We start from the raw sequence: 56,249 nt of genomic DNA, 5'->3' as shown, positions 1-56,249 counted from the left end.
CCCCTCGATCGTCAGCGTCGGGCCATTCACCGCATCAAGCGGCATGATCCCGGCCGATCGCCAGCGAAACCGCAGCACGGTATGCGCGTAATTGCGATCGGTGCGATAGGCCAGGAGCGGGTGGTCCAGCCCGTCCTCGCTCTGCCAGATCAGCCCGCCCAGGTCCGCTTCACGCAGGAAGCAGGCATCGATGCGCAAGGCATCGGGCGCGGTCGAGACCACGCTCGCCATCATCGGCCGGGGGAAGTTGACCGTCCAGAAACGCGGATCAAAGCGCTGGATCCAGACGCTCGCCTGTCCGTCACGCCTGTCGGCAAGCCAGAATGCCATGTGCCTCGCCCCTTATCCGCCAAACACCAGCGCACGGCGCACCGCGCTCGCCACCTGCCGCGATGATCGCTGCAGCGATTGCGGTACGCTCGCCCCGCGCTCGGCGTTGATCTGGATTGCCACCCGCACATCACGCCCGCGCCGCTCCGTCCCGCCGGGCTCGACCCGACCGGCCGATGTCGGCACGAACACTTCGGGTCCGCGCTCACCTACCACATAGGCCCGCCCCGGCGCGACATTGCCGCCCGTCGCCCGGCCCGGCAGACCCAGGAACGCGCCCAGCGCGGCACCGATGCCCGCACCCCCAGTCAGCCCTCCACCGCCAGCATCGCCGCCGCCAAGGTCGGGAATCAGCGCCCGCGCCGATTGCGTGGCGATCGCGTCCAGCGCAGCAAAGGCGACCCGCCGCAAATCCTCGAACCCCAGACTGCCGCGCCGGATCGCCTGCGTCAGTCCCCGCTCCAGCACGTCACCCGCCTTGGAGAACCCCGGCGTCAACCCGCCATCCACCGTCGCGCGCATCGCCGCGATATCCCGCGCAAAACCATCGGTGCTCGCCCGCACATCGATCAGCAGGCTGTCGATTTCGTCGCTCATGCTCGTTGCCCTGCCCAGTCATTGCCGAAAATCCGCGCCAACGCCGCGCGGTCGAATTGCGGCGGCGCGGCTTCGGCCCCGCCGTTCATACCCAGCGCCGCCGCCAGTTCCGCAGGCGTCGCGTTCCAGAATTCATCCGGCCGCCACAGCAGCACCCGCGCCGCCAGCCCGCACAGGGCCAACGCCTGATCGGCCAGAACCGTCACGTCGCGCCCTTCAGGATTTGCGAGAGCACCGCGCGCAGCGGCACCGCGCAAGCTGCCAGGCCCGCCGCCACGATCGCCTCGCCCACCGCCTCACGGCTCGGCGGTTCGTTCCGGTCCAGGCAATGCCAGAACAGGCTGGCGATCTCCGTCAGCCGCAGTTCGCCCGCCGCCGCTCGCTCGACCAGCGCGCACAGCGGCCCCAGCTCGCTCTCGGCCGCCACCAGCGCCGCGAATGTCGGGCGCAACACATGCGCCGTCCCGGCGATCATCAGGCTGGCCTCGCCGCGCAGCGGGTTGGCGATACGCTCGCTCACAGGCTCACCACCGCGCCGGAGCTTTCCAACTGCATGGTATAGTTGCGCTCGCCGTTGAAATCGCCGGCATAGTCCAGCCGCTGGACCAGGAACTGCCCGCGCAGCCGCGCACCGTCCTCGAAGCTCAGCTCGTAATCGTCGAGCGTTCCCGCCATCGCATTGGTGCGTACCTTGGTTTCGGCCGCGCTGCCCAGGAAGATGCCCGCCGCGCTGACCGAAACCGATCGCACCCCGGCTCCCGAAAGCAGCTCGCGCCAGCCGCCGCTGTCCTTGTGGGTGATGACCACGGCATCGCCGGTCACCGAAAGCTGCGTGGTGCGCAGGCCCGCCACCGTCTGGTACACGGCCGGGGTCGCACCGTCGGAAATCTTGAGCAGGAAAGCGCTGCCTTTCTGGGCGGTCATGGGCTCACTCCTTGAAACGGGTTCGGGAAAAGTCAGGCGGCCAGCAGCCGGAATGCGTATTCGATCAGGATCGCGCGCCGGCTCTCGCCGCGCTGTTCGGCACGGGCGCGCAGGAAGCGGGTGGACGTCACCGCAAGGCCCGCCTGCTCGCGCGGCAGACTGCCCACCCGCGCTTCGATCGCCGCGACCAGTTGCGCGGCGGCATCCGGGGCATCGCCCCGACACTGCAGCTCCAGCGCCACCCGCACCTCGCGGCCCGGCATGGTCTTGTTGCTCCAGTCGGTGCTGGCGCTGGCGACGATGGCGAGCCACGGCAGGCTCGCCCGCGACGGTGCCTCCTCGACGATGGCGTTGAGTTCCCCGGCCAGCGCCGGATCGCCCGCCAGCCAGTCGATCAGCGTGGCGCGCAAGGCTATTTCCATGGGTCTTGTCCTCCCCCAGTCGGCCACAGCAGCGCCGCACTGCGCCAGCGCCGCGCGTCACCGGTCGCCTGCAGGATGCGCGCAACCCGCCGGGCCCGCGCCACTGCGCCGACCTGCCGGACCAGCGCCTCCGCGATCCGCGTCAGCCCCGCGCCCGCCGCCGCCGTAATCAATGGCCCGCTCATGCGATCCGCAGCCTGCGCCAAGGCCGCCACAGCGCCGCCACCGAAGCCGGGGGGAGGATCGCACCGCCGCCGCTCTCGCGCTGGCGATGCTGGTGCGCGGCCAGCCGGATCAGGCCATGGCGCAGCGAATCCGGCAGGTCTTCCCATTCGGGCACGAGCCCGGCCGTGAACGACACTACCAGCCGCCCCGGCAGCGCCGGTTGCAGCAGCCGTACCCGGCCGGTGCCGTCAGGGCCAAGGTCGGTCTCGTAATCGCCGGTCGCCAGCGCGGTCAGGGTGCCATCGGCGGCGATCCGGCTCAGCCCGGCGATCGCCTGCACCGGCCGCGTCGCCAGCGCCTGCCAGCCGCCGCACGCCGGCAGCAGTTCCTCGCAACTCGCGGCCAGCGGCATCTGGCCGGTAAAACCCTCGCAGACGTCCAGGCTCGTCGCGATCAGCGCCGCCAGCGGCGCGTCGTCGTGCGCGGTGGTGATGCCGAGCCACTGCTTGAGCTCGGCCAGCGCCGAAGGCGGCAGCACCGGCGGGGTAAGGATGTGCCGGTTCATGGGCATCTCCGTTTCTGGCAAGGTCGGGAAACCGAAGGGCCCGCGCCGCCCGCAGGGGAGCCAGGCGGCGCGGGCGGGCGGCGCTGGGGCGGACCGGCGGGGAAGGCCGGTCGCCAGACTGCCGCCACGTCGGGCGTCAGGTCGAGATTTTGATCAGCTTGATCGCGTCGCTGTCCAGCACCTGCCCGCCGATCCGCTTCGTCGCGTAGAAGTTGACGAACGGCTTGTTGGTATAGGGATCGCGCAGGATCGTCGTGGTGCTGCGCTCGGCGATCAGATAGCCGGCGCGGAAATTGCCGAAGGCGATCGGATAGGCGTTGGCGCCGATATCGGGCATGTCCTCGGCCTCGATCACGGCATAGCCCAGCAGGCGGTTGGGCTGACCATCGACGATACCCGGCTGCCACAGGAACGATCCGTCCGCCGCCTTGAGCTTGCGGACGCTCGCCAGCGTCCGCGAATTCATCACCCAAGTTGCGCCCTGCCGGTGGCCGGACTTGAGCGACTGCACCAGATCGATCAGCTTGAGCTCAGGAGAGGCGTCGAAGCCGGTCGCGTTGCCCGATACGATGTGCTGCAACTGTCCGAAGGTGCGGGCACTGTCCGCCGCCGTACTGGTCGTCGCCCCCAGAAAGCCCTTGGGCTGGTTGGTACCGGTGCCGTTCACGAACGCCGCGCCTTCGGCCCGGGCGAACTCTCCGGCGATCTCGTTCGCCAGCCACGACTGGACGTCGAACTGGGCATCATCCAGCATCGCCTGGCTCGCCGCCGGATTGGCATACAGCTCGCCCGAAGGCGGAGCGATTTCCGCAAAGGTCGGCGTGGCGGTTTCCGGTCGCACCCCGGTCTCGCTCACCCAGCCCGAAGCGACGCCGCTGGTGGTGATCAGCTTGCGGTACCCGGCGGTGCCGGTACGCACCACTTGCGCGATCGACCGGATCGGGCTGATCGCCTTGAGCCTCGCCGCAATCAGGTCGTCGATCTCGCGCGGCACGGCATAGCCGCCCTCGCCCGCCACCGCGCCATTGAACGACTTGAGCTCGGTCTCACGCCCCCGGCGCAGATAGCCGTCGATGAAGCCCTTCACCTCCAGGCTCGGTGCCGCGCCTCCGCCGATCTGCGGACGGCCGGCAAAGCGGCCCACCCGCTCCAGCCGCGATTTCACTTCCTCGACATCGCCGCGCAGCGCGCCGATGGCTTCTTCCGCCGCGTCCTGGCGGGCAATCAGATCGAACGAGGCGTCCAGCGGTTCAACCGGGTCCGTGCACTCCATGGGCATTACCTTTCACGAAATGGCCACCATCGGCGGCGAAAAAGTTTGGCCGGGGGCGGAGTCTCCGGGCGTCAGAGCACCAGATGGACCCGCGCCCCGTCCTGCATCGGGTTGCTCACCAGGCTCACCTCAATCAGGTCGATCTCCAGCAGTTCGCGGCCCGCAGCCGTGCGCCGGCTGGCGCGCGTGCGATAACCGAACGACAGGCCGGTCACGGTCCCGCGCCGCAGCGCCAGCCCGGCCGCACCTTGCGGATTGTCGATGGTGCCGGTCACCCGCAGCCCGCGCGCATCCTCGGCAACGCTGTCGATCCAGCCGATCCGCGAGTCGGCGCGGTGCTGCCACAGCAGCGGCAGCGCCTGCCGGTTGGCCGCAAGCGTCCGGGCAAAGGCACCGGGGCGGATCACATCCCGCCCGGCATCACGCCGGTCGAACAGCGCGGCATAACCGGCGAAGCGCAGCGCCGCGTCCTCGTCCGGCTGCCGCAGAGCGGGGCCGCGCGCGCTCATCGCAGCAGCTCCGTCGCCCCCAGCCGCACCGCCAGACCCAGCAGCAACAGCGCCAGCCCGGCGCGCACGATCCAGCCGATCGCCGCCACCCGTGCGCTGGCCTTGGCATCGCGCCACGCCTGCAACAGCTCGCGCAGCTCCGAAACGTCGTGCGGCGCGGATTCGTCGTCGAGCCCGATCAGCGCCAGCATCCGCTTGGCCCCCATTTCGCTGGCTTCTTCGACCACCGCGCGCAGCGTCACCAGATCGCTGCCCTGCCCTTTCGCCTGGGCCAGTAGCCCGGCCAGCATGTCACCATTGTTCATGAAATGTTCTCCTGAACCTGTCGGCGCGAGCGAGCCTTGCGCTCGGGCAGCCCCAGCAGCGTGCGCTTTTCGGCGTCATCCAGAAAACCGGCCCCGCTCACTTGCGACCACAGCCTCTCGCGGTCTTCCGCCAGCGCCGGCACCCGGTCGAGATCGACGGCAAGCCGCGCATCGGGAAACCACGCCGCCAATCCCTCGCCGAGGCCGGCCAGGATCTTCGCCGATAGCGGCAGCAGCGTCAGCCGCCACAGCGCCCGGTTCGCCTCGCGGTAATTGGCGTAAGTCGCATCGCCCGGCAGCCCCAGCAGCATCGGCGGCACCCCGAAAGCCAGCGCGATGTCCCGCGCCGCCGCCGCCTTCAGCGCCGCGAAGTCCATGTCCGCCGGGCTCATCGCCATCGATTGCCATTTAAGGCCGCCCTCCAGCAGCATCGGCCGCCCGGCATTGCCCGACCCCGAAAACGCGCCCGCCAGTTCCGCCTTCAACCGGTCGAACTGATCGGCGCTCAGTGCATTGCCGTCGCCCGCGTCATAGACCAGCGCCCCCGAAGGCCGCGCCGCGTTTTCCAGCAACTGCCGGTTCCACTCGGCGGCGGCATTGTGCGTGGCCACTGCCTGCTCGGCGGCACACAGGCATCCGGCCCCGTAATGGTCGTCGGCCGGGTGAAAATAGCGGACATGGATGATCCCCGGCGCGGCATCCTCGTCCAGCAGCGGGATCACGATCTGCCGCCCCGCCACGGCATAGCCATATGCGCTCGGCCACCCATCCTCGCCCGCGATCACGCTTACCCGTTCCGGCCGCAGCGCGAACAGTTCGGTCGGCCGGCCGCGTCCGTCCCTGATGATCTGGACATAGGCATTGCCGTGCAGCAGCAGGTGCGATGCCAGCGTTTCCAGCAGCGGCTGCCCCGCGCTCGTCGCGCCGACCAGCGCGGCAATCTCGGGCTCGACAGGCAGCAGCGGCGCACCGCCGATCCCCTCGGCCACCAGCCGCACCGCCCGCTGCGCCACCGGGTTCTCCAGATAGGCGCGGCGCACCGCCACGCTATATTCGAACGGTGTCCGCGCCCCCGCAGCTTCAGCGAAGAACCAGGGCGAAGACATTCCGCGCGCCAGCGGCACGCGCGCATCACGCCCCTTGAAGGCAGCGACGAGCGTATCGAGGAAAGCCATGCGATTCCTTTCTCGCGGGTTGGACGGTGAACGTCCGGTTTTCGTATCGTCAGGTAGCCCGCACGCGCGGCCCCCTGCTGCGTCCCAGCATCAACTCGCTCAGCGCCCACACCAGCGCATCGGCGCGATCGGGGGAGCGGCCGGGGCCTTCATAGGCCCCGCCCGGCATCAGCCCGCACATCTCGTCCTCCAGCGCCGCGAACACCCCCGCGTGCCGCACCCGGCCCGCTTCGTAGAGCGCGGCGACAGGCTCGGCCCGCGCCACCTTGCCCCGGCTCGCGTGAACCAGCCGCAGCGGCAGCGCCAGTTCGGCTGCCCGCAGCACGCTCGCCACCATCTCGCCGCCCTGGTTGGCCTCGGCCACCACCCGGTCGGCGCGCCAGGCCGCTGCGGCCCCGGCCGCGGCCCGGGCCCAGCGCTCCGGGCTCGGCTTGGTGGCAGAGGCATCGGCCAGCACATGGGCGATGCCGCCCTGGTCGATGCCCACCACCACGATCCCGCAGGCATCGCCCGCAGCACTCGCCGGCGGGTCCACCCCCACCACGATCCGCGCCATCGCCGGAGCCGCCGCCTCGCGGCACCCCTCGATCAGCCCGCGCGTCCACAGCGCCCCTTCGCGGTCGGCGATCAGCTCGCCGTCCAGTTCCTGCCGCGCCAGCAGCGATCGCCCGAACGTGCGCCGGATATCGCGCAGATAGCGCGCCGGCAGGTTCGCCGCATTGTCCTCGGTCCGCCCTCTGGTGATGACCATTCCGCAAGCCCCGCCGCCGCCTTGCTCCCGCATCAGCCGCGCGATCAGCGGCACCGCGCGCGGTGTCGTCGTCGCCATCGCCCGCGGTCGTTCGCCCAGCCGCAGCCCGAATAGCAGGTTGTCCCACGCCGCCAGCGCCCGGCCCCCGGCGTGATCCCATTTCGCGATCTCGTCGCACCAGGCATGGCTGTGCTGCGGCCCGCGCAACGCCTCGGGCTCGCCGGCCGAATAGAGCAACGCCCGCGCCCCGTTCGCCCACACCAGCCGCCGCAGCGATGGTTCATAGTCCGGGCGGCGGCCGGGCGGGGACACCGCCAATATCCCGCTTTCCCCCTCCACCATCACCGCCCGCACCTCGGCCAGGCTCGCCCCGACCAGCGCGATACGCGCGTCGGGATCGGCTTCGGCCACCCCGCGCACCCATTCCGCACCCGCCCGCGTCTTGCCGAAGCCGCGCCCGGCCATCACCAGCCACACGCTCCAGTCGCCCTTCGGCGGCAGTTGCTCCGCCCGTGCCCACAACCGCCAGTGCGTCGCCAGTTCGTCCTGCTCCCCCGGGGTGAATGCGGCCAGCGCGGCCCTGCGTTCACCCGTGGGCATCTCCATCAGCCAGGCCAGCCTGGCGCTGCAGCTCATCCCTCGCGCCCGGCGTCGGCGCTCGCCCGCGCACTGCGCTCGCGCATCATGTCGATCTTGGCGTCGATCGCCGCCAGCACCGCTTCGGCGTTGCGGTTTTCGTGGATCGCCCGCTGCCGCGCCACCTGTTCGCGATGGACCGTCAGCAGCCGGAACGCGGTGGCATTGTCGAACGTGCGCACCGCCCGGCGCGCGCCGCTCACCGGCTTGATCTCGCCTTCGCGCAGCCGCTGCAGCAGGTGCATTTCCAGGTGATCGTATCCCTCGCACAGCGCCTCCTGCCAGCGGCGGTAGAATTCCGGATCGCTGCGCCGGGCATCGTAAGCCCGCGACGGATGAATCCCCGCCTCCCGCGCCGAAGCCGCGACATTGGACGTCGTGGCCAATTCCGCGAGAAAGCGCTTTCGCCACGCTGACGGGGCGGCCCCCTTGTTCGCCGCCACCTTGTTCGATGCGGCCTTGTTCGATGCGGCCTTGTTCGATGCGGCCTTGTTCGATGCGGCCTTGTTCGATGCGGCCTTGTTCGATGCGGCTGTGCCCGCCGTGGGCGCAGCCTCGCCCGGCGCAAGGCCCACAGGCTCCGCGCGCGAATTCGTGTTCGCCATGTTCCGTCCACTGCCAAGGGGGAAGGCGTCGCCCGCTCGGGGAATCGCCTCAACTCAATGTTCTTGATTTGTACCCTCTGGGCGCCGAAATGTCAAGCCAAATAACCAAATAGGTTATTTTTGGATTTTCGAACCGCCAAAACGGAAAAGGGCGGCCCTAAGGCCGCCCTTTCGTGTGTGGGTCGGTTCGCCCCCTCAGGCGAGGGTGAGAGCGAAACCCAGGGCGCTTACGCCCAAGGCCGCGGCGAGACCGATCGTCCGGTGAACGAGGGTCATCTGCTTTCTCCTGTTGCTGGGGGCGATCCCCCTTCGCACTTGCAACATAGGAGAGTTAGTAATTTTCACAATGTCAATTGCAGCACTTGAAGTTGCATTTCTTGCAACTATTCCACTCATTGCGGCATTACAACCGCTCAGCAGCCGCAGGAATCCGCCGCCGCATCTGGACACGCGCCGCCGCCGCTATTACGGCCCGGCCATGAGCACCCAGACATCTGACTCCATCCTGATCGTTGATTTCGGCAGCCAGGTCACCCAGTTGATCGCCCGCCGCGTGCGCGAAGCCGGGGTCTACTCGGAAATCGCCCCGTTCTCGACCGCCGAGGAAGCGTTTCACCGCATGCAGCCGGCCGGCATCATCCTGTCCGGCTCGCCCGCCTCGGTGCTGGACGCCGCCGGCCCCGCCGTTCCCGCCGCCATCCTCGATAGCGGCCTGCCGATGCTGGGCATCTGTTACGGCCAGCAGACGCTGATGCACCAGCTCGGCGGCGAGGTTCTGGCCGGCGATTCGGGTGAATTCGGCCGCGCCTTCATCGAGATCAACGCCGATTGCGCATTGTTTGACGGCCTGTGGCAGGTCGGCGAAAAGCACCAGGTCTGGATGAGCCATGGCGACAAGGTCACCAGCCTCGCCCCCGGCTTCCGCCCCGTCGCCGCCAGCGCCGGCGCGCCTTTCGCGGTCATCGCCAACGATGCCAAGCGCATCTACGCGATGCAGTTCCACCCCGAAGTCGTCCACACCCCCGATGGCGCGAAGCTGCTCAAGAACTTCGTGCGCCACGTCTGCGGCCTCGCCGGTGACTGGACGATGGCCGAATTCCGCAAGACCAAGATCGCCGAGATCCGCCAGCAGGTCGGCGATGCCCGCGTCATCTGCGGCCTGTCCGGCGGCGTCGACAGCGCCGTGGCTGCCGTCCTCATCCACGAGGCGATCGGCGATCAGCTCACCTGCGTGTTCGTCGATCACGGCCTCATGCGCATGGGCGAGGCCGAACAGGTCGTCAGCCTGTTCCGCGGCCATTACCATATCCCGCTGGTCCACGTGGACGCCTCCACCCTGTTCCTCAAGGGCCTCGAAGGCGTCACCGATCCCGAAGCCAAGCGTAAGTTCATCGGCAAGACCTTCATCGATGTGTTCGAGGATGAGGCGAAGAAGATCGGCGGTGCCGATTTCCTGGCCCAAGGCACGCTCTACCCCGATGTCATCGAAAGCGTCTCGTTCACCGGCGGCCCCTCGGTCACGATCAAGAGCCACCACAACGTCGGCGGCCTGCCCGACCGGATGAACATGAAGCTCGTCGAACCCTTGCGCGAACTGTTCAAGGACGAAGTCCGCGAACTGGGCCGCGAACTCGGCCTGCCCGATGTCTTCGTCGGCCGCCACCCCTTCCCCGGCCCCGGCCTCGCCATCCGCATCCCCGGCGAAGTAAACCGCGAACGCTGCGACATCCTGCGCAAGGCCGATGCCATCTACCTTGAGGAAATCCGCAACGCCGGGCTCTATGATGCGATCTGGCAGGCCTTCGCCGTCCTGCTCCCGGTCAAGACCGTCGGCGTGATGGGTGACGGCCGCACCTACGACAGCGTCTGCGCCCTGCGCGCGGTCACCAGCACCGACGGCATGACCGCCGACATCTACCCCTTCGACGCCACCTTCCTCAGCCGCACCGCCACCCGCATCATCAACGAGGTCAAGGGCATCAACCGCGTCGTCTACGACTACACCAGCAAGCCCCCCGGTACGATCGAGTGGGAGTGAGCTTGCCCGCCGGCCTGTGATGTCGGGCGGATCGACGCGCACTGCAATGTCGGGTCATGCCAGCAACTGCACCGGCACTCCGAGCGCAGGCCCGGCCGCGGCAAATCGCTGGTCCAGCGTGTAAACCGTAGCGCCGCTCGTCGAAGCCACGGCCAGGTGAAGCGCGTCCCCGGCACGAAGGCCAAGCTTATGCTGATCAGCGAACCGTGCGGCCTCCCCGAACTGCCGCCTGGTCAGGCCTTTTACGTTAAAGCTCTCGGCCACCAGCTTGTTGAACATGGCAAGCGCTGCCGCACGCTGCTCCAGCGTGATCTGCCCGTTACGCAGCTTGATCGCCATGGCGGACGACATTTCGGTGATTGTCCAGTCACTGATCAGGAGCTGCTCCGGATCCTGTCTTGCCAGCCAAGCTTGGACAACGGCCGTCATCGGCTCGTTGGATAGCGCAGCGACGATCAGCGAAGTGTCGAGGTACAGCATCAATACCGATCGCCATCCCGCATTGATCGGACCAGATCCGCCGCGCTTTCGGATTGCGGGGGCATGGCGGTCAGCGCCTGCAACGAAGCCACGTCGATGGAACGGCGCGGCCGCTCCACGCCCGTAAGCCGCGCAACGGGTTTCCCGCGCCGAGTGATATCGATCGAATCTCCCGCCTCAACCCGATCGACCAACTCGCTCAGGTGGGCTTTGGCATCAGCCAGATTGATCGTGTTCATATTGCCACTCGTGACCATCTAGATGGTCATATAGCATTGCAACCAACCAAAATCCAGTTCCTCGCCTATCCCGCATCGCGTTGCACATGCGAGGCAGTGCCGTATAGAGGCACGGTCCGCTCGCCCCGCTGCGCTGCCCCACGCACAGGAGATGCCCATGTTTTCCGGCCCCCAACCCGCCTATGCCGGGATCATGGCACTCACCGGCATCGGCATCCCGGTCATGGCCGCGCTGAACGCCGGGCTTGGCCAGCGGCTGGGCAATCCGGCGGCGGCGGCGAGCGTGCTATTTGCCGTCGCGTTTCTCGGGACGCTGACGGCTTTTGCGATCGGGCTCGGTTCCGGGGCCACGGTCGATGCGCGCGGCTGGGGTGGCGCGCCGGTCTGGAGCTACGGCGCGGGCCTGTTCGTCGCCTTCTACGTCCTGGCGATAACCGCCATCGGCCCACGGTTCGGCATCGGTAACGCCGTCTTTTTCGTGCTCGTCGGCCAGCTTGCCAGCGCTGCGGTGATCGATCACTTCGGCCTTTTCGGTGCGGCGCGGTCGGAAATCACGCTGCCCCGGCTCGCCGGGGTAATATTGATGGCTGCCGGTGTATTTCTTGCAAGAAAACAAGCCTGATCGGGCGACGAGTGGGAAAATATTAACGATGAAATGATTTCATCGTGCATATCACTCAACTCGTCGCCAGGGGTTAACCTTTCATTTAGGGATACCCCGTATTTTCATACATACCCGTTTAGCTGCCCGCCGTCAGAGCCCTTCGGTCGCGCGACCTATTGGGATGTAGCTGAATGCAAAACCTGGACCCCGTACCCGACACCGCCATACCGCAGGTGTCTTCGCCCGCAGACCAGCGCCTCAAGCCGCGCTTTGCCCTGCTGATGCGCAGTGCCAAGCTGGTGTCACCGGCGGGCGAGTATCTGTGCATCATCCGCGACATCTCCGAAACCGGCGTCAAGCTGCGGCTGTTCCACGAATTCCCGGCCGATCAGCCGCTCGCGCTGGAAAGCGGCGATGGCACCCGCATCGCCGCCGAATGCGTCTGGCAGCGCAATGGCGAGGCGGGTTTCCGCTTCATCGAACCGATCGACGTCATGCGCTTCATCGCCGAAGCCGGGCCCTACCCCAAGCGGCCGGTGCGGCTGCGTGTCTATCACGAGGCGATCGTCGTCAGTCAGGGCGTCGAAATCCCGGTGATCCTGCGCAACCTGTCGCGCGAAGGGGCCCGGATCGACACGGACCACCGTCTGGCGCTGAGCGAGAAACTGCGGCTCGTCAGCCCGGCGCTGCCGGAACTGAACGCCACCGTCTGCTGGCGTCGCCAGCCGGCCTATGGCGTGGTCTTCCGTCAGGTGATGACGATGGAGGAACTGTCGCTGCGCTCGCTGGCGATGCAGCCGCCCGAACCGGGCCAGGACCTGCCGCCGATGCGATCCTCGTTCAGCCAGGAATGAATTTCAGCGCTACGCCGTTCATGCAGTAGCGCTTTCCGGTGGGACGCGGGCCGTCGTCGAACACATGGCCCAGGTGCCCGCCGCAGCGGTTGCACAGCACCTCACTGCGCGCATAGCCCAGTTTCCAGTCGGTGGACGTTCCCACCGCCCCCGGCAACGGCTTCCAGAAGCTGGGCCAGCCGGTGCCGCTATCGAACTTGGTGCTCGATGCAAACAATGCCAGCCCGTCGGCCGCGCACACGAACGTGCCCTTGCGATGTTCGTTCAGCAATGGCGAGGTAAAGGCACGCTCGGTCCCCGCCTGCCGCAGCACCCGGTACTGGTCCGCCGTCAGCCGCTTGCGCCATTCGGCATCGCTGAACTGGACCGGATAGTCACGCGCCTCGGCAGGTGACGCGCCGCACCCTGCCAGCAACGGCAGCGCCGCGCCCGCGCCAAGCCAAGCGATGAAGGTGCGCCGTCCGATGTTGCGATGCGATGCCATGTCCGCGTCTCTACGCGATCTTCGCTGATCGCCGGCTGAACAGCCCGCGCCGCTTGCGCCCGCCCCCCGCCGGACCCGATTGCATGACCCGCCGCCGGAACAGCCGCGAACCGAACCTCACCAGCACCAGCACCACCAACGCCTGCCCGATGATCGCGACAACATGCGGCATTAGTGCACCATCCGTAGCCGCGCGGGCCAGCATGACAAACGGGGAACTAAACGGAAAGACGGCGGCCGCCAGTTCGAGCGTCGTTCCCGGCTGGGCCATCGCGTCGGTAGCGAAGAGAAACACCAGCAATTGCATCATCGTCGCCGGCATCGACAGCGTCTGCACATCGCGCACCGTCGGTGCCATTGAGCCGATTGTCAGGAATACTGATCCCAGCAGCAGGTAGGCCATCGAGAAGTATACCACGCTCAGCACCAGCATCATCGGCCAGCCCACTGCCGGGGCGGTCAACGCCGGCATTGTCGAGCCGGCACCCAGCGTCAGCAGCCCGCCCGCCGCCGCCCAGGTAGCGATCCCGACAAACGAAACCGCCAGCATTGCAAACAGCTTCCCCAGGAACACCGCGTCCATCGGAATGGCGGCGGCAAGAATCTCTATGATCTTGTTGGCCTTTTCCTCGACCAGGTTCGAAAGCACCATGCCCGCCAGCAACAACGTCAAAAAAAACAGCAGCGTCTGCGATGCCTGCGCGGTCAGCATCCGGCCCTGCCGCTCGCTGGCGGTGCTGGACGCGGCGGACACCAGCGATACCGGTGGCAGATCTTCCGGTGCGCCGGTCAGCGCTTTGCCGGCAACCAGCGAAAGCGGCCCCTGCCAGACCCTCGTCTGGTCAGGCAGGCCAGTCAGCGTCAGCGCCGCAGGGCGTCCGGACAGGATCGCGGCGACGTTGCCTTTGCGCTGCTCCAGCGCCTTGCGCGGATCGGGGCGCTCGCCCGGCTGCAGTTCATGCACGATGATGAATTCTGGCAAGGCTCCGCCGATGCTTGGTAGCATCGCTTCACGCGCCGCGCTCATCGCCTTGGCATCCTGTGCCGTCATCACCAGCCCAACTTGGGCGTGGTCAGCCGATTGCTGGACCCGCTGGCCGACATTCCCAGCAAGGCCGAATACCATACCCATGATTAGCGGCCCCAGCAGGAACATAACGAAGCTTCGCGAGAACAGGATCGCGCGAAAGTCGCGCCGGGCGATCACCCAGGCGGCGGAGAGGATCGACAGGCGGCCGGATTCGGACTGCGCGCTCATCGCCGCATCTCCTCAGGCTTTTCTTCATCGAGCGCACGCGCCGCGGCTTCCCCGGCGATGGCCACGAAAGCATCATGCAGTCCGGCCCGCTCGATCGATAGCGACAGCACGCCCGCCTCCCCCTCGATCAGCGCGCGCAGCAGCGGCTCCACCCCGGTCTCGGGCAGCGAAAAACGCCAGGTGGCCCCATCTCGCTCGGCGTCGGCCGGCAGCGCTGCACGCCACACGCCGTCAGCGGCGCGCGTCTCCAGCCGGACCTGCGCCGGAATCCGATCACGCGCGACATCTACCGGCCCGGCGAACGGCACTTTGCCGCCCGCGATGATCGCCACTTCGTCGCACAGCCGTTCGGCATGGGCGATGACATGGGTGGAGAAGATCACCGTCGTCCCGTCGGCGGCAAGCTGGCGCATCATCCGTTCCAGCCGCTGCTGGTTCAGCGCATCAAGGCCGGAAAACGGCTCGTCGAACACCACCAGCCGGGGCCGATGGACCAGCGTTCCCAGGATCTGCACCTGCTGCGCCATGCCCTTGGAAAGCTGGCGGATCTGTCGGTCGGCGGCATAGCCCAGCCCGTGCGCCTCCAGCATCTCGTGCGCGCGGCGGCGTCCTTCCTTCATCGGCAATCCGCGCAGCGCTCCAACGAAGGCGATCGCCTCGGTCGCCTTCATCGCCGGATAAAGCCCGCGCTCCTCGGGCAGGTAGCCGATGGCGTGCGCCACGTCGTGCGGCCGCTCGGCCCCCAGAATCCGGCGATAGCCAGAATCGGGATCGATGATCCCCAGCAGCATCCGCAAGGTCGTCGTCTTGCCCGCACCGTTGGGCCCGAGGATGCCGTAGACCGCCCCCTGCGGCACGGTCAGGTCCACCCCGTCCACCGCCGTGAAGCCGTCAAAGCGCTTGACCAGACCGCGCGCCTCGATCGCCAGATAATCATCCGCGATCGCGCTATCGGGCCCGATTGCATTGCTCGCCACGCGCCAATCTCCTAGTTCGTGCGCACTGCATAGAGCCCGCACGCCGTAAATGGGAGCATCCCCGGCTTTGGTTAAGACCGCGCTAAGAGCCTTCGTCGAGGCGCTGGAAATCGAGGCCCGCGCGCTGGGCTTCGTCGCGTTCGGCGTGGCCCCCGCCGCGCCCGATGCGGCGCGCACGGCGCGACTCGATGCCTGGCTTGCGGCGGGCATGCACGGGACGATGGACTGGATGGAGGGCCGCGCCGATCAGCGCGCCGATCCGCAGACCCTGTGGCCCGAAGCGCGCAGCGTCATCGCACTCGGCATAAGCTATGCCCCCGCCGCCGATCCGCGCCACCTCGCCGATGCCCCGGCGCGCGGCCGTATCTCGGTCTATGCCCAAGGGGCGGATTATCACGATACGGTCAAGAAGGCGCTGAAACACCTTGCCCGCTGGATCGTCGCCGAGGCCCCCCGGCTTGGCCTTGGCGAAGCCGGGGTCAAGGTGTTCACCGATACCGCCCCGGTCATGGAAAAGCCGCTCGCCGCCGCCGCCGGTCTCGGCTGGCAGGGCAAGCACACCAACATGGTCAGCCGCGACCATGGATCGTGGCTGTTCCTGGGCGAAATCTACACCACGCTGAACCTCGAACCGTCCGCACCGGCGCGGGATCGCTGCGGATCATGCCGGGCCTGCCAGGACGCCTGCCCGACTGCGGCGTTCCCAGCGCCCTATCGCCTCGATGCCCGCCGCTGCGTCAGCTACCTCACGATCGAACACAAGGGCCCGATCCCCGAAGACCTGCGCGAAGGGCTGGGGAACCGCATCTACGGCTGCGACGATTGCCTGGCCGCCTGCCCATGGAACAAGTTCGCGCAGACCGCCCACACCATGCGCGCCTTCCTGCCGCGCGCGGAACTGACCGCGCCCCGGCTGGACGAGTTGCTGGCGCTTGATGACGCCGGCTTTCGCAAGCTTTTCTCGGGCAGCCCGATCAAGCGCATCGGCCGCAACCGCTTCGTGCGCAACTGCCTCTATGCCGCCGCCAACAGCAAACGGCCCGACCTGACCGCACAGGTCGGGCCGTTGCGGAATGATCCGGATCCGGCGGTGGCCGATGCCGCCCGCTGGGCGTGGGACAGGCTTTCTCCCACGAACCAAGGCCTGGGCGACGTGTCCTAAAGATCGGTCAGACCGAACACGGCAACGCAGGCTACCAATGCCAGAAGGCCGATCATGAACACCCGATCCGCCCAGCTTTCGAACCGGCTCGGCTCGGGCTCCCGGCGCAGCGCCGCGTAAGAGAGCACGCAAGCGATCGAGAAGCAGGCCGCAGCACACCAGGCGATCTCATCGCCGATGGACCTGGCAGCCAGCCCCGAAACCCGGAGCCCGGTGATGATCAGAAGCGCGATACCGAGCAAATTCGACGCGGCGTTGAGAACGTGATGGTGGCGGGCCATGGTTCCCGCAGCTACCGGCCCCGTTCTGAACCGCGTCGAAACGGATGCCCCGCCTACAGCAGTTCCTTGAGCGGCACGTCCTTGTCGGCGAGCCGCTCAGCATCGGGGCTCGCCCCGGCCTCGACCAGCTTGCGGCCCTGGACATAGTCCTTGACCATGTTGACGCAATCGAGCGCCACCACCTTGCCCTGCTTGAGGTAGACCACCGAGAAGCTGCGATCCTCGGGGTTGCCGCGGATCACCGTCTGGTCGAACCCCAGGTTGATCCCGGCGGTCTGCAGGCGCAGGTCGTACTGGTTGGACCAGAACCACGGGAACGCCTTGTACGGCTTCTCGTCTCCGCAGATCGCCTTGGCCACGCAGGTTGCCATGTCGTTGGCGTTCTGCACCGATTCCACCCGCATCACGTTGCCGCCGGCAAAGTCGCAGGCGAACGCCGCGCAATCGCCGATCGCATAGACATCGGGCAGCGACGTGCGGCAATATTCGTCCACGTCCACCCCGTTGGCACCCACTGCCCCGGCGGTGATCAGCGGGCCCACGGCGGGGACTATGCCGATGCCGACGATGACCGCTTCGGCCGGGATCACCGAACCGTCCGCCAGCTTGACCCCGGTCACCTTGTGGCCATCACCCTCCAGGCAATCGACCGCCACGCCGGTACGCAGATCCACCCCGTGATCGCGGTGTTCTTTCTGGTAAAACGCCGAAAGGTCTTCCCCGGCCACCCGCGCCAGCACGCGCGGCAGCGCTTCGAGCAGGGTGACGTTGAGCCCCAGCTTGGACAGCACCGCCGCCGCTTCCAGCCCGATATAGCCGCCGCCGATGACGACGATGTTCTTCGTCCCGGCGTCGACTTCGGCCATCAGCAGGTCGCAATCGGCGCGCGTGCGTACCGCGTGCACCCCGGCAAGGTCCGCGCCCGAACAGGACAGCCGGCGCGGATCGCCGCCGGTCGCCCAGACCAGCTTGCCGTATTCCATGGTCTTGCCGTTCGACAGTGTCAGCCGCTTCGCCCTGGCATCGACATCGGTCACCTCGACGCCGAGCAGGAACGGCACTTCCTTTTCGGCCCAGAACGTCTCCGGGCGGATATAGAGGCGATCGAACGTCTTTTCGCGGGCGAAATATTCCTTGGACAGCGGCGGACGCTCATAGGGATATTCCGGTTCGCGGCCGATGACCGTGATCGTGCCGGTGAACCCGTTCTGCCGCAGCGCGATCGCGCACTGCGCCCCGCCGTGGCCGGCCCCTACGATGACGACGTCAGCTTTGTCCATGTACCCAAACCTCCAGTTCACGCGGGGGATTTGCCGCTTTTTCACCGCAGGTCAATCACCTTGAACGGCATGGCACCCTTCGAAATAACGGGCGATCAGGCCAGCGCCGCCGTGGTCATCGCGATAGAGCGCAGATGCGCCTCGGGATCGAAGATCGAGGTCGAGATTATCAGCTCGTCCGCCCCGGTGCGCGCCGCGAACGCTTCGATATCGGCCCGCACAGTCTGCGGATCGCCGATGGCGCTGACCGATCGTACCTGCTCCAGCATCGCTAGCGCCGCCGGGGGCAGGCCTTCGCGATAGTCGGGCACCGGCGGCTTGAGCCGGCCGGGAGTGCCGGTGCGGATCGCCACGAAGCTCTGGTCGATGGACGATGCCAACAGACGCGCCTCATCATCGGTTTCGGCGGTCACCACGTTGATGGCCGCCATGAAGCGGGGCTGCTCCAGCGTTTCGGAAGCTTCGAACCGGTTGCGATAGGTCCACGCGGCCTCGTCCAGCAGCGCGGGCGCGAAATGCGAGGCGAAGGCATAAGGCAGCCCCAGCATCGCCGCCAGTTGCGCGCCGAACAGGCTGGAGCCCAGGATCCACATCTCCACGTCCGCTCCGGCCGCCTGCGGCGCGGAAACCCCGCCCACCGCCTGCCCGGCAAACCGCGCGCGCAGTTCCACTACGTCGTTGGGAAACCGTTCCGCCGCTCCGTGCAGGTCCTTGCGCAGCGCCTGGGCCAGCCGCCCGTCCGCGCCGGGTGCCCGCCCCAGCCCGAGATCGATGCGGCCAGGGAACAGCGCCGCCAGCGTGCCGAACTGCTCGGCGATCACATAAGGATTGTGGTTCGGCAGCATGATCCCGCCCGAACCGATGCGGATGGTGCGCGTCACTTGCGCCAGATGCGCCAGCACCACAGAAGTCGCGCCGCCGGCGATGCCGTCCATGCCGTGGTGCTCTGCCACCCAGTAGCGGGCATAGCCCGCAGCCTCTGCCGCTTGCGCAGAAGCGGCGCTCAGCGCCAACGCTTCGGCCACGCTGGCCCCTTCGCGCACGGTCACCAGATCGAGCATGGAAAGCGGTATCACGGTGTCGTCTCCTTTGCCGCCGCCGGTGCGGCCGGGCCAAGCTGGGCCAGATAGCCGCGCGCCGTGGTTGCTGCCGCGCTTTCGGGCGCCAGCGCCACCACGGATTGCCAGCTTCGCCGCGCCGGTTCCTCGCGCCCGGCCAGCATGGCGATCACGCCCGCTTCAAGCCCCACCTCGGGGTCCTGCGGTGCCAGTTGCGCCGCCTGCGCGATCTGCTGCGCGGCGATATCGAGATGGTTCATCCGCCGCGACAGCGTGGCCGAAAGCAGCCAGGCTTGCGCATTTGCGGGATCGGCAGCGCGCGCTTCGGCCAGCGCTTGTGAAGCGAGCAGGTCCTGCTTTTGCGCCACCTGGGCACGCGCCCGATCGATCGCCACCGCTGCCACCAATGTCTGGTCCTGCGCCGCCTGAGCGTCCGCCGCCGCCGGGCCCAGGATCGACAGCGCGGCTTCCGGCTTGCCCTGCGCCAGCGCCGCGTTGGCCGCCATGTCGCCCAGCCGCGCCCGCGTCGCCTTGTCGTCCTCGGCGGCGCTGTTGCGGGCATCGATGAACGCGGCCTGCGCCTCGTCCCATTGCTCGGTCGCCGAAAGCGCCAGCCCCAGGCACAGCCCGGCCCGCACCCGCTCGGCCCCCACGGCCTTGGCCAGCGCCTCGCGCGCGAACCGCGCCGCACCCGCCGGGTCGCTGTCCACCGCTTGCGTGCAGCCGACCTGCGCCGGGGCAGAAGGCCGCTCCGCCGTCTGCAACGCGCGCTTGTTGGCTTCATCCTCCTTTTTCTGGATGATCTCGGGCGGCAGTTGCGAAACCGGCCCGCCGAAGATCGAGGACTGCGCCAGCAGCAGGGGGGCGATGAGCATCAGCGACATGGAGTCAGGCTTTCCCGGTCAGCGCGGCCAGCATGGCATCCACGGTGCCCAGCAGCAGCGCGATGTCTTCGGGGCGCGAAAGGCGATGGTCGCCGTCCTTGATCAGCGTGACCTGCACATCGCCTGAACGCAGCGCCTGCTCCAACTGCAGCGACAGTTCCCACGGCACGTCGGGATCGCACTGTCCGTGCAGCAGGTGGACCGGGCAATCGATCGGGATTTCCGCATCCAGCAACAGGTTGGCCTGCCCGTCGGCCCAGAACAGCGGATGGGTCGGGGTCGGCTCGGGGCCATAAGGATTGTCCTCCCAGACCGTCTCGCCATCGGCCAGTAGCGCCTTGTCCATCTGCGCCACGCCCCAGTCGGTGAAATCAGGCGCGGCGGCAATGCCGATCAATCCCGTGACCTTCGCGGGTGCCGCCAGCGCCACCAGCAGCATCAGCCAGCCCCCCATCGAGGAACCGACCAGCACCACCTGTTCCAGCTCCAGCGCCGCGATCAGCGAAAGCACTTCGTCCTTCCACAAGGACAGCGAACCGTGCTCGAACAGCCCCGGACTCTCGCCGCAGCCGGAATAATCGAGCAACAGGCAAGCCCGCCCCCGCGCGCGCGCCGCATCGAACACGGCAGTCGCCTTGCCGCCGGCCATGTCGGACATGTAACCCGGCAGGAACACCAGCGCCGGGCCGGTGCCGGGCGTAAAACGATAGGCGACGATGCGATCATCGGGCAGCGCGTGAAAACGGGTCTCGGTCATCGCGGCGGGATATGGGGGCATCACGCCATCCGGCACAAGGTGCATCGGCAGATCAAATCGTCCGCTATCGCAGCGACGCCGCTTCTCCCGTCTTCGTCACCCCGGGCTTCGACCCGGGGTCCCGCTGATGAAGCGCGGCTCCCGAGGGAAGCGGGATCCCGGGTCGAAGCCCGGGATGACGAAAATAGGGGGGCGGATTTCGGCAGGGGGCTGATCGAAGGCCTATAAACCGCGCCATTTTCGCCCTAAGCTCTTCCTTAACGCCGGCCAAGCTAGGGGAGAGATGTGATTCACGGTCAGGTCCTCCCCTTCCCCGCGCAGCCCTCGCGCTTCGAGCGCCGGCTGGACTGGTTCGCCGAATCGCGGCGCGTCCTGATCGGCATCTGGGCCGTCTACATCGGCCTGCGCCTGCTGGTGCTTCTGATCCCGGTGGTGCCGACATCGGACGCCGAATGGTATTACCTGCGCGCAATCAGCCTCGCCGAGGGACACGGTTATCTCGACAATGCCGGTGCGCCGACCGCGTTCTGGCCGCCGGGCTGGCCGATTGCACTATCCCTCGTGTTCCGCAAGTTCGGCGCGTCGCTGCTCGTCCTGGGCCTGTTCAACCTCGCCAGCGCCGCGCTGATCGGGCAGCTTACCCTGGCGCTGGGCCGCCGGCTGTTCCGCGATGAAGCCGCCGCCCGCGCCGGGTTCCTGCTGCTGGCCATCTATCCCAACGCGATCGCCTATGTTCCGCTGGCGCTGACCGAGGTGTTCTATACCGCGCTGCTGATGGCGGGGTGCTGGGCGGTGCTCGCCCGCAAGCAGACCGCGCAACTGGTCGGCGCGGGGCTCATCTTCGGCTTCGCCACGCTGGTCAAGGCGCAGACGCTGGTGGTCCTGCCGCTGCTGTTCGCGATAGAGTGGCTGCGCGCCCGCCCGGTCTGGGCGCGTCTGCCCCGCCTGCTGGGGCAAGGCCTGCTGACGCTGTTCATCGCCTTCATGGTCGTCCTGCCGTGGAGCGCGCGCAATCATGCGCAACTGGGCCACTGGGTGCTGGTCTCCACCAACGGCGGCTACACCCTGCTGACCGGCAACCACGATACCGCCACGGGCGATTACACGCCCGATGCCCCGGTGGTGAAGGACCTGATGGCCCGGACCGACCTTGACGAAGTAGCCAGGGACGCCGAAGCTCGCCGCCTCGGCATGGACTGGATCAAGGTCAACCCCGCCAAGTTCATGGCGCTGCTGCCGAAAAAGGCGATCCGCCTCTGGGCACCCGACGGCGAAGGGGAATGGGCCTATCAGGGCGGCGACCCCAACTATGCCCGGTTCGAAACGCTCTACCGCGCCGTGCGCTACGCCAATCAGGGCTATTACCTTGTGCTGATGCTCGGCTTCGCCTCCGCTTTCGTCGCGATGACCGTCCGCCGGATCAAGGGCCGGCAGCGCTGGATCGACTGGTGGCTGCTGCCCTATGGCGTGACGCTGTTTCCCACCGCGATCTGCCTCGTCTTCTCGGGCCAGTCGCGGTTCCACTGGCCGGTGATGCCGTTCGTCTGCATGGCGACCGGCTGGCTGGTCATCGACCTGCTCGGCCGCATTGGCCGCCCCAAGGCCCAGGCGGTGACGATCCATTAGGCACTGCCCGTGCCCTCCCGTTCGTGTCGAGCGAAGTCGAGATACGGCACGCACAGCGCCAGCATGTCTCGACTTCGCTCGACACGAACGGAGAATAATTCAGATCCTACGCGCTGGCTCATAGGCAGACAGCGCCCCGCCCCGGCGCGATCCTACTGCAACAGTTCCGGCAGCTTGCCCGACATTCCCCGTGCCTCATCCATGAAGAAGCGCTTGAGCACCGGGAGGCGCTGCACCGCGCCCATGCCGAGGCGACGGGCGGCGCTGGGCAGGCGGCCGGGCACGCCGAACAGGCGGGTGAGGCCATCGGTCACCGACATCACCATGAAACTGTCGAGGCTGCGCCACTTCTCGTAGCGGGCCAGCAACTGGGCATCGCCCGGTTCAAGGCCCAGCCGCATGCCTTCGGTCAGCACTTCAACCAGCGCGCCGACATCGCGCAGGCCCAGGTTCAGGCCCTGCCCGGCGATCGGGTGCATGCCGTGCGCGGCATCGCCGATGACCGCCAGCCGCTCGTCCACCACCTTGCCGGCATGGTGGAAGCGCAAGGGAAAGCTCATGCGCGGGGCAGCCAGCGCGATCGTGCCCAGCACCCCGTGCATGCGCTGCGCGACTTCGTGTACGAACATCGCATCAGGCATCGCCATGACCCCTGCGGCATCCTTTTCGGCCACCGTCCAGACCAGCGCGCTGCGATGCCGGCCCTCTGCATCATCCAGCAGCGGCAGCAACGCGAACGGCCCGGCCGGATAGAAGATTTCCCAGGCGGTATTGTCGTGCGGCTTGTCGTGGAACAGCGCCGTCACCATCGCGCGGTGGTGGTATTCCCACTTGGCCATAGCGAACCCGGCTTCATCGCGCGTGGGGGACTGGCGGCCTTCGGCGGCGACCAGCAACGATGCGCGCAAGGCGGTGCCATCGGCCAGTTCCACCTCCACGCCGTGCGGCCCGCGATCGCGCCGCACCGCTTCGGTGCGCACTTTCCAGGCGATCGCCGGTTCCACGCGCGCGGCATCGAACAGGGCCATGCGCAGATCTCGGTTGAAGAACATCCGGCCCAGCGAACCTTCATCCGGTTTGGGCGTGAAATCGATGCGGCCCGGCTTCATCCCGTCGGTCACCGCGATTGAATCGATCGGGCAGCCCAGGGCGTCCAGCCGGGGGCCCAGGCCGATGTTGGCGAACAGGTTCCAGCTTGCGGTCGAGATCGCCGAAGCCCGCCCGTCCGCGCCTTCGGCCACCAGATCGGCAGGATCGGCCCGGTCGATCACAAAGCTGGTCAGCCCGGCGCGCGCGGCCGCCAGCGCCAGCGTCATGCCGACGAGCCCGCCGCCCAGGATGATCAGGTCGCGGCGTTCAGGTGCCGCCGTCAGTGCTTGCGTCGCTTGCGATTCGGTCATCGCCCGCAGCTATCGGCCTCCCCGGCGGCGATGTCGAGACAGCGCCCGTCAAACGTCCCCGCCGGAACCTCCAGCCCGACCAGCGCCGCCAGTGTAGGCGCGATGTCCACCGTTTCCACCGGCTGCGCCTGCTCCATCGGCGTCATGCCCATGCGCCAGAACAGGATCGGCACGCGCCGGTCATAGTCCCACGGACTGCCGTGGGTGGCGACATAGCCGAGCCGCGGCGCGGTGCCGGGAACCACCGCACGCCGGGTCATCATCAGCACCGCGCCTGAATGCGCCGGGTTATACGAAGCCGCCACACGCTCGATCTCGGTCCAGTCCTGCGGGTTGCCGGACGGTACCCTGATCCGTGACAGCTCCTCGGCGGTGTAGACGCCCGATATCTGCGGATTGGCTTTCAACTGCCGCACCAGTTCGGCGATCACCTTCGCGCGCGCCGCACCCTTGATCGCGCCGTTCAGCCAGATATCGCCGGACCCACCCGCGCCATAAAGCAGGCGGCCGGTCGGGACCGTCACCCCGGTCACGCCGGACACCGCCTGGGACAGCGCCTTGTCGGTCAGCGCCGGGTCCAGCCGCGCCGCGTCCGGTACCCCCTGCAACCGCATCCGCTCCGGCGCATCAGCCCCGCCGTGGTCCGCGCTCAGCACCACCACATAATCGATCCCGCGCGCGTCGAGCGCCTCCAGCAACCTGCCGATCGCGTGATCGAGCACGGCTTGCTGGATGCACATTTCCAGGCCCTCGGTGCCGAAAGCATGTCCGACCTTGTCCGTCGCCGAATAGCTGACAGACAGCACATCGGGCACGCTGTCCCGGCCCAGCGGCAACTCGTCCAGCAGGCGCACGGCAAGGTCGGTCGTGGCCTCGTCGATGCGCGGGCTGACGGCGAACGCCTTGAAATCGCCGGGCTTTAGCGGGAAGCGGAAGGTACCCACCGTGAAATCGCCCAGCGCCAGCCCACGATCATAGGCGGCGCACCAGCCGGGAACGGCCAGGTCCGGCGCGCCGGCATTCACCGCCTCGGCCAGTTGCGCATTCTCGGCCCGTGCCGCCGGCGACAGCGCGCGGTCGTCGAACGTCGCAAAGCCCTGCCCCTTGAACCAGTACGCGGCATCGGCGCTGTGCCCGCTCATCATCACCACCGCGCGATCCTTGGCTGATACCGCGACGTTGAGCGACGCGGGATCGCGGCGCTTGAGCAGGTCGCCCAGCGTCGGCACCAGCAGGTGACCGGATGACACCACCGGATCTTCCGCCGTGCTTTTGGGATTGCCCTCATCCTCTGCGCAGTAGACCGTTCTGCCCAGCGCCGGATCAAACCAGTCGTTAGCGATGATGCCGCTGCGCGCCGGGTGAACACCGGTCAGCAAAGTGGAGTGGCCGGGGCAGGTCTCGGTCGCCGCGTGCGACTGATAGCCCGAGGGGAACACCGCGCCGCCCATCAGCCGCGCCAGTCCGTGCTCGTAGTGCTGGCGGTACTGCGCGAACAGATCGGCCGAAAACTGATCGACCGAAATGGCCACGATCAGCCGGGGCGCGCCTTCACCCACCGGGGGCGGCACGGCATCCGCTGTCGTTGGCGCATCGGCCGTCGCCGGGATCGCCGTTATGGCCAGCAGGCACGAAGCGGCGATGGCGGCAAAGGGGAGGCGCATGGGGCAGGTTCCTTGTAAAGCGCGGCCATCGCGGGCAGAGGCAGATTTCGACGCGCCGCCGCCTCTTTGCAAGGGCCAAGCACGCGGTCCGTACCGGAAGTCTCAGGGACAGTGGCATGAGCAGCGCGCGCTATCGGTTCTTCGTGTCAGTGCTGTGTCAATTGCTGGCCGCGCTCGCCGTCATGCTGGCCGCGCCAGCCGCCGCGCAAGGTGCCAACCACATCGCCAGCCAACTGGTCGTTCCGCCCACCGTGGTGCCGGGGGCGACGACGATGATCGCCATCCGGATGACCCCGGCGAAAAGCTGGCACGGTTACTGGATCAACCCCGGTGATGCCGGTCTTGGCATGCAGCTCGACTGGACGCTGCCCCCCGGCGCGCAGGCCGGCGCGCCCCGCTATCCGGTGCCGCAGACGCTGGTGGTGCAGGGGCTGATGAACCACGTCTACGAAAGCGAATACTCGGTGCTGGTGCCGCTGACGCTGTCCGCCGGTGCTGCCCCCGGCGACCGCCTGCCGCTGCGTGTCCATGCTGAGTGGCTGGCCTGCACCGACCAGATCTGCGTGCCCGAACAGGCCGACCTTGCCACCGAGGTGGTGGTGGCAAAGGCCGCCGCGCCGCTGCCGGACACCTTCGCCCGCTGGGAGCAGCGCCTGCCCGCCCCGCTCGATACGCCCGCGCACATGGCACTTTCGCCGCGCGGCCTGCGGCTGGCGATCCCGCTGCCCGCTTCGGTCGATCTGATCCGGCCGCACGTCTTCCTCGTCGAGGACAAAATCGTCGATTACGCCGCCCCGCAGACTTTCGCCCGCAAGGGGGACTGGCTGCTGGTGACGATCCCGCGCGCAAAGTTCGACCCGCGCAGCGCACCCGGCGTGTCTGCGGTGCTCAAGCTGGATGAAGCCGGCAACGGCGTTTCCTTCACCGCTCGCCCCGGCACGATTCCGACGGGCGGCGAGCCGCTGGCAGGGATCGGCAATGCGCCGCAGTTGCCCGGACTTCCGGTGCTGCTGCTGGCCGCGCTGGCGGGCGGGCTGCTGCTCAACGTGATGCCTTGCGTGTTTCCGGTGCTGAGCCTCAAGGCGCTGAGCCTCGCCCGCGCCGGGGAGAGCGAGGCGCATGCCCGGATCGAAGGGCTCGCTTATGCTGCCGGGGTCATCGTCGCCTGCCTCGCGCTGGGCGGCGGGCTGTTGGCGCTGCGGGCGGGCGGGGTGCAGGTGGGCTGGGCATTCCAGCTTCAGGAACCGCGCGTCGTCGTGCTGCTGTTGCTGCTGGCCTGCGCCATCACCGCCAATCTGCTGGGCCTGTTCGAGTTCGCCGTGCCCGGTCTGGCAGCGGGCAGCAGCCCGCGCAGCTACACGCAAGGGGCCTTTGCCACCGGCCTGCTAGCCGCCTTCGTCGCCACCCCCTGCACCGGCCCGTTCATGGCGAGCGCAATGGGCGCGGCACTGCTGCTGCCGGTGCCGCAGGCGCTGGCGCTGTTCGCCGCGCTTGGCCTCGGTATCGCCCTGCCGTTCCTGGCGCTGGCCTTCATACCGGCGCTGCGCACTCGCCTGCCCCGCCCCGGCGCGTGGATGAACCGGCTGCGCCAGGTGCTGGCGGTGCCGCTCGGCCTCACCGCGCTGGCGCTGGCATGGCTGACCTGGAAGGTCGGCGGCGCGCCGTTCCTCGCCGCCGCATTACTGTTCGCGCTGCTGCTGGTTCTCGCGCTGATCGCCGCCGGCAAGGCGCAGCGCCGGGGCGGCAGCGCCCGCCCGGCGGCGCTGCTGGCGCTGTTCGACGCGGTCGCCTGCATCGCCCTGCTGCCCCAGCCCAGCGCTTCTGCCGCGCCGGTCTCCTCGATCCTCGATCCCCGCCCGTTCAGCGAAGCCCGGCTCGACGCGGCACTGGCAGAACACAAACCGGTATTCGTGTGGATGACCGCCGACTGGTGCCTGTCCTGCAAGGTGAACGAGGAAGTGGCGATCGAGCGGGCGGAAACGAAAGCGGCGTTCGAGCGGGCGGGCGTGGTCGTGCTGCGGGGTGACTGGACCCGGCGCGACCCCGCGATCACCCGCTACCTGACCGCGCACGGTGCCGCCGGGGTGCCGCTCTACGTCTGGTACGGCCGCGACGGCCGCGCGCAGGTCCTGCCGCAAGTGCTGACGCCGGCGCTGCTGGCGGGCAAGGCGCGTTAGCAATTGCACAATAGCGGCTGCTGTTGCAGCACATGCCCGAAGCAACCTTGCGGGAGCCGTCCCTTGATTCTGACCGTCAACACCACGCCGTTCACTGACCAGAAGCCCGGCACCTCCGGCCTGCGCAAGAAAGTCAAAGTCTTTCAGCAGCCCCGTTACGCCGAAAACTTCATCCAGTCGGTGTTCGACAGTCTGGACGGGTTCGCCGGGCAGACGCTGGTGCTGGGCGGTGACGGGCGCTTTCTCAACCGCGAGGTCATCCAGGTTGCGCTGCGCATGGCGGCGGCTAACGGGTTTGGCCGGGTGCTGGTCGGCCAGGGCGGCATCCTGTCGACCCCGGCGGCGAGCAACGTCATCCGCCAGTACGGGGCATTCGGCGGTCTCGTCCTCTCGGCAAGCCACAACCCCGGCGGCCCGGACGAGGATTTCGGCATCAAGTACAACATCGCCAACGGCGGCCCCGCACCCGAGGCGGTGACCGAGGCGATCTATGCCAACACGCTGCAGATCGCCTCCTACAAGACCATCGAGGCACCCGATGTCGATCTCGACACGGTGGGGACCACCGATCTTGCCGGGATGACGGTGCAGGTGATCGACCCGGTCGCCGATTACGCCGCGCTGATGGAAACGCTGTTCGATTTCGCCGCGATCCGCGATCTGCTGGCTTCAGGCTTCGTCATGCAGTTCGATGCCATGAGCGCGGTGACCGGACCTTACGCGACCGAGATATTCGAACGCCGGCTGGGCGCACCCGCCGGAACCGTGCGCAACGGCGTACCGCTGCCCGATTTCGGTCATCATCACCCCGATCCCAACCTGGTCCACGCCAGGGACCTCTACGATGCGCTGATGGCCCCGGACGGCCCTGATTTCGGCGCAGCATCGGACGGCGACGGCGATCGCAACCTGATCATCGGCAAACACTGCTACGTCACGCCATCGGATTCGCTCGCCGTGCTGGCGGCCAATGCCCATCTGGCGCCGGGCTATGCTCGCGGCCTTGCCGGTATCGCGCGGTCGATGCCGACCAGCGGCGCGGCCGACCGGGTGGCGGCGGCGCTGGGCATTCCGCTGTTCGAGACGCCCACCGGGTGGAAGTTCTTCGGCAACCTGCTCGATGCCAGCCTCGCCACCATCTGCGGCGAGGAAAGTGCCGGCACCGGGTCGGACCATGTGCGCGAGAAGGACGGCATCTGGGCGGTGCTGCTGTGGCTCAACGTGCTCGCCGCCCGCCGCCAGCCGGTAGCGACGATCATGGCCGAACACTGGGCGCGGTATGGCCGCAATTACTACGCCCGCCACGATTATGAGGCGATCGAGACCGCGCGCGCCGATGCGCTGATGGCCCGGCTGCGCGGCAGTTTGGAAGCCCTGCCCGGCACGCAGACGGCGGCGGGCACGGTCAGCATGGCGGACGATTTCAGCTACACCGACCCCACCGACGGCTCGATCAGCGCGCGGCAGGGCGTGCGCATCCTGTTCGCCGACGGCTCCCGGATCGTGTTCCGCCTGTCCGGCACCGGCACCGAAGGCGCGACCTTGCGGGTCTATCTGGAACGCTACGAACCGGCGGACGGCGATCTAGGCCAGGAAACCGCCGCCGCCCTCGCCCCGCTGATCGCGGCGGCGGAGGAACTGGCGCAGATCGTGGCGCACACCGGGATGGCGGAGCCCAGCGTCATCACCTGAGCCAGGGCAATCGCAAACGGCGAGTTTACCGCAGCTTCGTCATGCTGAACTTGTTTCAGCATCCATTGTGCGGTTTACCCCACCGTCGAATAGGGCCTGTTCCCGGCGTCCAGCGCCTTTGGCCGTCCCGGCCGGCGGCACGATGGACCCTTCTGAGTTCAGGGTGACGAATACGGATAGGCAATCTCATATGCGATTGCCCTGTCACCTGAGGCTTACTCCCGCCGGAACGGCAAGGTCAGCTTCCAGCGGATCGCCGCGCCGCGCAGGGCGAAGCCGGCTGCCGCGCCGGTGCATGAAGCCATGCCCGTCGGCACGCCGAGCGAGACCAGTCCCGCAAAGGTCCCGGCAGCCAGCATCGCGGCGGTGATGTAGAGTTCGTTGCGCAGCAGGATCGAGGGCACGTTCGCCACCACATCGCGCAGGACGCCCCCAGCACAGGCGGTGACGACGCCCATCGCGGCGGCGGGCAGCGGGGGGATGCCATAGCCCAGCGCTTTGCCGGTGCCGTAGACCGAATAGGCGGCAAGGCCCGCCGCGTCGAACCAGTCGAGCGCGGCCGTCGGCCACCAGCGCAGCGGCATCGGCCAGACCACCGCCGCGACGATCAGGCAGATCACCAGTGGCAGCGCATCGTGCATCCAGAACACCGGGGCTCCGATCAGGAGATCGCGCAGGGTGCCCCCGCCGGTCGCCGCGAGGATCGCGAAGAAGCACGCGGCGACGATATCGAGCCGCTGCCGTGCCGCCACCAGCGCGCCCGAAACCGCGAACAGCGCCAGGCCCAGCAGGTTGAGCGCGCGCAGCACTTCGCCCAGTGCGTGCAGCGGAAGATCGGGCGTGAGCGGCGGCAGCATCGCTCGCCCTTACGGCAGATGGCCGGTCAGGTCACGTCCATCGCATAGCCCGATGCCCGCACCGTGCGGATCGGGTCCAGCTCGCCATCGCGGTTGATCGCCTTGCGCAGCCGGCGGATGTGGACATCGACGGTGCGCTCGTCGATCTCGGAATCGAGGCCCCAGACGCCGTCGAGGATCTGCTGGCGCGACAGCACGCGGTTGGGCCGTTCCATGAAATACCGCAGCAGCCGGAACTCGGTGGGCCCCAGGTGCAGCGGCTCACCGGCGCGGCGCACGCGGTGGCTGGTGGCGTCCAGTTCGATATCGGCGAACACCAGCACATCGCCCGCCAGCGAGGGCCGGGCCCGGCGCATCAGCGCCTCGATCCGGGCCAGCAGCTCGCGCGGGGAAAACGGCTTGGTCACGTAGTCGTCAGCGCCGGTCTTGAGGCCGCGAATGCGGTCCTCTTCCTCGCCGCGCGCGGTTAGCATCAGGATCGGAACCTGCGCGGTTTCCTTGTCCTTGCGCAGCCGGCGGCATACCTCGATGCCGGGCACATGCTCGATCATCCAGTCCAGGATGATGGCATCGGGCATCTGCTCGCGCACCATCACCAGCGCCTCCTCGCCGTCGCCGGTCGACCGCACGTCATAGCCCTCGGCCGACAGGTTCCAGGTGAGCAGCTCGCACAGCGCGACGTCGTCCTCGACGACCAATACCGATGGGTTCATACCAAGTCTCCGGACGTGTCATCCGTCAGGCTGTCCCGCACCGAGCAATATTCGCCCGTGGCGGCATAGTAGACCATCTCGGCGACGTTCGTCGCATGATCGCCGATCCGTTCGAGATTGCGGGCGATGAACAGCAGTTGCGCGGCGCTGGTGATGGTCTGCGGGTTTTCCATCATGTGCGTCAGCAGCGAGCGGAACAGAGTGTTGTAGAAGTGATCGAGCTTGGCATCGCGCCGGATCACCTCGACCGCCAGCACCGCGTCTCGCGAGCCATAGGCGTTCAGCACATCGCGGACCATGCCCTCGGCAATCTCGGCCATCGCCGGCACCAGAGTGACCGGCTCGATCTCCTTGCGCCCTTCCAGCGCGTTGACGCGCTTGGCGATGTTCTTGGCGTAATCACCGATGCGTTCGACCACGCCTGAAATCTTGAGCGCAGCGATCACATCGCGCAGGTCATCGGCCATCGGCGCGCGCAGGGCGATCGTGCGCACCGCCAGCCGGTCCACCTCCGCCTCCAGCGCATCGAGCCGGGCATCGGCGGCGACGACCTGCCGGGCCAGCTCCTCGTCGTGGCGGACGAGCGCGGCGATCGCGTCGCGGATCGCCACTTCGGCCAGCCCACCCATTTCGGCGACAAGCCCGCGCAACTGCGCGATCTCGGAGTCGAAGGCCTTGACGGTATGATCCACCATCGCTGTACGTCCCTGTTACGCGGGGCCCGGCCTCAGCCGTAGCGCCCGGTGATATAGTCCTTGGTGCGAGCTTCGCGCGGATTGGTGAAAATCTCGCTCGTCTCGCCGTATTCCACCATCACGCCCAGATGGAAGAAGGCGGTACGCTGCGAAACGCGCGCGGCCTGCTGCATCGAGTGGGTGACGATGACAATGGCATAAGTCTGGCGCAGGTCGTCGATCAATTCCTCGATCCGCGCGGTGGCGATGGGGTCGAGCGCGGAGCATGGCTCGTCCATCAGGATCACTTCGGGGCTGACCGCAACCGCCCGGGCGATGCACAGGCGCTGCTGCTGCCCGCCGGACAGCGCGGTACCGGGATCATTCAGGCGATCCTTCACCTCGTTCCACAGCCCGGCCTGGGTCAGCGATTTCTCGACGATCACGTCCATATCGGCCTTGCCCTGGGCCAGCCCGTGGATGCGGGGGCCATAGGCAATGTTCTCGTAGATCGACTTGGGGAACGGGTTCGGCTTCTGGAACACCATCCCCACCCGCGCCCGCAGCGCTACCGGATCCATCGAGGCGGCGTAGATATCCTCCCCGTCGAGCAGGATCTCGCCGGTCACCCGGGCATCGGCGATCGTATCGTTCATCCGGTTGAGCGAGCGCAGGAAGGTGGATTTCCCGCAGCCCGACGGGCCGATGAATGCCGTCACCAGGCCGTTGTCGATGTCGATCGACACGTTGTCGATCGCCTTCTTCTGGCCGTAGTATACGTCGACGTTGCGCGCTTGAAGCTTGATGTCAGTCATGTCCCTACCAGCGGACTTCGAATTTGTTGCGAAGGTAAATGGCCAGACCGTTCATCGCCATCAGGAACATCAGCAGCACGATGATGGCGGCCGAAGTGTTCTCGACAAAGGCGGTGTCGATCTGATCCGACCACAGGAAAATCTGCATCGGCAGCACGCTCGACGGATCGGTCAGCCCGCCCGGCGGGGTGGCGACGAAGGCGCGCATGCCGATCATCAGCAGCGGCGCGGTTTCGCCCAGCGCGCGGGCCATGCCGATGATCGTCCCGGTGAGGATGCCCGGCAATGCCAGCGGCAACACGTGGTGGAACACCGTCTGCACCTTGCTGGCCCCCACCGCCAGCGCGGCGTCACGGATCGACGGCGGGACCGCCTTGATCGCGTTGCGCCCGGAAATGACGATGACCGGCATCGTCATCAGCGCCAGCGTCAATCCGCCGACCAGCGGCGAGGAACGCGGCAGCCCGGCCGTATTGATGAACACCGCCAGCCCCAGCAGGCCGAAGATGATCGAAGGCACCGCGGCCAGATTGTTGATCGACACTTCGACCCATTCGATCCAGCGGGTGCGCGGCGCGAATTCTTCCAGATAGAGCGCGGCCAGCACGCCCATCGGGAAGGCGATGGCGATCGTCACCAGCATCGTCAGCAGCGAACCCTTGGCCGCGCCCCAGACGCCCGCCATGTGCGGATCGGTGGAGTCCGAGCCCGACAGGAAGCTCCAGTTGAGCCCTGAAAGGCCGTTCTTGGCCATGATGACCAGCAGCAGCGCCAGGAAGCCAAGCGAGAGGGCGATGGCACCCAGCCCCAGCAGCCGGAACCGGCGTTCGGCCGCGTTGCGCCGGGCGATGCGGCGCAGCGCCGCCGGGGTCTGCCAGCGGGGATTACTCATAAGCTTCCCGGAAGCGCTTCACCACGCGCAGCGCGATGATGTTGAGGATCAGGGTGACGACGAACAGCACCAGCCCCAGCGCGAAGGCGGACAGCGTCTTGGGGTTGTTGAATTCCTGGTCGCCGGTCAGCATCTGGACGATCTGATAGGTCACCGTGGTCATCGAGGCGAAGGGGTTGGCCGACAGATTGGCCGAAGCGCCGGCGGCCATGACCACGATCATGGTTTCGCCGATGGCGCGGCTGATCGCCAGCATGACGCCCGCAACGATACCGGGCAGCGCGGCGGGCAGCAGCACTTTCTTGATCGTTTCCGACCGGGTCGCGCCCAGCGCCAGGCTGCCGTCGCTCATCGAGCGGGGCACGGCGGCCAGGCTGTCGTCCGCCATGGAGGAGACGAAGGGGATGATCATCACCCCCATCACCAGCCCCGCCGCAAGCGCGCTTTCGGTGGACGGGTTATTCATGCCGATCCACGCCGCGAAATCGCGCACCTTGGGTGCCACCGTCAGCGCGGCGAAATAGCCGTAGACCACGGTCGGCACCCCGGCGAGGATTTCGAGCAGCGGCTTGAACCAGCCGCGCACCCGACGGGTGGCGTACTGGGTCAGATAGATCGCGCTCATCAGGCCCAGCGGGATCGCCACGAACATGGCAATGATCGCGCCGATGTAGATCGTCCCCCAGAACAGCGGCACCGCGCCGAAATTGGCGGAAATATCGCCGCCGTGGGCATTGGCGGGCGACCAGTGCGTTCCGGTCAGGAACGCGAGGGGAGAGACGTCCTTGAAGAACAGCCCGGCTTCGAACACCAACGAACCGATAATGCCCACCGTTGTCAGGATCGCCATCAGCGATACCACCAGCAGGACGGCCATCACCACCCGTTCCACCCGGGTCCGGGCGGGAAACCCGGCGCGCACGCGGGTCCAGGCGTGGGCACCGCCGGCCAGCGCGCAGATCAAGACCAGCAGGGCCCCGATCGTGCCCCACTTGCCTTCTGCGACGCGGATCGGATCGGCCAGCCGCGCAGACAGCGGATCGAACGCGAACACCGAAGGATCGGCCGCAATCGCCCGCGCTTCGGACAGGATCGCGGCGCGCTGCATATCGTCGGCCGGCAGCGCGGCGGCGGCAGGATCGGCAAGGATCGATCCGTTTACCAGCGTCGGCATCGCTACCGACCATACTCCCCAGGCGAGCAGCCCGGGCAGTACGATCCACAGCGCGAAGTGCCAGCCGTGATAGACCGGCATCGAATGCATCGAGCCGCGCCCGGCATAGAGCAACCGCGCCTTGTTCCGGGCGAAAGTCCAGCCGGCCAGGCCCAGGGCCAGAACGGCCAGAAGAACTGCGCTCAGGATCATGCGGGGTGCTCTTGCGGCTTTCCGGCAGACTTACTTCAGCGTCGAGGGATCGAGCGCGGTCATCGACTTGACGATCTCGGCCGACTTGGCCTGAACGTCGGCCGGCGCGATCACCATGCCCTTGGCCTTGAGATAGCCGGTCGGCCCCCAGGCCTTCGCCCATTCGTTGACGTAGTCCTGCAGGCCCTTGATCGGTCCGAGGTGCTGCTTTTTCACGTAGATGTACAGCGGACGGGCACCCGGATAGGAGAAGTCCGAGATCGAGGCATATGTCGGGACGACGTTGTTGAGCGGAATGCCGATAAGGCTGTCCGGGTTCGATTCAAGGAACGAGTAGCCGAACACGCCGATCGCCTTGGGGTTCTGCGAAATCTTCTGGACGATGAGATTGTCGTTCTCGCCGGCATCGACATAGGGACCATCCTCGCGGATGTCCTGGCAGGTCGCCTTGTACTTGTCCTCGTCGCTCTTCTTGAGCGCTTCCATGGCCGGATCGGTCTTGCAGCCGGCTTCAAGGATCAGTTCCTTGAGCGCATCGCGCGTCCCCGAGGTCGACGGGGGGCCGTAGACAAGGATGGGTTCAGCAGGCAGCGAGGGGTTCACGTCGGCCCAGGTCTTGGCCGTGTTGGGCTTGCCGAACGGGTTGGCCGCCAGCGCCTTGTAGATGTCCACCGGGGTCAGCTTGAAGCCGGGGCCCGTCTTGGCTTCGGCGAAAGCGATGCCATCGATGCCGACCTGGACTTCGACGATCTCCTTGACGCCGTTCTTCTGGCAATCCTCGAACTCGGACTTCTTGATCCGGCGCGAGGCGTTCTCGACATCCGGGAACGAAGCGCCGACGCCGCCGCAGAACAGCTTCATGCCCGCGCCGGTGCCGGTCGATTCGATCACCGGGGACTTGCCGCCGCCCGCCTTGGCGTAAGCTTCGGCAACCGCAGTCGCGAACGGATAGACCGTGGAAGAGCCGACCGCGTGGATATAGTCGCGCGCGCCGCCGGACGAACCGCCCGAGCCACCGCAGGCGGTCAGGGCCAGCGTGGAAACCGCAGCCAGAACGATTGTCGCATTGATCTTCATTGTCATCACCCCTTGGGCTTGTTTGAACAGCGCCCTATTGGGAGTTGATGACATTTCCATGACAAGCGTGTGACATTCGCCAGTTGCCGGGAAATTGTCAAAAATCAGTCGCAAATGTCATAAATGTCACGCAACCGTCATACAACGGCCATATCGGGCGTGCCCAACAGCAATCTTTCGACACAGATTGCGATTGATCGGAGCACTACCCCATGCGCAGCTTGCTGGCCAGCACGGCAATCGTTTCAAGCTTTTTCGTCAGCGCACCCGTCGCGTGGGCAGGGGCGACGCCGGCCGAAAAGGAAAATGCCGCACTGCGCGCCGAGATCCAGGCCCTCAAGGCGCGCCTGGAAGCGATCGAAGCGCGAATCGGCACGACCGAAAGCCGCATCGGTACTACCGAGGCTTCGGCCAGCGCCGCTAACGATGCCGCGCAGCAGGCCCAGCAGCTTGCCCAGGCCGCCCAGAAGACGGCCGATGCCGCAAAGAACGCCAAGCCAGCCGTCGCCATCGGCTGGAAGGGCAGCCCGCAGTTCACGCAGGATGACAAGGCGTTCAAGGTCAAGGGCCGCATCCAGGCCGACGCGAGCTACGTCTCCGCTCCCGGCGCGCTTCAGGACCGAGGCCTTGGCTTCAGCAGCGAGATGCGCCGCATCCGGCTGGGCGGCGAAGGCAGCCTGGGCGCAGGCTTCGGCTACAAGCTGGAACTGGAACTGTCCGACAACTCGGTCGATCTGGTCGATACCTTCGTCACTTACCGCAAGGGCTCTTGGCTGGTGCAGTTGGGCAACCAGAATCCCGCCTGGTCGCTCGACGAGCTGACCGGCGACACCTCGGGCAGCGTGATGGAGCGCGCCGCCTTTACCGATGCCTTCAACTTCGAGCGCCGGCTGGGCGTACAGGTCCAGTATGCCAAGGGGCCGATCATCGTCCAGGGTGGCGTGTTCACCGACTCCATCGGTGATCTTGCGAACAGTTCCGATGGCGTGAAGGGCGGCGACGAGAACAACAGCTACAGCTTCGACGGCCGGCTGGTCTATGCGCCCAAGTGGGGGAATACCCAGTTCCACTTCGGCGCATCGGCACACTGGCGGCGGCTGGGGCGGCTTGACGAATCGGCCACCCAGTATCGCCAGCGCCCTTACATCCACGGTTCCAACACCCGCCTGATCGGCACGGCGGGGCTCAAGGTGGATACCGAACTCAACTACGGCGTCGAAGTGGCAGCGTTGTCGGGCCCGTTCTGGGGCGTCGGCGAATTCCACGTGATGCGCCCCAACCGCGTGACCGGCCCCACGCTGAACTTCCGCGGCGGCTATGCCGAGGTCGGCGCGTTCCTCACCTCGGGCGATACGCGCGGATACAAGGGCGGGATCTTCGTGAACAACGCGCCGGCCCATCCGATGGGCGGCGGCGGCATGGGATCGATCCAGGTCGCGCTGCGCTACGACTACCTCGACCTCGACGACCGCGACATCGTAGGCGGCAAGCAGAACGGCTATATCGCCGCGCTGGTGTGGTCACCGATCCAGTATCTGCGCTTCAACGTGAACTACGCGCTGATGAGCTACGACAACGCCGTCGCCCTGCCTTCGGGCAAGCGCAGCTATGACGCGAACGTGGTGGGCACCCGGTTCGAACTGGACTTCTGATCGGGGGCGCTGCGTCAGGTGGACGACGAGTCCTGCCGATGGGTTACCCCGTTATCGGTGCGCTTCAGCCAAAACCTGATTTCCGGACACGCCAGCTTGCTGTCGTTGGCGACTTTGTTCAGAAGTCGAAAATGGGCTGGAGAATAATCGTTGCGGGGACATTTGGCCTGCTCCTGGGCTGGGGGGCACGGTATTACGTTGACACCGATTCCTGCCTCGATGCGGGCGGCCGTTGGGAAACGCGCGGAAGTTACTGTTACGGCGCTCGCGCCGCAGATTGATCCCGCTTGCCACAACTTTTCTGGTCCATAGCCAGCCTTGGGCACCCCCGGAACCGATCGTTCAATCGAAACGGCCTAAACGTCCACCCCCACCGCCTCAGCCCGCGGGCCCGTCGCGAAGCGGCAGCATCAGCGAGGCGGAGGTGCCGTTGCCCAGCCGGCTTTCAATATCGAACCGGCCGCGATGGCGTTCGACGATGTGCTTGACGATTGACAGCCCCAGCCCGGTGCCGCCGGCGGCCCGGCTGCGGCTGGCGTCGGCGCGGTAGAAGCGTTCGGTGATGCGGGGGAGATGCTCCGGGGCGATGCCTTCGCCGTGATCGCGCACGCAGACCAGCACCCAGCCGGTCTGCGCCGCTTCGATCGAAACCTCCACCGGGCCGTCAGGGCCGCCATATTTCAGGGCATTGTCGATCAGGTTGCGCAGCACCTGTGCCAGTTGCCCGCGATCGCCCGAAAGCGGCGCGCTGTCGCAGTTGGTGTGAAGGGTAACGTGCGAGCCGTCGCGGAATTCGCCGACCACCTCGCGCGCCAGCGGCACCAGATCGACCAGATCGGCCGGCACTTCATGCTTGACCGCCTCGATCCGCGAGAGCGACATGAGGTCCGAAATAAGCGCCTGCATGCGCTGCGCCTCGTGCCGGATCGTGCCGAGGAAGCGTTCGCGCAGGGCTTCGTCACCGCCGGCCTTGGGGTTCATCAGCGTTTCGACGTAGCCGATGACATTGGCCAGCGGCGTGCGCAGTTCATGGCTGGCGTTAGCGACAAAATCGGCGTGCGACTTGGCGACGCTGACTCGTTCGGACAGATCGTAGAGGCTGACCAGCCGACTGCCGTCGCCCAGCACCCGGCAATCGACCTCCCACAGGCTGCCGCCCACCGCCAGCCCGGATATCCGCGCCGTGCCGCCCTCTTCGCTGAGGATCGCGGCGACTGCCTTAGGATCACGGATGGCGATGCGCACATCCTGGCCGATGATATGCGCGCCCAACAGCGCCGTGGCGGCGCTGTTGGCGAAGCGCACCTGTCCGCGCGCGACCACCATCGCCGGCGTCTTGATATGTTCCAGCAGGTGAACGCCATCGGTGGCCATCATCGCGCAACTTTCGCATTCGCTTCGGGTAGGGTGACTTCGGGGTAATCCCCTGCGCAAAACGCAGCCGAACCCCTCTCAGCGCCAAGCACTTAATTACGACAGCAATATGACGATCCGGCAGAAAAATCGCGCCGGGCACGCCCGGCTGTTTGCTGCACTTGCGAGCGCGTCGCGGGTAAGTTACCAATGCTATCTCCAGACTGCATGAAAACGATTGCATCGGCAGTTTTGCGCCTGCCTAGGAAGGGCACTCCGTGGTCAAGTTCACATCGAACCGTCTGTTGCTGTTCGGCGCCACCGGTGATCTGTCGCGGCGCATGCTGCTGCCTTCGCTCTGCGCGCTCAACGCCGAAGGGCTGCTCGATCCGCAGATAGAGATCATCGGCACCGCGCGGTCGGAGATGGACGATCAGGGTTTCCGCGCCTTCGCCCGCCAGTCGCTGGAGCAATTCCTCCCCGCCGAACGGCGCGGCGGGCTGGCGACCTTCCTCAATCGGCTGACCTACCAGCCGCTCGACGCCACCGATCCCAGCGGCTTTGCCGCGCTGGCCGAAAAGGTGGGGAAGCCCGAACAGGGCCTGTCCATCTTCCTGTCCACCGCCCCCAGCCTGTTCGAGCCGACCATCCGCGGCCTCGCCGCTAGCGGCCTGGCGAACGAGCGTTGCCGGATCGGGTTGGAAAAGCCGCTCGGCACCGACCTGGAAAGCAGCAAGCATATCAACGACGCGGTCGCCTCTGCCTTCCCGGAAGACCGCATCTTCCGGATCGATCATTACCTCGGCAAGGAAACCGTCCAGAACCTGCTGGCGCTGCGGTTCGGCAACCTGCTGTTCGAACCGTTGTGGAACGCTGCCCACATCGATCATGTCCAGATCACTGTGTCCGAGACGGTCGGGCTGGAATCGCGGGTCGGCTACTACGACGATTCCGGCGCGCTGCGCGATATGGTGCAGAACCATATGCTCCAGTTGCTGGCGCTGCTGGCGATGGAGCCGCCGGTCTCTTACGATGCCACCAACGTGCGTGACGAAAAGGTCAAGGTGCTGCGATCGCTGCGGGCCGTTGCCGACGGGGAAACCGTGATCGGGCAGTATCGTGCCGGTGCCATCGCCGGGCAGGCGGTGCCGGGCTACGACGAGGAGCTGGGCAAGCCCTCGAACACCGAAACCTTCGTCGCCATCAAAGCACATATCGATAACTGGCGCTGGAAGGGCGTGCCGTTCTACTTGCGCACCGGCAAGCGCATGCCCCGCCGCACGACCGAGATCGTGGTCCAGTTCCGCCAGGTGCCGCACTCGATCTTTTCCGGGCGCGGCGCGCGCACGGTGCCGAACCTGCTGGTCATCGGCATCCAGCCCGAAGAGAACATCACCCTGTCGCTGATGGCCAAGGTGCCGGGGCTCGATCGCAACGGCTTCGCGCTGCGCAGCGTTCCGCTCGCCATTACCATGCCCGACGCTTTCGCCGGGCCGCAGCGCCGTATCGCTTACGAACGGCTGCTGCTCGATCTGATCGAGGGTGACCAGACGCTGTTCGTCCGGCGCGACGAGGTGGAAGCCCAGTGGACGTGGATCGATGCGATCCGCGCGCTGTGGGCCGAGCAGCAACTGGAAGCCAGGACCTATACCGCCGGCAGTTGGGGCCCTTCGGCCGCCATCGCGCTGGCCGAACGTGACGGCATAAGCTGGCACGAATGACGCGGATCGGGGGTTATGCCCGACACGCCCAACCAAGGCCCGGCGGCGGGCCCGCCTATCGCGTTGCCGCAGGAGTAATCGCATGAGCCAAACCGCCCCAGCCGTGCTGCGCGTGACCGAGCGGATCGAGACACGCTCGAAGGATTCGCGCGCGCGCTATCTCGGCATGATCGCGCGCGAGGCGGATCGCCATGCCGATCGCGGGTTTCTGTCGTGCTCCAACCTGGCGCACGGGTTCGCCGCCGCCGGGCCCGACAAGGCGGCCATCGCCGGCATGCGCGGCCCCAACATCGCCCTGGTTACCGCTTACAACGACATGCTTTCCGCGCATCAGCCCTATGGCCGCTATCCCGAACGGATGAAGCTGTGGGCGCGCGAAGTGCGCGCGACCGCACAGGTTGCGGGCGGCGTCCCGGCGATGTGCGACGGGGTGACGCAAGGGTTTGCGGGCATGGAGCTGTCGCTGTTCAGCCGCGATGCCATCGCCATGTCGACCGCCATCGCGATGAGCCACGCGATGTTCGACGGCATGGCGCTGCTCGGCATCTGCGACAAGATCGTGCCGGGGCTGGTGATCGGCGCGCTGAGGTTCGGGCATCTGCCCGCGATCTTCGTGCCTTCGGGGCCGATGCCCAGCGGCATCTCCAACAAGGAAAAGCAGCAGGTCCGCCAGCTTTACGCCGAAGGCAAGGCCAGCCGCGAGGAACTGCTGGCGAGCGAAAGCGCCAGCTATCATTCGGCCGGCACCTGCACCTTTTACGGCACCGCCAACTCCAACCAGATGATGATGGAACTGATGGGGCTGCACATCCCCGGAGCCGCCTTCGTCCCGCCCGATACACCGCTGCGCAACGAGATAACCCGCGCCGCCGTCCACCGCTTGGCGCAGATCGGGCGCAAGGGCCACGATTACCGGCCGATGGCGCAAGTGGTGGACGCCAAGGCCATCGTCAATGCCTGCGTCGGCCTGCTGGCCACCGGCGGATCGACCAACCACGCCATTCACCTGCCCGCGATGGCGCGCGCCGCCGGGATCCTGCTCGACTGGGAGGATCTCGATGAACTGTCCGCCGCCGTTCCGCTGATCGCGCGAGTCTATCCCAACGGGTCTGGCGACGTGAACCACTTCCACGCCGCAGGCGGCATGGCCTGGGTGGTGCACGAACTGCTCGGTGCCGGGTTGATCCACGGCGATGTGCTGACCGTGGCGGAGCATGGCATGGCCGCTTACGCGCAGGAGCCGTTCCTGGAAGACGCCACGCTGGCCTGGCGACCCGCCCCCAAGACCAGCGGCGATGACACGATGCTGCGCACCGTGGCGCATCCGTTCCTGGCCGATGGCGGGATGCGGCTGGTGCAAGGCAATCTCGGCCGGGCGACATTCAAGACCAGCGCAGTCGATCCCGGCCGCTGGACGATCGAGGCCCCGGCCCGCGTGTTCGACGATCAGGAAAGCGTGACCGCCGCCTTCAAGGCGGGCGAACTGGATCGCGACGTGGTCGTCGTCGTCCGCTTCCAGGGCCCCCGTGCGAACGGCATGCCCGAACTGCACAAGCTGACCCCGCCGCTCGGGGTGCTGCAGGATCGCGGCTTCAGGGTCGCCCTTGTCACGGACGGGCGCATGTCGGGAGCCAGCGGCAAGGTTCCCGCCGCCATCCACGTCACCCCCGAAGCGCTGGCCAAGGACGGCAAGCCCGGCCCGCTCGCCTATCTGCGCGATGGCGATATCGTGCGGCTTTCGGCCGAGGACGGAACGCTGTCCACCACCGCCGACCTGTCCGCCCGCGATCCGGCACCGGCACCGGTGGCGGACGTCGGCATGGGGCGGGAGCTGTTCGCGATGTTCCGGCTGGGCGCGGGCGGGGCCGAACAGGGCGGCTCGGCCATGCTGGAGGCTGCGGGGCTATGACGAGCGCTATCGCCCAGGACGCAACGCTGCCCACCGCCATCGCGGGCGTGACCGAGTTGGTCGCGGTGGATATCGGCGGGACGCACGCCCGCTTCGCGTGCGCCAAGATCGCCGCCGATGGCGCGATCCGGTTGGACGAACCGGTTACCCTCCACACCCGCGATCATGTGACCTTCGAAAGCGCCTGGGAAGAGTTTCGCGTGCGCAGCGGCGGGGCGCTGCCCGATGCCGTGGCGATGTCGATCGCCGGGCCGGTCGGCGGCGTGGTCATTCGCTTCACCAACAACCCGTGGATCATCCGCCCCGATGCGATCGGCGCGCGGCTCGGCTGTGCCCGGCAGACGCTGGTCAACGATTTCGCCGCCGTCGCCCATGCCGTAGCGCGCGCGGGGCCGGACGATTTCGTGCACCTGACCGGGCCCGATGCGCCGCTGCCCGAAAGCGGCACGATCAGCGTGATCGGCCCCGGCACCGGCCTGGGCGTTGCCCATCTGCTGCGGGTGGACGGCCACTACCACGTCCAGGCGACCGAGGGTGGCCACATCGATTTCGCCCCGATCGACGCCATCGACGATGCGATCCTGGCGCGCTTGCGCTCGCGGCACACGCGCGTTTCGGTGGAGCGGGTGGTATCGGGGCCCGCCATCGTCGATATCTACCAGACCCTTGGCGCGATCGAGGGCAAGGCGCTGCAAGACCTGGCGGACATCGGCATCTGGCAGTCCGGGGCCGAGGGCACCGACCCGCTGGCCAGCGCCGCGATCGACCGCTTCTGCCTGTCGCTGGGCAGCGCGGCGGGCGATTATGCGCTGGCGCAGGGGGCCGGCGCGGTCGTCATCGCCGGCGGCCTTGGCTATCGCATCCGCGAGACGATCCTCGCCTCCGGCTTTGCCGAACGCTTTTGCGCCAAGGGCCGCTTCGCCGCGCTGATGGCGGCGATCCCGGTCAAACTCATCATCCACCCGCAGCCCGGCCTGTTCGGAGCCGCCGCTGCGTTTGCCAGGGAACACCTGCCATGAACGATCTTGCCCGGTCAGTCGAAAGGGTGATGCGGCTTGCTCCGGTCATCCCGGTGCTGGTGATAGAGGATCCGGACCATGCGCTGCCGATTGCCGAGGCGCTGGTCGCGGGTGGCCTGCCCGCGCTGGAGGTCACCCTGCGCACGCCCTGCGCGATCGATGCGATCAAGGCGATGAAGCAGGTGCCCGGCGCGGTGGTGGGTGCCGGGACGGTGTTGAACCCGGATGACCTGGCGCGGGCGCTGGATGCCGGGGCGGAGTTCATCGTGTCCCCCGGCCTGACCCCGGCACTGGGCCAGGCGGCGGTGGAGAGCGGAGTGCCCTATCTTCCGGGCACCGCCAATGCCAGCGACATGATGCTGGCGCTGGACCTGGGCCTGTCACGGCTCAAGTTCTTCCCCGCCATGGCGAACGGCGGCGTCCCGGCGCTCAAGGCGATTGCCAGCGCCTTCGGGCAACTGCGGTTCTGCCCCACCGGCGGCATCACCCCCGCCAATGCCCCCGAATGGCTGGCGCTCGACGCGGTGATCTGCGTGGGGGGGAGCTGGATGGTGCCCAAGGGCAAACCGGACATCGCCCGGATCGAGGCCGATGCCCGGCTGGCCGCGCAACTGCTGGACAAGGAAAAGGCGCTGTGAACGGACCTGAACTCCACACCATCGCCGGTCTCGACGCGCGGTTGCAGGAACTGCACAAGCTGACAGCGCAGACCCCGACGTACAACCCGGTGTTCCAGCTTGGCCTGGAACTGTCGCGCAAGCTGGAAAGCGGCGAGATGGGGCTGGATGCGGTGGAATCGCTGGTCTCCGAGCTGGAGTGCGAGGGCCTGCGCGTGCGCGCCGCGCGGCTCGACCGGCTGGTCCATCCGATGCCCCCGGCCGACAACGATGCCCGGATCGACGCTGCGGCCGACGAGGACGACTTCACCGCGTTTGCGGTGCGCTGGCAGCGGCCCGCCGCGCACGTGGTGTTCACCGCGCACCCGACCTTCCTGCTCTCCGCCGCACAGTCCGAAGCGGTAACGCACGCCGCGTCCAGCGGGGACTTTGCAGAAGCCACCGTCTGCGCCGCCTCGCCCGCGCGGGACACCATTACTCTCGATTACGAGCATGCCGCCGCGATGGCGGCGATCGCCCGGGGCCAGAAGGCGCGCGACCGGATCAACGAACGGCTGTTCTCCATCGCCGCCGCCCGCTTTCCCAAGCGCTGGAAAAGCCTGCAACCGATGCCGGTGCGCTTCGCCCACTGGGTGGGTTACGACATGGACGGGCGCACCGATATCTCGTGGTCCACCTCCATCCGCTACCGGCTTGAGGAAAAGGCAATGCGGCTGGCGGGCTATGCCGCCGCGCTGAAGCCGATCGAGCCGGAAATCGCCACCCGCCTGGAACGGGCGCACGCGCATACTGCCGAAATGGCCACGTTGTTCGCCGGCGATCTGGCTGCGCCCGAAGCGCTGTCCGCCGCCGCCAATGCTTTGACCGCCGCCCATCCGGACAAGCTCACCAGCCTGACCGGTGTGATCGCCGAGCTGGAGGAGGAAGCGCGCCACGGCGGGCCGGAGGTCGCCCGCGCCCTGCTGGTGATCGCCGCCGCGATGCGGGCCGATGGGCTGGGCATGGGGTGGATACATTTCCGGGTAAACTCATCCCAGCTCCAGAACGCGATCCGCCGCCGCATCGATCCGGACGGCACGCTCAACCTTGCCAGCCAGGCCGCGCTGGTGCGGATGCGCGAGTTGCTGGCCGAAGTGAAGCCGCTGCGCTCCAACTTCGCGGCGCTGGCGATCGAGAACAGCACGGCCGTGCGCCAGTTCCTGGCGATGGCCCAGATCCTTGGCCACATCGATGCCGATGCGCCGATCCGCATGCTGGTGGCCGAATGCGAGGAGCCGACGACGATCCTTGCCGCGCTCTATTTCGCGCGGATGTTCGGCATCTCCGACAAGGTCGACGTATCGCCGCTGTTCGAAACCGAAAGCGCGCTGGAACACGGTGGCCGCTTCCTGGAGGCAGTCCTCGCCGAACCGGCCTATCGCGAATATGCCAAGCGGCGCGGCCGCGTATCGATCCAGACCGGCTTTTCCGACGCCGGCCGCTTCGTCGGCCAGATCCCCGCCAGCCTCGCGATCGAACGCCTGCAGGGCCGTCTGTCCGAAGCGATGGTCGGTGCCGGGCTGACCGACGTGTCGGCGCTGATCTTCAACACCCACGGCGAATCGATGGGGCGCGGGGCCCACCCGTCCAGCCTGTCCGATCGCTTCGCCTGGCCGCTTTCGCCTTGGGCCCGCCGCCGCTTCCTGCGCGCCGGCATCCGGCTGGAGCCCGAGGTATCGTTCCAGGGCGGCGATGGCTACTTGTGGTTCGGATCGGACGAACTGGCGCTGGCGACGATCACCCGCATGGTCGAGGAGCCGCTGTGGAGCGCCGATGTCAACGCGCCGACCGACCTGTTCTATCGCCGCACCGATCTCAGCCTTGATTACTACCGCGCCATCCGGGGCGTCCAGCACGCCCATCTCGAAAGCCGCACCTATTCGCGCGCCATCACCGCTTTCGGGCTGGGTCTGCTGAACGATACCGGCAGCCGCAAATCGCGGCGGCAGTCCGATATCGCGGCCGACCGGACGATGAGCCTGCGCCAGATCCGCGCCATTCCGCACAACGCGATCCTGCAGCAACTGGGTTATCCGGTGAACGTGATCGCGGGCGTCGGCACGGCGGCGGACGGCAATCGCGAGGAACTGGCCCACATGCTGCGCGAATCCGCGCGCGGCCGCCAGATCATCCGGCTGGTCCGCGCCGCCAACGCGGTCGCCTCGATCAAGACCATGGCGGCCTTCGGCGAACTGTTCAATTCCGCCTACTGGGCCAGCCGCCCCTACCGCGGCGACGAGCAGCACATTTCCGACGCCTGCCAGAAGCTGGCCGAGTACCTGACCGGCGATGATCGCACGGGGGTGTTCCGCCGCCTCGTCTCGCGCCTCAGGATCGACGCGCTCAAGCTGCACCAGTTGTTCGACCTGATCCCGGACGAGAGCCCCCCCGCCGATCGCGAGCATACCCGCCGCTCGATGGGCGTGCTGCAGGCGCTGCGGCTGGCACTCTACCAGCACATGTTCCTGCGCACGGTGATGGTGCCAAGCTTCAGCCGCGCGAACGACATCAGCCGGGAGGACGTGCTGGAGATGTTCTTCTCGCTGCGGGTGGACGATGGCTTGGCCCAGTTACGCCGCGCCTTCCCCGTCCACTTCCCGTCGATCGACGATTTCAGCGTGGACGAGCCAAGCGACTATCCCGATTCCCACGCCACCGGATACGGCCGCATCCATGCCGATTTCATCGATCCGATCGCGCGCAGCAACGCCCTGTGCCTGCGCATCACCACCGCCATCGCCAACGAGTTCGGCGCGCACGGGTAACACCCCTTCGCCCCCATGGACTTGCCCCACATAGGTTCCTATATTTCAATGACGCGAAACAAATAAACAACACCGACTCGCGGGGGACCGCCTATGACCACGCTTCGATCCACCGATCCGGCCACCGGCGAAATCGTCTGGGAAGGGGCCGAGGCGACGCGCGAGGAGGTCAGCGCCGCCCTCGCCTGTGCCCGCGCCGCCTTTCCGCGCTGGGCCGCCACGCCGGTGGCGGAACGGGTCGCGGCGGTCGAGCGCTTCCGCGCCGCGCTGGAAGACCGGCGCGAGGCGATTGCCGAAGTGATCGCCCGCGAAACCGGCAAGGCGTTGTGGGAAGCGCGCGGCGAAGTGGCCTCGATGATCGGCAAGGTCGGCATTTCCATAGCCGCGCAGGCGGAACGCGCAGGCGAGAAGCACAGCGTGATGCCGTTCGGCGAAGCGGTGCTGCGGCATCGCCCGCACGGGGTGATGGTCGTGCTGGGGCCATACAATTTCCCCGGACACCTGCCGAACGGCCACATCGTTCCAGCGCTGCTGGCGGGCAACACGGTGGTGTTCAAGCCATCGGAACTGACCCCGGCAGTCGGGGCGGCGATGGTCGCCTGCTGGGACGCGGCCGGGCTGCCCGCGCATGTCTTTCAGCTTGTCCAGGGTGGCCGGACCACCGGCGAAGCGATGGTCGAAGGCGATATCGACGGGCTGCTGTTCACCGGATCGGCAGGTGCCGGCGCACATTTCCGCCGGCTGTTCGCCGATCGCCCGCACGTCATCCTTGCCCTTGAACTGGGCGGCAACAACCCGCTGGTGGCCTGGGATGCCGACGATCTCGATGAAGCGGCGGCGATCGTCCTCCAGTCCGCCTTCATCACCACCGGCCAGCGCTGTTCCTGTGCGCGGCGGCTGATCGTCCCGGCCGAGGGTTTCGGTCCGGCGCTGGTTCAGGCCGTGGCCGACCTTGCGGCGCGCATCACTATCGGCGCGTGGAACGAAAGCCCCGCGCCGTGGATCGGCCCGCTGATCGGCGATGCCGCCGCCGCGCAGGCGCACCAGCGCTATGCCGCGCTGGTCGAAGGCGGGGCGCGGGTCATCCTGCCGTTCTCGGGGATCGAGGGACGCGGCGCCGCCTTCGTTACCCCGGCGATGATCGACGTCAGCGGCCTCGCCGCGCCCGATGCGGAGATATTCGCGCCGATCCTGCAAGTCCGCTACGTCCCCGATTTCGATGCCGCGCTGGCAGATGCCAACGCCACGCGCTTCGGCCTTTCCGCCGGGCTGGTCAGCGCAGACGACGCGCTGTGGGGCCGGTTTGCGCGGGAATGCCGCGCAGGCGTCATCAATCGCAACCGGCCGACTACCGGTGCCGCCGGATCGATGCCGTTCGGCGGCCTCGGCGATAGCGGCAACCATAGGCCAAGCGCCTATTATGCGGCTGACTATTGCGCCTATCCGGTCGCCAGCTTCGAAGCATCCAGCGCCGCCGGCAACGCCGCAGCGCTTGACGGCATGCTGCGGCCGTGACCGCGCTCTCGCCTGAAGAGCAGGCGCTCGTCGATCCGATCGATCGCGCGCCGATCCTTGGTCACACGCTCGAATGGGCCGCCGTCAACAGCGGCACCGCCAACCTGGCCGGGCTGGCCGACATGGCGGGGCGGCTCGCCGACGCTTTCGCGGCGCTGCCCGGAGAGGTGCGGCTGGTCGATCCCGCGCCGATCGAGAAGGTGGATCGCGAAGGCACGCTCCGGCCCGTCGGCCACGGCCGACACCTGGTAGTGTCGGTCCGCCCGCATGCGCCGCGAAGGGTGCTGCTGACCGGGCACATGGATACCGTCTATGCCGCCGACCATCCTTTCCAGACCTGCGACTGGCCCGATGCCGATACCCTGCACGGCCCCGGCACCGCCGATATGAAGGGCGGCCTGGCGCTGATGCTGGCGGGGCTGCTGGCTTATGAGCAGTCGCAGCCGGCGCTCGGCTACGATGTGATGATCAACAGCGACGAGGAGACTGGCTCGCTGTCTTCCGCCGCGCTGATCGCGTCGCTGGCGCAAGGAAAGCTGGCGGCGCTGACGTATGAGCCTGCCCTGCCCGATGGCGCAATGGCGCGGGCGCGGCCGGGATCGGGCAACTATGCCGCAGTCGTGCGCGGCCGGTCCGCCCACGCCGGGCGCAATCCGGAGGACGGCCGCAACGCGCTGCTCGCCGCTGCCGACCTGGGGTTGCGGCTGGCCGCAGGGCGGCGCGCAGGTCTGTCGGTCAACCCGGCAAGGATCGAAGGCGGTGCGCCGAACAACACCGTGCCGGACCTTGCGATCCTGCACTTCAACTTGCGTCCCGCGACGCCCGAACTGGCCGAAACCGCGCAAGCCATGGTCACCGAAGCCATTGCGGCGGTCAGCGCCGCGCATGAGGTGACCATCCACCTCCACGGCCATGTCTCGCGCCCGCCCAAGCCGATCACGCCCGGCACCAAGGCGCTGTTCGGCCTCGCTCGCAAAGCTGCCGATGATCTGGGCCAGCCGATGCACTGGAAGGACACCGGCGGCGTGTGCGACGGCAACAACATCGCCGCTTGCGGCATCCCGGTGCTTGATACGATGGGGGCGCTGGGCGGGGCGATCCATTCGCCGGACGAATTTCTTCTGGCATCCTCGCTCGATGCCCGCGCCCGGCTGACAGCCCTTGTGATGCACCGCCTCGAAAGGCAGAACCTGTCAGCATGACCTTTCTCCTGCGCACCGCCCGCATCAAGGACCTTGAAGCGCTGTACCGGATGGCCAAGGGCACAGGCGGCGGTTTTACCAACCTGCCGCCCGACAAGCCGACGCTGCGCGGCAAACTGGAGCGCACCGCCGCCAGCTTCGCCAAGGACACCGGGGCGCTGGGCGACGATCTGTTCCTGTTCATCCTGGAGGATACCGAAACCGGCCGGGTGCGCGGCACCTGCCAGATCATGAGCCAGGTCGGCACCATCCTGCCGTTCTATTCCTACCGGATCGGGCGGATCACCCAGTATTCCAAGGAACTGGACCGCACCTTCCGCGCCGAACTGCTCACCTTGTGCACCGATCTCGACGGATCAAGCGAAGTGGGCGGGCTGTTCCTCGACGCGACCGAAAGGTCCGCCGGGGTCGGCAAGCTGCTGGCCCGCAGCCGCTACCTGTTCATCAAGGAACACCGCAGCCGCTTTGCCGACAAGACGCTGGCCGAACTGCGCGGCGCGATCGACGATGCCGGCAATTCGCCGTTCTGGGACGGGCTGGCGGGCCGCTTCTTCGACATGACCTTCCGCGAGGCGGACGAGTTCAACGCCCGCAAGGGCAACCAGTTCATCGCCGATCTGATGCCCAAGCACCCGATCTACACCGCGCTGCTGCCCGAGGCCGCAAGGCAGGTAATGGGCAAGCCGCACTTTTCCGGCCGCCCGGCGATGCGGATGCTGGAGAACGAAGGGTTCGCCTTCCAGAACTACATCGACATCTTCGATGGCGGCCCGACGATGTCGGTCGATACCGATCGCATCCGCACCGTGCAGGACGCCCGGACGGTCCCGGTCGCCGCCATCGTCAAGGCACCCGATGCCGAGGCCACGCACCTGGCCGCCACCGGCCAGCTTGCCGGCTTCCGCGCCTGCCTTGCGCATATCGACACGGTCGATGGCGGGGTGACGATCGACCCGGCTGCCGCCGCGCTGCTGGGCGTGAAGCAGGGCGATACGCTGACTTACGCGCCGCTTTGACGGGTCAGGCCGCAAGGGACAACCGCGCATGTCAGCGTCGGCAGCCCGGCAACCCGTGCGGTCATCGCCGCGCCCACGCCCACCGCGCCGACCCCGGCCGGGGTGCCGGTAAAGATGAGATCGCCGGCATGCAGCGGCTGGTATGCCGATAGCGCGGCGATGATTTCGGGCACGGACCAGATCATCGCCCCGATCACGCCCGATTGCTTCACGGTGCCATCGACCTCCAGGGTGATGGCGTCACCTGCCGCAGGATGGCGCGCGGCGCGCACCAGTTCGCCGATCGGCGCGGCCCCGGCAAAGTTCTTGGCCAGATCCCACGGCCTCCGCCCCTCTTTGGCAACGTCCTGCAAATCGCGCCGCGTCATGTCGAGGCCGACCGCATAGCCGAACACATGATCCAGCGCCGCCCCGGCCGCGATATCCGCGCCGCCGCTGCCGATCGCCACCACCAGCTCCACTTCGAAATGCAGGTTGGCGGTCTGCGGCGGATAAGCCAGCGGCCCACCGTCGGCGATGATCGCTTCCGGGGATTTGAGGAAGACGAACGGCGGCTCACGATCGGGATCGCTGCCCATCTCGCGCGCGTGATCGGCGTAGTTGCGTCCGACACAGAAGATGCGGTTCACCGGAAAGCGCCGTCGTTCTCCGGCGATCGGTATGGAAACGCGCGGCGGGGCGGGGATTACAAACTCGCTATCCATGATCCCAGCTCCCTTCGATCTGCATCGGGTGACAGGAGAGGCGCATCACGTCCACGCCCGGACCACGCCGCCGCTGACTTCCCACACCGCAGCCTCCTGCAGGATCGCGGAAAATGGCGCGGTTTCAGTGCCGGTGAGCCAGACTTGCGCGCTGCCATGCCGCAGCCGCTCGAACAATGCCTCGCGGCGAACGGGATCAAGGTGCGCGGCCACTTCGTCCAGCAACAGCAGGCGTGGCCTGGCTTCGCCTTCACGTTCAAGCATCGCCGAATGCGCCAGCACGATCGCGATCAGCATCGCCTTCTGTTCCCCGGTCGAGCATTCGGCCGCCGGCTGGTCCTTGCCCGCCATGGTCACCACCAGTTCGTCGCGGTGCGGGCCGACCAGCGTGCGCTGCGCCGCCCGGTCACGCGGGCGGCTGTCGCGGAGGGCCGCCGCCAGGGCCGCTTCGTCCACCGGCCCGCCCGGAGCATAGGCCAGCGCCGGCCGGGCGAACGGGCCATCCGGCAGCGCCGCCAGATCCCGTCCCAGCGCATCGACCAACGCGGCGCGGCCTTGCGCCACCAGTGCGCCGGTCGCCGCCAGTTGCGTCTCGATGGCTTCAAGCCAGCTGGGGTCTGGGGCCTCGTCCGCCGCCAGCAGCCGGTTGCGCTCGCGCAGTGCCGTTTCCAGCCGCGCGGCATGGGCGGCGTGATCGGGGCGCAGCGCCAGCACCAGCCGATCGAGGAACCGTCGGCGCGCACCGGCGCTGTCGGTGAACAGCCGGTCCATGGCGGGGGTCAGCCAGCCGATCGACAGCCACTCTGCCAGCCGCACCGCCGGGCATTCGGCCCCGTTGACCTGGACCACGCGGCGCCCCGGCCGTTCCGGCGAAACCGCCGTGCCGATCCGCACCGCATCGCCCTGCCCGGCCAGCGCCGCGCTGACGGCGAAGCCGCCGTCGAACGCCTGCCCCGGCATGTCGGCCAGCGCCGCCCGCCGCAACCCCCGCCCGGGCGCCAGCAGGCTGATTGCTTCGAGCACGTTGGTCTTGCCGGCCCCGTTCTCTCCCACCAGCAGGTTGAAGCGCGCGGTCCCGTCCAGCAGCGTCTCTGCATGGTTGCGAAAACGCGAAAGGATCAGGCGGTCAAGCATGGCACGGGCAACAGGAGGGGCAGATCAGCGCCGGATCAGGCCACCGGGGCCTTGGCGAACGGCGAGAAGTCGGTGTTGTCATCGAACACATCGACCCCTTCGTGGCGCTTGAGGAAGCCGACGACGGCATAGGTCACCGGCGTCAGCACCACTTCCCATGTCACTTTGAGCGCCCAGTTGGTGACCATCACCACCACCACCGAATGCGTCTCCCAGGTGCCGAGGAAGGCGACGGGGTAAAAGATCAAACTATCCACGCCTTCGCCGAACACCGTCGATCCGATCGTGCGCATCCACAGGAAGCGGCCCTCAGTCATCACTTTCATGCGCGCGAGCACGAAGGAATTGACGAATTCGCCCGCCCAGAACGCCAGCAGCGATGCCAGCACGATCCGCCAGGTGCTGCCGAACACCGAGACATACGTGGACTGGCAGACCGCCCCCGCGCTGCTCGCCTTGACCAGCCCGGCATAAGCGGGATCGCCGCTCTGCGCGCAGCCCCATTCGGCGGCAGACGGCATGGCGACCACCACGAAGCTCATGAACGCCATGAAGATCAGCGCGAAGAACCCGGCCCACACGCACCGGCGGGCGTTGGCATAGCCGTAAACCTCGGTCAGCACGTCGCCCAGCACATAGCTGACCGGGAAGAACAGGATGCCCGCTCCGAACAGCATCTTCCCGCTATCGTTCACCAGCCAGTGCCAAGGCAGCCACGGCGTCGCGCTGACCGCGCCCGATACGTCGATCCACGATAGCTTGGCCGCACCGATCAGGTTCGACAGCAGCAGGATCGCGACGAACGCGACCATCGCATAATCGAACAGCCGGAAGTGCCGGCGCGCGCCCGACCGGCCGTCAAGCCGGGCCAGCGAAGCCGAGGCCGGGGAAGAGGAGGATTGCTGCATCGCCCACCGGTAACCCGCAGCATCGCCGCCGCATAGCGCGAAGTTGCCGGGGACGTCCACGCACGCACGGTTTGCGCCGGCCAAGAACCACGCTATGGCGATCCCCGCGCGCGCCCGTAGCTCAGCTGGATAGAGCACGAGCCTTCTAAGCTTGGGGCCGCAGGTTCGAACCCTGCCGGGCGCGCCAAAGACGCGCGCGTTGTTTTACCACCCGCGATATGGCTCGCACGCTATGCCGTCCCCGTCCGCATCCATCCCTCCACGATAACCAGGTTCACCGGCATAGAGCGGGGCAACGCCGGCCGCACGAGCCGCTTCGCAGTTGCGGTAAAACGCGCCCGGAGGTGGCTGATTCGCGCGGGTAACCCCGGCGGCAAACGCCGCTGATGGCATGCTGTTGGACATTTCGGCCGTGTTATCCTCGCTGAGTGCAACGCTGGCGACGCCGGCGATGCCTCCTGCAATGGCCGCCCCAAGGATGAAGCGGGCAATGGACGGGTGCTTTCCAACCGGCCGACCGGGAGAAACGGTGATCCGGTTGCGCTTCTTCACGAGATGCAGATGCGGTTTGCCAGCCATCCTGTCTCACTACGGCCGGGCGGTTAATGATTCCCCAAAAGGACCGCCCGACGACACAGAACCCGCGAAATAATATATCAATTCGACGCAATATGCTTCAAAAATGCCTTGCGCTTTTTTACGCAACGCCCAACATCGGCAAGCCAGCGCGACCGGAGCTTTGGCCGAAACCCGCCAAGCCTGACTGCGTTGCCCAATTATAAACCCGGCCTCCGGCATTGTCCGGATGGGACGGTAAGGCAGGATCGAGAGGCAGGAACCGGTATGACCCAAAAGACCAGATCGCGCCGCAGAAGCGCGGGGACTTCCACCCGGGTCGCACCCTCGTCCGGCGTGGTCATTGCGGAGAGCGAAATGAGCGCGATCGACCTGACCCTGCACGACAAGGGCGGCCCCGGCACCCCGCGCGGCGGCAAAGGGGCGCGGCTGGAGCAGGCGATTGCCGCCGGCATCCGCGACAGCCTGTTGCCCGGCGAGGCGACCGCGCGCGGGGCCGGGGCCAGCCATTCGGCCGCCGGCGCGAGCGAGAGCTGGATCGACGAGGCGGGGCGCTTCCTGATCGAGGCGGCGGCGCAGCGCACGGTCGGCGAACCGGCGATCGCGCTGGCTTCGGCGGCGGAGGAGCGGCGGTTCCTGCGCATCGCCATCGTCAACGACGACATGCCGTTCCTGGTCGATTCGGTCGCCGCCGCGATCGCTTCGCGCGGGCTGGTGATCGACCGGCTGGCGCATCCGGTGCTGGCCGTGCGCCGTGATGCCAAGGGCCGGCTGATCGCCCTGCCCGCCGAGCGCACTGACGGCACCTTGCGCGAATCGATGATCTACATCGAGACCGATCGCGTCGATTCGCGTGGCCGGCGCGATCTGCTGCGGTTGCTCGAAAACACGCTGGAGGACGTGCGGCTGGCGGTCAGCGACTGGCAGCGCATGGTCGCGACGATGAACCGCGATGCCGATCGCAATGCCGATGCCGAAGGCGCGGAACTGCTGCGCTGGTTCGCCGGCGGCATGCTGACTCAACTGGGGCATGTCACCCGCTCGCGCGGTGGCCGCCATTCCGATGTGCTGGGCATCTGCAAGCGCGGCGACAAGGGCATCCTTTCGGACGAGAGCTATGCTCGCGCCTTCGCCGCCTTCGACGCGCAGATGAAGCGCGGACAGGTGCGCAGCCCGCTGATCGTCAAGGCCAACCGCATCGCCACCGTCCACCGCCGGGTCCCGCTGGATCTGCTGCTGGTGCCGGTGATCGCTGACGGCACCGTCACTGCGCTGTCGGTCCACGCCGGCATCTGGACCAGCGCCGCGCTGGCCGCGGCCCCCGATCGGGTGCCGCGCATGCGCTGGCAGCTTGCGGCGATGGGCACGCGGCTGGGGTTCGATCCCAACGGCCACACCGGCAAGGCGCTGGCCCATGCGATGACCAGCCTGCCGCACGATCTGGTGCTGGGGCTCGACGAGGAGGACGTGGTTCGACTGGCCACGGCGATGACCGGGCTGGTCGATCGACCGCGCCCCCGCCTGATGCTGGCGCGCGCTCCGTTGCTGCGCCATCTGGTGGCGTTTGTCTGGCTGCCGCGCGACATGCTTTCCACTCAGTTGCGGCGGCGGGTGCAGGCGATGGTGGAGGAAAGCGCCAGCGCCGCCACGCTGGACTGGAGCTTGCAGGTGGAAGCCGGCAACCTCGCGATGCTGCGCTTCACGCTCGACATCCGCGATGGCCTGCATACGCCGGACGAAGCCGATCTTGACCAGCGGTTGCAGCAGATGCTGCGCGGCTGGCCCGAAGCGGTGGAAGCCGCACTGGCGGCGCAGGGCGACGTCAGCCGCGCGGCGGCGATGGCAGCGCGCTTCGCCGATGCCTTCCCGATGGCATACCGCAGCGATTACGGAGCCGCCGAAGCAGCGATCGACATTGCCCACATGCGCAAGGTTGTCACCGGTGAAGGCAGCGGCGGCGAGCGCCCGGCCGGGCACCGCGACGCCCGGCTCTATTGCCGCGACGGGGCGTGCGACGGGCGGCTGCAGCTCAAGATATACCAAGCCGAAGGCAGCCTGCCGCTGTCCGATGCAGTGCCGGCGCTGGAAAATTTCGGTTTCCACGTGCTGGGCGAGATGCCGACCCCGCTGGATGGCGGGCGGATCGGCACCATCCACGATTTCACCCTGGACCTGCCCGCCGGACGGGACGCCGCCGATGTGTTGAAGCTGGCCCCGATGATCGAGGATTCGCTGTGCGGCGTCCTTAACGGGGGGAGTGAGAACGATCCGTTCAACCGCCTTGTCACCGGGCACGGCCTGTCCAAGCGGGAAACCAACTGGTTGCGCGCCTGGTATCGCTATATGCGCCAGGGCGGGATGAACATCGGGCTGACCACGGTGGTCGATGCCCTGCATGCCGCACCTGCGGTCACGCTGGGGCTGATCGACCTGTTCCGCGCGCTGCACGATCCCGCATTCAAGGGCAGCCGCGACGGCGCGGCGAAGCAGGCGGAAGACGCGATCCGCACCGCGCTCGCCGCCGTCAGCGCGATCAACGACGATCGCATCCTG

The 56,249-nt window shown here is 67.5% G+C and carries 55 protein-coding genes and 1 tRNA gene (2 of these 56 cut by a window edge); 18 read left to right on the top strand and 38 right to left on the bottom strand.

All coding sequences use genetic code 11. The annotated features are described in order from the left end of the window. The 14 genes from IE122_RS06725 to IE122_RS06660 form a co-directional block, all read right to left on the bottom strand. Positions 1-330 carry the start of a DUF2460 domain-containing protein gene (locus IE122_RS06725; protein WP_189620349.1) on the bottom strand. The gene continues 2,019 nt to the left of window position 1, outside the view, so the window shows 330 of its 2,349 coding nt (coding positions 1-330); its start codon is at positions 328-330; the stop codon falls past the left edge of the window. 12 nt (positions 331-342) lie between these two features. Beyond that, positions 343-927 (bottom strand): tail tape measure protein, encoded by a 585-nt coding sequence (locus IE122_RS06720; RefSeq protein ID WP_189620348.1) that lies wholly within the window; start codon positions 925-927, stop codon positions 343-345. Then, positions 924-1,133, bottom strand: coding sequence for a phage tail assembly chaperone (locus tag IE122_RS06715; RefSeq protein WP_189620347.1), 210 nt, complete (start codon positions 1,131-1,133; stop codon positions 924-926). The genes IE122_RS06720 and IE122_RS06715 overlap by 4 nt, the downstream gene beginning before the upstream one ends. Next, the gene (locus IE122_RS06710) at positions 1,130-1,447 is read right to left on the bottom strand and encodes a gene transfer agent family protein (RefSeq protein WP_268249008.1); all 318 of its coding nucleotides are present in this window, start codon (positions 1,445-1,447) and stop codon (positions 1,130-1,132) included. The genes IE122_RS06715 and IE122_RS06710 overlap by 4 nt, the downstream gene beginning before the upstream one ends. Beyond that, the gene (locus IE122_RS06705; protein ID WP_189620346.1) at positions 1,444-1,851 is read right to left on the bottom strand and encodes a phage major tail protein, TP901-1 family; all 408 of its coding nucleotides are present in this window, start codon (positions 1,849-1,851) and stop codon (positions 1,444-1,446) included. The genes IE122_RS06710 and IE122_RS06705 overlap by 4 nt, the downstream gene beginning before the upstream one ends. A 32-nt stretch (positions 1,852-1,883) precedes the next feature. After that, the gene (locus IE122_RS06700) at positions 1,884-2,273 is read right to left on the bottom strand and encodes a DUF3168 domain-containing protein (protein WP_189620345.1); all 390 of its coding nucleotides are present in this window, start codon (positions 2,271-2,273) and stop codon (positions 1,884-1,886) included. Beyond that, entirely contained in the window at positions 2,264-2,458 is a 195-nt protein-coding gene (locus IE122_RS06695; protein WP_189620344.1) for a hypothetical protein, read from the bottom strand. The genes IE122_RS06700 and IE122_RS06695 overlap by 10 nt, the downstream gene beginning before the upstream one ends. Beyond that, positions 2,455-3,003 carry a head-tail connector protein gene (locus tag IE122_RS06690; RefSeq protein ID WP_189620343.1) on the bottom strand — a complete coding sequence of 183 codons (549 nt, stop codon included), beginning with the start codon at positions 3,001-3,003 and terminating at the stop codon, positions 2,455-2,457. Before IE122_RS06690 ends, IE122_RS06695 begins: the two co-directional genes overlap by 4 nt. Before the next feature lie 136 nt (positions 3,004-3,139). Beyond that, the gene (locus IE122_RS06685; RefSeq protein WP_189620342.1) at positions 3,140-4,276 is read right to left on the bottom strand and encodes a phage major capsid protein; all 1,137 of its coding nucleotides are present in this window, start codon (positions 4,274-4,276) and stop codon (positions 3,140-3,142) included. Between the two features lie 71 nt (positions 4,277-4,347). Further along, positions 4,348-4,785 (bottom strand): HK97 family phage prohead protease, encoded by a 438-nt coding sequence (locus IE122_RS06680; RefSeq protein WP_189620341.1) that lies wholly within the window; start codon positions 4,783-4,785, stop codon positions 4,348-4,350. Then, entirely contained in the window at positions 4,782-5,090 is a 309-nt protein-coding gene (locus IE122_RS06675) for a DUF6127 family protein (RefSeq protein ID WP_189620340.1), read from the bottom strand. The genes IE122_RS06680 and IE122_RS06675 overlap by 4 nt, the downstream gene beginning before the upstream one ends. After that, positions 5,087-6,265 (bottom strand): phage portal protein, encoded by a 1,179-nt coding sequence (locus IE122_RS06670; protein WP_189620339.1) that lies wholly within the window; start codon positions 6,263-6,265, stop codon positions 5,087-5,089. Before IE122_RS06670 ends, IE122_RS06675 begins: the two co-directional genes overlap by 4 nt. A 49-nt stretch (positions 6,266-6,314) precedes the next feature. Next, positions 6,315-7,652 (bottom strand): DNA-packaging protein, encoded by a 1,338-nt coding sequence (locus tag IE122_RS06665; RefSeq protein WP_189620338.1) that lies wholly within the window; start codon positions 7,650-7,652, stop codon positions 6,315-6,317. Beyond that, positions 7,649-8,257: a hypothetical protein gene (locus IE122_RS06660; protein ID WP_229813852.1), complete on the bottom strand. Its 609-nt coding sequence runs from the start codon at positions 8,255-8,257 to the stop codon at positions 7,649-7,651. The genes IE122_RS06665 and IE122_RS06660 overlap by 4 nt, the downstream gene beginning before the upstream one ends. 478 nt (positions 8,258-8,735) lie before the next feature. Here IE122_RS06660 and guaA point away from each other — a divergent pair, with 478 nt between their 5' ends. Beyond that, positions 8,736-10,295, top strand: a complete 1,560-nt coding sequence (gene guaA / locus IE122_RS06655; protein ID WP_189620337.1) for a glutamine-hydrolyzing GMP synthase — start codon at positions 8,736-8,738, stop codon at positions 10,293-10,295. A gap of 54 nt (positions 10,296-10,349) precedes the next feature. On the opposite strand, the gene IE122_RS06650 is transcribed toward guaA, so the two are convergent. Both IE122_RS06650 and IE122_RS06645 read right to left on the bottom strand, forming a co-directional pair. Further along, positions 10,350-10,775, bottom strand: coding sequence for a type II toxin-antitoxin system VapC family toxin (locus IE122_RS06650; RefSeq protein WP_189620336.1), 426 nt, complete (start codon positions 10,773-10,775; stop codon positions 10,350-10,352). Next, entirely contained in the window at positions 10,775-11,014 is a 240-nt protein-coding gene (locus IE122_RS06645) for a type II toxin-antitoxin system Phd/YefM family antitoxin (protein ID WP_189620335.1), read from the bottom strand. The genes IE122_RS06650 and IE122_RS06645 overlap by 1 nt, the downstream gene beginning before the upstream one ends. Before the next feature lie 157 nt (positions 11,015-11,171). Here IE122_RS06645 and IE122_RS06640 point away from each other — a divergent pair, with 157 nt between their 5' ends. Further along, positions 11,172-11,636 carry a DMT family transporter gene (locus IE122_RS06640; RefSeq protein WP_189620334.1) on the top strand — a complete coding sequence of 155 codons (465 nt, stop codon included), beginning with the start codon at positions 11,172-11,174 and terminating at the stop codon, positions 11,634-11,636. Positions 11,637-11,809: 173 nt separating this feature from the next. After that, positions 11,810-12,472: a PilZ domain-containing protein gene (locus IE122_RS06635; protein WP_189620333.1), complete on the top strand. Its 663-nt coding sequence runs from the start codon at positions 11,810-11,812 to the stop codon at positions 12,470-12,472. On the opposite strand, the gene msrB is transcribed toward IE122_RS06635, so the two are convergent. From msrB to IE122_RS06620, 3 genes are read right to left on the bottom strand one after another with little or no spacing between them, the layout of a single operon-like run. Further along, complete coding sequence (gene msrB / locus IE122_RS06630) at positions 12,459-12,956, bottom strand: peptide-methionine (R)-S-oxide reductase MsrB (protein ID WP_189620332.1); 498 nt, start codon at positions 12,954-12,956, stop codon at positions 12,459-12,461. The genes IE122_RS06635 and msrB overlap by 14 nt on opposite strands. A 10-nt stretch (positions 12,957-12,966) precedes the next feature. Continuing rightward, complete coding sequence (locus tag IE122_RS06625) at positions 12,967-14,214, bottom strand: ABC transporter permease (RefSeq protein ID WP_189620331.1); 1,248 nt, start codon at positions 14,212-14,214, stop codon at positions 12,967-12,969. Further along, positions 14,211-15,191, bottom strand: coding sequence for an ABC transporter ATP-binding protein (locus IE122_RS06620; RefSeq protein ID WP_229813850.1), 981 nt, complete (start codon positions 15,189-15,191; stop codon positions 14,211-14,213). The genes IE122_RS06625 and IE122_RS06620 overlap by 4 nt, the downstream gene beginning before the upstream one ends. Positions 15,192-15,258: 67 nt before the next feature. Between IE122_RS06620 and queG the strand changes: the two genes are divergently transcribed. Further along, entirely contained in the window at positions 15,259-16,353 is a 1,095-nt protein-coding gene (gene queG, locus IE122_RS06615; protein WP_229813848.1) for a tRNA epoxyqueuosine(34) reductase QueG, read from the top strand. Here the strand turns inward: queG and IE122_RS06610 are convergent. The 5 genes from IE122_RS06610 to IE122_RS06590 form a co-directional block, all read right to left on the bottom strand. Then, the gene (locus tag IE122_RS06610; protein WP_189620329.1) at positions 16,350-16,634 is read right to left on the bottom strand and encodes a hypothetical protein; all 285 of its coding nucleotides are present in this window, start codon (positions 16,632-16,634) and stop codon (positions 16,350-16,352) included. The genes queG and IE122_RS06610 overlap by 4 nt on opposite strands. Before the next feature lie 53 nt (positions 16,635-16,687). Beyond that, a complete protein-coding gene (locus IE122_RS06605; RefSeq protein ID WP_189620328.1) occupies positions 16,688-17,914 on the bottom strand; it encodes an NAD(P)/FAD-dependent oxidoreductase in 1,227 nt (408 codons plus the stop codon). A 95-nt stretch (positions 17,915-18,009) separates the two neighbouring features. Continuing rightward, complete coding sequence (locus tag IE122_RS06600; RefSeq protein ID WP_189620327.1) at positions 18,010-18,990, bottom strand: LLM class flavin-dependent oxidoreductase; 981 nt, start codon at positions 18,988-18,990, stop codon at positions 18,010-18,012. Continuing rightward, positions 18,987-19,856, bottom strand: coding sequence for a tetratricopeptide repeat protein (locus IE122_RS06595; RefSeq protein ID WP_189620326.1), 870 nt, complete (start codon positions 19,854-19,856; stop codon positions 18,987-18,989). The genes IE122_RS06600 and IE122_RS06595 overlap by 4 nt, the downstream gene beginning before the upstream one ends. A 4-nt stretch (positions 19,857-19,860) precedes the next feature. After that, positions 19,861-20,613, bottom strand: a complete 753-nt coding sequence (locus tag IE122_RS06590; protein WP_189620325.1) for an alpha/beta fold hydrolase — start codon at positions 20,611-20,613, stop codon at positions 19,861-19,863. A 285-nt stretch (positions 20,614-20,898) separates the two neighbouring features. On the opposite strand from IE122_RS06590, the gene IE122_RS06585 reads away from it, so the two are divergent. Further along, a complete protein-coding gene (locus IE122_RS06585; protein ID WP_229813846.1) occupies positions 20,899-22,239 on the top strand; it encodes an ArnT family glycosyltransferase in 1,341 nt (446 codons plus the stop codon). Between the two features lie 152 nt (positions 22,240-22,391). On the opposite strand, the gene IE122_RS06580 is transcribed toward IE122_RS06585, so the two are convergent. Both IE122_RS06580 and IE122_RS06575 read right to left on the bottom strand, forming a co-directional pair. Continuing rightward, positions 22,392-23,639, bottom strand: coding sequence for an FAD-dependent monooxygenase (locus tag IE122_RS06580; RefSeq protein WP_189620324.1), 1,248 nt, complete (start codon positions 23,637-23,639; stop codon positions 22,392-22,394). Next, entirely contained in the window at positions 23,636-25,303 is a 1,668-nt protein-coding gene (locus IE122_RS06575) for an alkaline phosphatase family protein (RefSeq protein WP_189620323.1), read from the bottom strand. The genes IE122_RS06580 and IE122_RS06575 overlap by 4 nt, the downstream gene beginning before the upstream one ends. Positions 25,304-25,419: 116 nt before the next feature. On the opposite strand from IE122_RS06575, the gene IE122_RS06570 reads away from it, so the two are divergent. Then, entirely contained in the window at positions 25,420-27,480 is a 2,061-nt protein-coding gene (locus tag IE122_RS06570; RefSeq protein ID WP_189620322.1) for a protein-disulfide reductase DsbD family protein, read from the top strand. A gap of 63 nt (positions 27,481-27,543) precedes the next feature. Continuing rightward, positions 27,544-29,172: an alpha-D-glucose phosphate-specific phosphoglucomutase gene (locus IE122_RS06565; protein WP_189620321.1), complete on the top strand. Its 1,629-nt coding sequence runs from the start codon at positions 27,544-27,546 to the stop codon at positions 29,170-29,172. Between the two features lie 215 nt (positions 29,173-29,387). Here IE122_RS06565 and IE122_RS06560 read toward each other — a convergent pair whose 3' ends face one another. The 7 genes from IE122_RS06560 to IE122_RS06530 are packed head-to-tail and all read right to left on the bottom strand — an operon-like array spanning position 29,388 to position 35,566. After that, complete coding sequence (locus IE122_RS06560; RefSeq protein ID WP_189620320.1) at positions 29,388-30,029, bottom strand: trimeric intracellular cation channel family protein; 642 nt, start codon at positions 30,027-30,029, stop codon at positions 29,388-29,390. A gap of 26 nt (positions 30,030-30,055) precedes the next feature. Continuing rightward, positions 30,056-30,742 (bottom strand): phosphate regulon transcriptional regulator PhoB, encoded by a 687-nt coding sequence (gene phoB / locus IE122_RS06555; RefSeq protein ID WP_189620319.1) that lies wholly within the window; start codon positions 30,740-30,742, stop codon positions 30,056-30,058. Further along, positions 30,739-31,437, bottom strand: a complete 699-nt coding sequence (phoU, locus tag IE122_RS06550) for a phosphate signaling complex protein PhoU (RefSeq protein ID WP_189620318.1) — start codon at positions 31,435-31,437, stop codon at positions 30,739-30,741. Before phoU ends, phoB begins: the two co-directional genes overlap by 4 nt. Before the next feature lie 32 nt (positions 31,438-31,469). Then, a complete protein-coding gene (gene pstB, locus IE122_RS06545; protein WP_189620317.1) occupies positions 31,470-32,231 on the bottom strand; it encodes a phosphate ABC transporter ATP-binding protein PstB in 762 nt (253 codons plus the stop codon). 4 nt (positions 32,232-32,235) lie between these two features. Then, entirely contained in the window at positions 32,236-33,123 is an 888-nt protein-coding gene (gene pstA / locus IE122_RS06540; protein WP_189620316.1) for a phosphate ABC transporter permease PstA, read from the bottom strand. Then, a complete protein-coding gene (gene pstC / locus IE122_RS06535) occupies positions 33,116-34,489 on the bottom strand; it encodes a phosphate ABC transporter permease subunit PstC (RefSeq protein WP_189620315.1) in 1,374 nt (457 codons plus the stop codon). The genes pstA and pstC overlap by 8 nt, the downstream gene beginning before the upstream one ends. Positions 34,490-34,519: 30 nt before the next feature. Then, complete coding sequence (locus IE122_RS06530; RefSeq protein WP_189620314.1) at positions 34,520-35,566, bottom strand: substrate-binding domain-containing protein; 1,047 nt, start codon at positions 35,564-35,566, stop codon at positions 34,520-34,522. A gap of 212 nt (positions 35,567-35,778) precedes the next feature. On the opposite strand from IE122_RS06530, the gene IE122_RS06525 reads away from it, so the two are divergent. Beyond that, the gene (locus IE122_RS06525) at positions 35,779-37,218 is read left to right on the top strand and encodes an OprO/OprP family phosphate-selective porin (protein ID WP_189620313.1); all 1,440 of its coding nucleotides are present in this window, start codon (positions 35,779-35,781) and stop codon (positions 37,216-37,218) included. Between the two features lie 378 nt (positions 37,219-37,596). Here IE122_RS06525 and IE122_RS06520 read toward each other — a convergent pair whose 3' ends face one another. Next, positions 37,597-38,592 carry a sensor histidine kinase gene (locus IE122_RS06520; protein ID WP_189620534.1) on the bottom strand — a complete coding sequence of 332 codons (996 nt, stop codon included), beginning with the start codon at positions 38,590-38,592 and terminating at the stop codon, positions 37,597-37,599. A 257-nt stretch (positions 38,593-38,849) separates the two neighbouring features. Between IE122_RS06520 and zwf the strand changes: the two genes are divergently transcribed. From zwf to astA, 8 genes are all read left to right on the top strand, one after another. After that, positions 38,850-40,292, top strand: a complete 1,443-nt coding sequence (gene zwf, locus IE122_RS06515) for a glucose-6-phosphate dehydrogenase (protein WP_189620312.1) — start codon at positions 38,850-38,852, stop codon at positions 40,290-40,292. Positions 40,293-40,374: 82 nt separating this feature from the next. Beyond that, entirely contained in the window at positions 40,375-42,201 is a 1,827-nt protein-coding gene (gene edd, locus IE122_RS06510) for a phosphogluconate dehydratase (protein WP_189620311.1), read from the top strand. Beyond that, complete coding sequence (locus IE122_RS06505) at positions 42,198-43,220, top strand: glucokinase (RefSeq protein WP_189620310.1); 1,023 nt, start codon at positions 42,198-42,200, stop codon at positions 43,218-43,220. Before edd ends, IE122_RS06505 begins: the two co-directional genes overlap by 4 nt. Then, positions 43,217-43,858, top strand: a complete 642-nt coding sequence (gene eda, locus IE122_RS06500; RefSeq protein ID WP_189620309.1) for a bifunctional 4-hydroxy-2-oxoglutarate aldolase/2-dehydro-3-deoxy-phosphogluconate aldolase — start codon at positions 43,217-43,219, stop codon at positions 43,856-43,858. Before IE122_RS06505 ends, eda begins: the two co-directional genes overlap by 4 nt. Next, positions 43,855-46,641: a phosphoenolpyruvate carboxylase gene (locus tag IE122_RS06495; protein ID WP_189620554.1), complete on the top strand. Its 2,787-nt coding sequence runs from the start codon at positions 43,855-43,857 to the stop codon at positions 46,639-46,641. Before eda ends, IE122_RS06495 begins: the two co-directional genes overlap by 4 nt. Positions 46,642-46,734: 93 nt before the next feature. Next, positions 46,735-48,156, top strand: coding sequence for a succinylglutamate-semialdehyde dehydrogenase (gene astD, locus IE122_RS06490; protein ID WP_189620308.1), 1,422 nt, complete (start codon positions 46,735-46,737; stop codon positions 48,154-48,156). Next, a complete protein-coding gene (locus tag IE122_RS06485) occupies positions 48,153-49,358 on the top strand; it encodes a hydrolase (protein WP_189620307.1) in 1,206 nt (401 codons plus the stop codon). The genes astD and IE122_RS06485 overlap by 4 nt, the downstream gene beginning before the upstream one ends. Then, positions 49,355-50,374 (top strand): arginine N-succinyltransferase, encoded by a 1,020-nt coding sequence (astA, locus tag IE122_RS06480; protein ID WP_189620306.1) that lies wholly within the window; start codon positions 49,355-49,357, stop codon positions 50,372-50,374. Before IE122_RS06485 ends, astA begins: the two co-directional genes overlap by 4 nt. Here astA and IE122_RS06475 read toward each other — a convergent pair. From IE122_RS06475 to IE122_RS06465, 3 genes are read right to left on the bottom strand one after another with little or no spacing between them, the layout of a single operon-like run. Continuing rightward, on the bottom strand, positions 50,359-51,078 hold the full coding sequence (locus IE122_RS06475; protein WP_189620305.1) for a fumarylacetoacetate hydrolase family protein: 720 nt from the start codon (positions 51,076-51,078) through the stop codon (positions 50,359-50,361). The genes astA and IE122_RS06475 overlap by 16 nt on opposite strands. Before the next feature lie 45 nt (positions 51,079-51,123). Next, complete coding sequence (gene recF / locus IE122_RS06470; protein ID WP_189620304.1) at positions 51,124-52,212, bottom strand: DNA replication/repair protein RecF; 1,089 nt, start codon at positions 52,210-52,212, stop codon at positions 51,124-51,126. A 35-nt stretch (positions 52,213-52,247) separates the two neighbouring features. Next, positions 52,248-53,120, bottom strand: coding sequence for a queuosine precursor transporter (locus IE122_RS06465; RefSeq protein ID WP_189620533.1), 873 nt, complete (start codon positions 53,118-53,120; stop codon positions 52,248-52,250). A 110-nt stretch (positions 53,121-53,230) separates the two neighbouring features. On the opposite strand from IE122_RS06465, the gene IE122_RS06460 reads away from it, so the two are divergent. Then, a tRNA-Arg gene (locus tag IE122_RS06460) sits at positions 53,231-53,307 on the top strand. Positions 53,308-53,324: 17 nt separating this feature from the next. Here the strand turns inward: IE122_RS06460 and IE122_RS18340 are convergent. Further along, complete coding sequence (locus IE122_RS18340) at positions 53,325-53,699, bottom strand: excalibur calcium-binding domain-containing protein (protein ID WP_229813842.1); 375 nt, start codon at positions 53,697-53,699, stop codon at positions 53,325-53,327. 354 nt (positions 53,700-54,053) lie between these two features. Between IE122_RS18340 and IE122_RS06450 the strand changes: the two genes are divergently transcribed. After that, positions 54,054-56,249: the start of an NAD-glutamate dehydrogenase domain-containing protein gene (locus tag IE122_RS06450; RefSeq protein WP_189620303.1), read on the top strand. 2,598 nt of this gene lie beyond the right edge of the window; the window shows 2,196 of its 4,794 coding nt (coding positions 1-2,196); its start codon is at positions 54,054-54,056; its stop codon lies off the right edge, out of view.

The organism is Novosphingobium colocasiae, assembly GCF_014652555.1.
In the GTDB taxonomy this organism is placed as follows: Bacteria; Pseudomonadota; Alphaproteobacteria; order Sphingomonadales; family Sphingomonadaceae; genus Novosphingobium; species Novosphingobium colocasiae.
The sequence above is the reverse complement of the archived record's forward strand: the minus strand, read 5'-3'. Positions and strand labels throughout refer to the sequence as shown.

Excerpts from the sequence above, each read along its gene's own strand:
- pstB (WP_189620317.1), bottom strand. The coding sequence starts at position 32,231 with ATGACTGACATCAAGCTTCAAGCGCGCAACGTCGACGTATACTACGGC.
- IE122_RS06695 (WP_189620344.1), bottom strand. The coding sequence starts at position 2,458 with ATGAGCGGGCCATTGATTACGGCGGCGGCGGGCGCGGGGCTGACGCGG.
- IE122_RS06560 (WP_189620320.1), bottom strand. The coding sequence starts at position 30,029 with ATGCTGCCGCCGCTCACGCCCGATCTTCCGCTGCACGCACTGGGCGAA.
- IE122_RS06640 (WP_189620334.1), top strand. The coding sequence starts at position 11,172 with ATGTTTTCCGGCCCCCAACCCGCCTATGCCGGGATCATGGCACTCACC.
- IE122_RS06705 (WP_189620346.1), bottom strand. The coding sequence starts at position 1,851 with ATGACCGCCCAGAAAGGCAGCGCTTTCCTGCTCAAGATTTCCGACGGT.
- IE122_RS06605 (WP_189620328.1), bottom strand. The coding sequence starts at position 17,914 with ATGGACAAAGCTGACGTCGTCATCGTAGGGGCCGGCCACGGCGGGGCG.
- IE122_RS06645 (WP_189620335.1), bottom strand. The coding sequence starts at position 11,014 with ATGAACACGATCAATCTGGCTGATGCCAAAGCCCACCTGAGCGAGTTG.
- IE122_RS06465 (WP_189620533.1), bottom strand. The coding sequence starts at position 53,120 with ATGCAGCAATCCTCCTCTTCCCCGGCCTCGGCTTCGCTGGCCCGGCTT.
- phoB (WP_189620319.1), bottom strand. The coding sequence starts at position 30,742 with ATGAACCCATCGGTATTGGTCGTCGAGGACGACGTCGCGCTGTGCGAG.
- IE122_RS06690 (WP_189620343.1), bottom strand. The coding sequence starts at position 3,003 with ATGAACCGGCACATCCTTACCCCGCCGGTGCTGCCGCCTTCGGCGCTG.
- IE122_RS06595 (WP_189620326.1), bottom strand. The coding sequence starts at position 19,856 with ATGTCGCTGATGCTCATCGCCCCCCTGCTGCTGGCGCAGTCCTCGATC.
- IE122_RS06670 (WP_189620339.1), bottom strand. The coding sequence starts at position 6,265 with ATGGCTTTCCTCGATACGCTCGTCGCTGCCTTCAAGGGGCGTGATGCG.
- IE122_RS06685 (WP_189620342.1), bottom strand. The coding sequence starts at position 4,276 with ATGGAGTGCACGGACCCGGTTGAACCGCTGGACGCCTCGTTCGATCTG.
- IE122_RS06505 (WP_189620310.1), top strand. The coding sequence starts at position 42,198 with ATGACGAGCGCTATCGCCCAGGACGCAACGCTGCCCACCGCCATCGCG.
- IE122_RS06475 (WP_189620305.1), bottom strand. The coding sequence starts at position 51,078 with ATGGATAGCGAGTTTGTAATCCCCGCCCCGCCGCGCGTTTCCATACCG.
- astD (WP_189620308.1), top strand. The coding sequence starts at position 46,735 with ATGACCACGCTTCGATCCACCGATCCGGCCACCGGCGAAATCGTCTGG.
- recF (WP_189620304.1), bottom strand. The coding sequence starts at position 52,212 with ATGCTTGACCGCCTGATCCTTTCGCGTTTTCGCAACCATGCAGAGACG.
- IE122_RS18340 (WP_229813842.1), bottom strand. The coding sequence starts at position 53,699 with ATGGCTGGCAAACCGCATCTGCATCTCGTGAAGAAGCGCAACCGGATC.
- msrB (WP_189620332.1), bottom strand. The coding sequence starts at position 12,956 with ATGGCATCGCATCGCAACATCGGACGGCGCACCTTCATCGCTTGGCTT.
- IE122_RS06700 (WP_189620345.1), bottom strand. The coding sequence starts at position 2,273 with ATGGAAATAGCCTTGCGCGCCACGCTGATCGACTGGCTGGCGGGCGAT.
- edd (WP_189620311.1), top strand. The coding sequence starts at position 40,375 with ATGAGCCAAACCGCCCCAGCCGTGCTGCGCGTGACCGAGCGGATCGAG.
- IE122_RS06650 (WP_189620336.1), bottom strand. The coding sequence starts at position 10,775 with ATGCTGTACCTCGACACTTCGCTGATCGTCGCTGCGCTATCCAACGAG.
- IE122_RS06570 (WP_189620322.1), top strand. The coding sequence starts at position 25,420 with ATGAGCAGCGCGCGCTATCGGTTCTTCGTGTCAGTGCTGTGTCAATTG.
- IE122_RS06610 (WP_189620329.1), bottom strand. The coding sequence starts at position 16,634 with ATGGCCCGCCACCATCACGTTCTCAACGCCGCGTCGAATTTGCTCGGT.
- IE122_RS06625 (WP_189620331.1), bottom strand. The coding sequence starts at position 14,214 with ATGAGCGCGCAGTCCGAATCCGGCCGCCTGTCGATCCTCTCCGCCGCC.
- guaA (WP_189620337.1), top strand. The coding sequence starts at position 8,736 with ATGAGCACCCAGACATCTGACTCCATCCTGATCGTTGATTTCGGCAGC.
- IE122_RS06575 (WP_189620323.1), bottom strand. The coding sequence starts at position 25,303 with ATGCGCCTCCCCTTTGCCGCCATCGCCGCTTCGTGCCTGCTGGCCATA.
- IE122_RS06520 (WP_189620534.1), bottom strand. The coding sequence starts at position 38,592 with ATGGCCACCGATGGCGTTCACCTGCTGGAACATATCAAGACGCCGGCG.
- phoU (WP_189620318.1), bottom strand. The coding sequence starts at position 31,437 with ATGGTGGATCATACCGTCAAGGCCTTCGACTCCGAGATCGCGCAGTTG.
- IE122_RS06675 (WP_189620340.1), bottom strand. The coding sequence starts at position 5,090 with ATGAACAATGGTGACATGCTGGCCGGGCTACTGGCCCAGGCGAAAGGG.
- pstC (WP_189620315.1), bottom strand. The coding sequence starts at position 34,489 with ATGATCCTGAGCGCAGTTCTTCTGGCCGTTCTGGCCCTGGGCCTGGCC.
- IE122_RS06580 (WP_189620324.1), bottom strand. The coding sequence starts at position 23,639 with ATGACCGAATCGCAAGCGACGCAAGCACTGACGGCGGCACCTGAACGC.
- eda (WP_189620309.1), top strand. The coding sequence starts at position 43,217 with ATGAACGATCTTGCCCGGTCAGTCGAAAGGGTGATGCGGCTTGCTCCG.
- astA (WP_189620306.1), top strand. The coding sequence starts at position 49,355 with ATGACCTTTCTCCTGCGCACCGCCCGCATCAAGGACCTTGAAGCGCTG.
- IE122_RS06635 (WP_189620333.1), top strand. The coding sequence starts at position 11,810 with ATGCAAAACCTGGACCCCGTACCCGACACCGCCATACCGCAGGTGTCT.
- IE122_RS06590 (WP_189620325.1), bottom strand. The coding sequence starts at position 20,613 with ATGACCGAGACCCGTTTTCACGCGCTGCCCGATGATCGCATCGTCGCC.
- IE122_RS06525 (WP_189620313.1), top strand. The coding sequence starts at position 35,779 with ATGCGCAGCTTGCTGGCCAGCACGGCAATCGTTTCAAGCTTTTTCGTC.
- pstA (WP_189620316.1), bottom strand. The coding sequence starts at position 33,123 with ATGAGTAATCCCCGCTGGCAGACCCCGGCGGCGCTGCGCCGCATCGCC.
- IE122_RS06680 (WP_189620341.1), bottom strand. The coding sequence starts at position 4,785 with ATGAGCGCGCGCGGCCCCGCTCTGCGGCAGCCGGACGAGGACGCGGCG.
- IE122_RS06660 (WP_229813852.1), bottom strand. The coding sequence starts at position 8,257 with ATGGCGAACACGAATTCGCGCGCGGAGCCTGTGGGCCTTGCGCCGGGC.
- IE122_RS06665 (WP_189620338.1), bottom strand. The coding sequence starts at position 7,652 with ATGAGCTGCAGCGCCAGGCTGGCCTGGCTGATGGAGATGCCCACGGGT.
- IE122_RS06530 (WP_189620314.1), bottom strand. The coding sequence starts at position 35,566 with ATGAAGATCAATGCGACAATCGTTCTGGCTGCGGTTTCCACGCTGGCC.
- IE122_RS06720 (WP_189620348.1), bottom strand. The coding sequence starts at position 927 with ATGAGCGACGAAATCGACAGCCTGCTGATCGATGTGCGGGCGAGCACC.